Annotated in this window: 51 protein-coding genes (1 of these 51 cut by a window edge); 28 read left to right on the top strand and 23 right to left on the bottom strand. The window is 69.8% G+C overall.

The genetic code is table 11. The features are described 5' to 3' along the window. From G6O69_RS33150 to G6O69_RS33140, 3 genes are all read left to right on the top strand, one after another. Positions 1 to 651 carry the 3' portion of a hypothetical protein gene (locus G6O69_RS33150; RefSeq protein ID WP_172307475.1) on the top strand. Its footprint begins 117 nt before the window's first position, so the window shows 651 of its 768 coding nt (coding positions 118-768); its start codon lies beyond the left edge, outside the window; its stop codon occupies positions 649 to 651. After that, positions 648 to 2,069: a hypothetical protein gene (locus G6O69_RS33145; protein WP_172307474.1), complete on the top strand. Its 1,422-nt coding sequence runs from the start codon at positions 648 to 650 to the stop codon at positions 2,067 to 2,069. The genes G6O69_RS33150 and G6O69_RS33145 overlap by 4 nt, the downstream gene beginning before the upstream one ends. A 320-nt stretch (positions 2,070 to 2,389) precedes the next feature. Further along, on the top strand, positions 2,390 to 3,025 hold the full coding sequence (locus tag G6O69_RS33140; RefSeq protein WP_346017113.1) for a TetR/AcrR family transcriptional regulator C-terminal domain-containing protein: 636 nt from the start codon (positions 2,390 to 2,392) through the stop codon (positions 3,023 to 3,025). A gap of 140 nt (positions 3,026 to 3,165) precedes the next feature. Here the strand turns inward: G6O69_RS33140 and G6O69_RS33135 are convergent, their stop codons facing one another. After that, positions 3,166 to 3,597 carry a hypothetical protein gene (locus G6O69_RS33135; protein WP_172307472.1) on the bottom strand — a complete coding sequence of 144 codons (432 nt, stop codon included), beginning with the start codon at positions 3,595 to 3,597 and terminating at the stop codon, positions 3,166 to 3,168. 92 nt (positions 3,598 to 3,689) lie between these two features. After that, on the bottom strand, positions 3,690 to 4,226 hold the full coding sequence (locus tag G6O69_RS33130; RefSeq protein WP_172307471.1) for a hypothetical protein: 537 nt from the start codon (positions 4,224 to 4,226) through the stop codon (positions 3,690 to 3,692). A 119-nt stretch (positions 4,227 to 4,345) separates the two neighbouring features. On the opposite strand from G6O69_RS33130, the gene G6O69_RS33125 reads away from it, so the two are divergent. From G6O69_RS33125 to G6O69_RS33090, 8 genes are all read left to right on the top strand, one after another. Then, positions 4,346 to 7,216, top strand: a complete 2,871-nt coding sequence (locus G6O69_RS33125; protein ID WP_176397234.1) for a tetratricopeptide repeat protein — start codon at positions 4,346 to 4,348, stop codon at positions 7,214 to 7,216. Then, on the top strand, positions 7,213 to 8,016 hold the full coding sequence (locus G6O69_RS33120; protein ID WP_217909963.1) for a ribonuclease Z: 804 nt from the start codon (positions 7,213 to 7,215) through the stop codon (positions 8,014 to 8,016). The genes G6O69_RS33125 and G6O69_RS33120 overlap by 4 nt, the downstream gene beginning before the upstream one ends. Positions 8,017 to 8,104: 88 nt before the next feature. Then, the gene (locus G6O69_RS33115) at positions 8,105 to 8,926 is read left to right on the top strand and encodes an EI24 domain-containing protein (RefSeq protein ID WP_172307468.1); all 822 of its coding nucleotides are present in this window, start codon (positions 8,105 to 8,107) and stop codon (positions 8,924 to 8,926) included. 190 nt (positions 8,927 to 9,116) lie between these two features. Continuing rightward, on the top strand, positions 9,117 to 10,088 hold the full coding sequence (locus tag G6O69_RS33110) for a pseudouridine synthase (RefSeq protein ID WP_172307467.1): 972 nt from the start codon (positions 9,117 to 9,119) through the stop codon (positions 10,086 to 10,088). 79 nt (positions 10,089 to 10,167) lie between these two features. After that, the gene (locus G6O69_RS33105) at positions 10,168 to 11,193 is read left to right on the top strand and encodes a serine/threonine-protein kinase (RefSeq protein ID WP_172307466.1); all 1,026 of its coding nucleotides are present in this window, start codon (positions 10,168 to 10,170) and stop codon (positions 11,191 to 11,193) included. 704 nt (positions 11,194 to 11,897) lie between these two features. After that, a complete protein-coding gene (locus G6O69_RS33100) occupies positions 11,898 to 13,805 on the top strand; it encodes a serine/threonine-protein kinase (RefSeq protein ID WP_172307465.1) in 1,908 nt (635 codons plus the stop codon). Further along, a complete protein-coding gene (locus G6O69_RS33095; RefSeq protein ID WP_176397232.1) occupies positions 13,805 to 14,635 on the top strand; it encodes a tetratricopeptide repeat protein in 831 nt (276 codons plus the stop codon). Before G6O69_RS33100 ends, G6O69_RS33095 begins: the two co-directional genes overlap by 1 nt. 83 nt (positions 14,636 to 14,718) lie before the next feature. After that, positions 14,719 to 16,416 carry an ABC transporter substrate-binding protein gene (locus G6O69_RS33090; RefSeq protein WP_172307463.1) on the top strand — a complete coding sequence of 566 codons (1,698 nt, stop codon included), beginning with the start codon at positions 14,719 to 14,721 and terminating at the stop codon, positions 16,414 to 16,416. Between the two features lie 479 nt (positions 16,417 to 16,895). Here G6O69_RS33090 and G6O69_RS33085 read toward each other — a convergent pair whose 3' ends face one another. Beyond that, the gene (locus G6O69_RS33085) at positions 16,896 to 17,633 is read right to left on the bottom strand and encodes a transposase (RefSeq protein ID WP_217909962.1); all 738 of its coding nucleotides are present in this window, start codon (positions 17,631 to 17,633) and stop codon (positions 16,896 to 16,898) included. Between G6O69_RS33085 and G6O69_RS40865 the strand changes: the two genes are divergently transcribed. Then, positions 17,623 to 17,745, top strand: a complete 123-nt coding sequence (locus G6O69_RS40865) for a hypothetical protein (RefSeq protein ID WP_255215940.1) — start codon at positions 17,623 to 17,625, stop codon at positions 17,743 to 17,745. The genes G6O69_RS33085 and G6O69_RS40865 overlap by 11 nt on opposite strands. A gap of 51 nt (positions 17,746 to 17,796) precedes the next feature. After that, positions 17,797 to 18,516, top strand: coding sequence for a hypothetical protein (locus G6O69_RS33080; RefSeq protein ID WP_172307460.1), 720 nt, complete (start codon positions 17,797 to 17,799; stop codon positions 18,514 to 18,516). A 12-nt stretch (positions 18,517 to 18,528) separates the two neighbouring features. Here G6O69_RS33080 and G6O69_RS33075 read toward each other — a convergent pair whose 3' ends face one another. The 8 genes from G6O69_RS33075 to G6O69_RS33035 all read right to left on the bottom strand — a co-directional run bounded on the left by G6O69_RS33075 (position 18,529) and on the right by G6O69_RS33035 (position 25,285). After that, complete coding sequence (locus G6O69_RS33075; protein WP_172307459.1) at positions 18,529 to 18,744, bottom strand: hypothetical protein; 216 nt, start codon at positions 18,742 to 18,744, stop codon at positions 18,529 to 18,531. 420 nt (positions 18,745 to 19,164) lie between these two features. After that, the gene (locus G6O69_RS33065) at positions 19,165 to 19,461 is read right to left on the bottom strand and encodes a hypothetical protein (protein ID WP_176397230.1); all 297 of its coding nucleotides are present in this window, start codon (positions 19,459 to 19,461) and stop codon (positions 19,165 to 19,167) included. 213 nt (positions 19,462 to 19,674) lie between these two features. Beyond that, positions 19,675 to 20,325, bottom strand: coding sequence for a hypothetical protein (locus tag G6O69_RS33060; protein WP_176397229.1), 651 nt, complete (start codon positions 20,323 to 20,325; stop codon positions 19,675 to 19,677). A 157-nt stretch (positions 20,326 to 20,482) separates the two neighbouring features. Beyond that, a complete protein-coding gene (locus G6O69_RS33055; RefSeq protein ID WP_172307457.1) occupies positions 20,483 to 21,568 on the bottom strand; it encodes a hypothetical protein in 1,086 nt (361 codons plus the stop codon). Between the two features lie 46 nt (positions 21,569 to 21,614). Further along, positions 21,615 to 22,685, bottom strand: coding sequence for a hypothetical protein (locus G6O69_RS33050; protein ID WP_172307456.1), 1,071 nt, complete (start codon positions 22,683 to 22,685; stop codon positions 21,615 to 21,617). 37 nt (positions 22,686 to 22,722) lie between these two features. Continuing rightward, positions 22,723 to 23,991 carry a pyridoxal phosphate-dependent aminotransferase gene (locus G6O69_RS33045; protein ID WP_172307455.1) on the bottom strand — a complete coding sequence of 423 codons (1,269 nt, stop codon included), beginning with the start codon at positions 23,989 to 23,991 and terminating at the stop codon, positions 22,723 to 22,725. A 30-nt stretch (positions 23,992 to 24,021) separates the two neighbouring features. Next, entirely contained in the window at positions 24,022 to 24,429 is a 408-nt protein-coding gene (locus G6O69_RS33040) for a host attachment protein (RefSeq protein ID WP_172307454.1), read from the bottom strand. Between the two features lie 130 nt (positions 24,430 to 24,559). After that, positions 24,560 to 25,285 carry a hypothetical protein gene (locus tag G6O69_RS33035; protein ID WP_172307453.1) on the bottom strand — a complete coding sequence of 242 codons (726 nt, stop codon included), beginning with the start codon at positions 25,283 to 25,285 and terminating at the stop codon, positions 24,560 to 24,562. Positions 25,286 to 25,340: 55 nt separating this feature from the next. Between G6O69_RS33035 and gyrA the strand changes: the two genes are divergently transcribed. Beyond that, positions 25,341 to 28,073 (top strand): DNA gyrase subunit A, encoded by a 2,733-nt coding sequence (gene gyrA, locus G6O69_RS33030; RefSeq protein ID WP_172307452.1) that lies wholly within the window; start codon positions 25,341 to 25,343, stop codon positions 28,071 to 28,073. Positions 28,074 to 28,078: 5 nt separating this feature from the next. Beyond that, on the top strand, positions 28,079 to 29,395 hold the full coding sequence (gene hemL / locus G6O69_RS33025) for a glutamate-1-semialdehyde 2,1-aminomutase (protein WP_172307451.1): 1,317 nt from the start codon (positions 28,079 to 28,081) through the stop codon (positions 29,393 to 29,395). 28 nt (positions 29,396 to 29,423) lie between these two features. On the opposite strand, the gene G6O69_RS33020 is transcribed toward hemL, so the two are convergent. Genes G6O69_RS33020 through G6O69_RS33010 form a run of 3 tightly spaced genes read right to left on the bottom strand, consistent with a single transcriptional unit; the run spans position 29,424 to position 31,992 of the window. Next, positions 29,424 to 30,074, bottom strand: a complete 651-nt coding sequence (locus G6O69_RS33020) for a hypothetical protein (RefSeq protein WP_172307450.1) — start codon at positions 30,072 to 30,074, stop codon at positions 29,424 to 29,426. Continuing rightward, complete coding sequence (locus G6O69_RS33015; protein ID WP_172307449.1) at positions 30,071 to 31,087, bottom strand: peptidoglycan-binding protein; 1,017 nt, start codon at positions 31,085 to 31,087, stop codon at positions 30,071 to 30,073. The genes G6O69_RS33020 and G6O69_RS33015 overlap by 4 nt, the downstream gene beginning before the upstream one ends. A 14-nt stretch (positions 31,088 to 31,101) precedes the next feature. Then, entirely contained in the window at positions 31,102 to 31,992 is an 891-nt protein-coding gene (locus G6O69_RS33010) for a hypothetical protein (protein ID WP_172307448.1), read from the bottom strand. A 216-nt stretch (positions 31,993 to 32,208) separates the two neighbouring features. On the opposite strand from G6O69_RS33010, the gene G6O69_RS33005 reads away from it, so the two are divergent. The 4 genes from G6O69_RS33005 to G6O69_RS32990 all read left to right on the top strand — a co-directional run bounded on the left by G6O69_RS33005 (position 32,209) and on the right by G6O69_RS32990 (position 36,063). Then, positions 32,209 to 33,816, top strand: coding sequence for a GMC family oxidoreductase N-terminal domain-containing protein (locus G6O69_RS33005; protein WP_217909961.1), 1,608 nt, complete (start codon positions 32,209 to 32,211; stop codon positions 33,814 to 33,816). Between the two features lie 85 nt (positions 33,817 to 33,901). Beyond that, a complete protein-coding gene (locus G6O69_RS33000; protein ID WP_172307446.1) occupies positions 33,902 to 35,107 on the top strand; it encodes a hypothetical protein in 1,206 nt (401 codons plus the stop codon). A gap of 21 nt (positions 35,108 to 35,128) precedes the next feature. Beyond that, positions 35,129 to 35,551: an AtpZ/AtpI family protein gene (locus G6O69_RS32995; protein WP_172307445.1), complete on the top strand. Its 423-nt coding sequence runs from the start codon at positions 35,129 to 35,131 to the stop codon at positions 35,549 to 35,551. Between the two features lie 62 nt (positions 35,552 to 35,613). Further along, positions 35,614 to 36,063: a hypothetical protein gene (locus tag G6O69_RS32990; protein WP_172307444.1), complete on the top strand. Its 450-nt coding sequence runs from the start codon at positions 35,614 to 35,616 to the stop codon at positions 36,061 to 36,063. A 6-nt stretch (positions 36,064 to 36,069) separates the two neighbouring features. Here G6O69_RS32990 and G6O69_RS32985 read toward each other — a convergent pair whose 3' ends face one another. Next, the gene (locus G6O69_RS32985) at positions 36,070 to 36,630 is read right to left on the bottom strand and encodes a hypothetical protein (RefSeq protein WP_172307443.1); all 561 of its coding nucleotides are present in this window, start codon (positions 36,628 to 36,630) and stop codon (positions 36,070 to 36,072) included. A 180-nt stretch (positions 36,631 to 36,810) separates the two neighbouring features. On the opposite strand from G6O69_RS32985, the gene G6O69_RS32980 reads away from it, so the two are divergent. The 3 genes from G6O69_RS32980 (at position 36,811) to G6O69_RS32970 (ending at position 39,190) form a co-directional block, all read left to right on the top strand. Next, the gene (locus tag G6O69_RS32980) at positions 36,811 to 37,548 is read left to right on the top strand and encodes a hypothetical protein (protein WP_172307442.1); all 738 of its coding nucleotides are present in this window, start codon (positions 36,811 to 36,813) and stop codon (positions 37,546 to 37,548) included. 374 nt (positions 37,549 to 37,922) lie between these two features. Further along, complete coding sequence (locus G6O69_RS32975; protein ID WP_172307441.1) at positions 37,923 to 38,675, top strand: hypothetical protein; 753 nt, start codon at positions 37,923 to 37,925, stop codon at positions 38,673 to 38,675. Next, positions 38,672 to 39,190 (top strand): hypothetical protein, encoded by a 519-nt coding sequence (locus tag G6O69_RS32970; protein ID WP_172307440.1) that lies wholly within the window; start codon positions 38,672 to 38,674, stop codon positions 39,188 to 39,190. The genes G6O69_RS32975 and G6O69_RS32970 overlap by 4 nt, the downstream gene beginning before the upstream one ends. Before the next feature lie 84 nt (positions 39,191 to 39,274). On the opposite strand, the gene G6O69_RS32965 is transcribed toward G6O69_RS32970, so the two are convergent. The 6 genes from G6O69_RS32965 to G6O69_RS32940 form a co-directional block, all read right to left on the bottom strand. Then, on the bottom strand, positions 39,275 to 40,366 hold the full coding sequence (locus G6O69_RS32965; protein WP_172307439.1) for a trypsin-like serine protease: 1,092 nt from the start codon (positions 40,364 to 40,366) through the stop codon (positions 39,275 to 39,277). Positions 40,367 to 40,447: 81 nt separating this feature from the next. After that, on the bottom strand, positions 40,448 to 41,125 hold the full coding sequence (locus G6O69_RS32960; protein WP_172308387.1) for a hemolysin III family protein: 678 nt from the start codon (positions 41,123 to 41,125) through the stop codon (positions 40,448 to 40,450). A 123-nt stretch (positions 41,126 to 41,248) separates the two neighbouring features. Beyond that, on the bottom strand, positions 41,249 to 42,862 hold the full coding sequence (locus G6O69_RS32955; RefSeq protein WP_172307438.1) for an ATP-binding cassette domain-containing protein: 1,614 nt from the start codon (positions 42,860 to 42,862) through the stop codon (positions 41,249 to 41,251). Continuing rightward, complete coding sequence (hflX, locus tag G6O69_RS32950) at positions 42,859 to 44,283, bottom strand: GTPase HflX (RefSeq protein ID WP_217909960.1); 1,425 nt, start codon at positions 44,281 to 44,283, stop codon at positions 42,859 to 42,861. Before hflX ends, G6O69_RS32955 begins: the two co-directional genes overlap by 4 nt. A gap of 358 nt (positions 44,284 to 44,641) precedes the next feature. After that, positions 44,642 to 45,496, bottom strand: coding sequence for a 2,3,4,5-tetrahydropyridine-2,6-dicarboxylate N-succinyltransferase (locus G6O69_RS32945; protein ID WP_172307436.1), 855 nt, complete (start codon positions 45,494 to 45,496; stop codon positions 44,642 to 44,644). Positions 45,497 to 45,611: 115 nt separating this feature from the next. Further along, positions 45,612 to 45,899, bottom strand: a complete 288-nt coding sequence (locus tag G6O69_RS32940; RefSeq protein ID WP_172307435.1) for a hypothetical protein — start codon at positions 45,897 to 45,899, stop codon at positions 45,612 to 45,614. Between the two features lie 350 nt (positions 45,900 to 46,249). On the opposite strand from G6O69_RS32940, the gene G6O69_RS32935 reads away from it, so the two are divergent. Together G6O69_RS32935 and G6O69_RS32930 are read left to right on the top strand one after the other, a co-directional pair. Next, on the top strand, positions 46,250 to 47,218 hold the full coding sequence (locus tag G6O69_RS32935) for a helix-turn-helix domain-containing protein (RefSeq protein WP_172307434.1): 969 nt from the start codon (positions 46,250 to 46,252) through the stop codon (positions 47,216 to 47,218). Positions 47,219 to 47,329: 111 nt separating this feature from the next. Next, entirely contained in the window at positions 47,330 to 48,409 is a 1,080-nt protein-coding gene (locus G6O69_RS32930; protein ID WP_172307433.1) for a hypothetical protein, read from the top strand. Positions 48,410 to 48,577: 168 nt separating this feature from the next. Here the strand turns inward: G6O69_RS32930 and G6O69_RS32925 are convergent, their stop codons facing one another. Further along, positions 48,578 to 49,330 carry a hypothetical protein gene (locus tag G6O69_RS32925; RefSeq protein ID WP_172307432.1) on the bottom strand — a complete coding sequence of 251 codons (753 nt, stop codon included), beginning with the start codon at positions 49,328 to 49,330 and terminating at the stop codon, positions 48,578 to 48,580. Between the two features lie 152 nt (positions 49,331 to 49,482). Between G6O69_RS32925 and G6O69_RS32920 the strand changes: the two genes are divergently transcribed. The 3 genes from G6O69_RS32920 (at position 49,483) to G6O69_RS32910 (ending at position 52,978) form a co-directional block, all read left to right on the top strand. Then, a complete protein-coding gene (locus tag G6O69_RS32920; RefSeq protein WP_172307431.1) occupies positions 49,483 to 50,691 on the top strand; it encodes a penicillin-insensitive murein endopeptidase in 1,209 nt (402 codons plus the stop codon). Between the two features lie 68 nt (positions 50,692 to 50,759). After that, positions 50,760 to 51,542, top strand: a complete 783-nt coding sequence (locus G6O69_RS32915; protein WP_172307430.1) for an NRDE family protein — start codon at positions 50,760 to 50,762, stop codon at positions 51,540 to 51,542. A 65-nt stretch (positions 51,543 to 51,607) separates the two neighbouring features. Beyond that, positions 51,608 to 52,978, top strand: coding sequence for an NAD(P)/FAD-dependent oxidoreductase (locus G6O69_RS32910; protein ID WP_346017112.1), 1,371 nt, complete (start codon positions 51,608 to 51,610; stop codon positions 52,976 to 52,978). Here the strand turns inward: G6O69_RS32910 and G6O69_RS32905 are convergent. Then, positions 52,936 to 55,809 carry a serine/threonine-protein kinase gene (locus G6O69_RS32905; RefSeq protein WP_172307428.1) on the bottom strand — a complete coding sequence of 958 codons (2,874 nt, stop codon included), beginning with the start codon at positions 55,807 to 55,809 and terminating at the stop codon, positions 52,936 to 52,938. The two genes, G6O69_RS32910 and G6O69_RS32905, sit on opposite strands and share 43 nt — an antisense overlap. Before the next feature lie 94 nt (positions 55,810 to 55,903). On the opposite strand from G6O69_RS32905, the gene G6O69_RS32900 reads away from it, so the two are divergent. Next, complete coding sequence (locus tag G6O69_RS32900) at positions 55,904 to 56,542, top strand: sigma-70 family RNA polymerase sigma factor (RefSeq protein ID WP_217909959.1); 639 nt, start codon at positions 55,904 to 55,906, stop codon at positions 56,540 to 56,542. Positions 56,543 to 56,578: the final 36 nt, after the last annotated feature.

Below are 56,578 nucleotides of genomic sequence, written 5' to 3'. Positions count from 1 at the left end.
GATCTCAAGATCGAGCTGCTCAGCGGCGAGTGGCGCGTGCTCTTCGAGGCGGCCGAGGAGTACTTCCAGGTCGTCGATCTCCAGGAGCGCCGAGCTCGCATGGCGATCTCCCCGGACGAGCTCGCGGAGTTCGTCGAGCTCGTCCGCAACATGGATCACCAGATCGAGTGGACGCCGATCAGCTTCGGCCTGGCCGAGCTCGTCGACGCGCTGCCCGTGGGCGTCGACCTCGTCGGCGTGGTCTTCGTCGAGGAGGCCGACGACTGGCTGTGGAGCGAGCACACCCACGAGATCGTCGCGCTGCGCCCGGAGGTCTACTCGCTGCTCGAGCCGCACATGCGCAAGCTGATCGCCGCGAGCGACCACGCGGCCCTGGCCCGGCTGGCCTCGGATCACTGCGAGGGCGCGATCGAGTTCTCCAACGAGAAGTGGTTCGCCCTCGGCCGCGCGATCCAGGCCAAGGCGCCCGGGCTCATCAAGGTGGTCGAGGCCGTGCTCTCGCCGCCAGCGGTCTACGACAGCATCCGTGACTCGCTGAGCCTGGTCGCCGATCCGCGCAGCCAGCCCAGCCTCGACGCGTGGCTGCGCGTGCACTCGGTGGATCACAACTACGGGCTCTACTTCCGCGACGTCCGCAAAGAGAGAGAGTGAAGACAGTCCGGGATCCCAGCCGCAGGCGCCGCCTGACGGCGATCCTGCGGGTGCTCGCCGACAGCGAGCCGGGCCGCGAGTTTGGCCTGCGGCGGCTCGAGAGCCTGGCGGACTTTCGGGCCTCCGTGCCGCTCTTGGATCCGCAGCGCCACACCAGGCAGGTCACGGCGCGGCTGGGCTTTGGCGGCGGCGAGCTCGGCCCGGAGCAGCTGACCGCCGCCGAGGTCGAGCGCGAGGCGGTGCTCGCAGCCTGGCGCGCGCGCCTGGGCGGGGCGCGGCCGCGACGGGTGGCGCTGCTCCAGGCCCCCGGCGACGAGCCGCTGATCGATCGCGTGCGCGTCGACGACCTCCAGGCCCTCGCGGGTGGCGAGGTCCAGCTGCTGCGCGTCGAGAGCCTGCGCGACGATCTCGACGCGCTGCTCGATCGGATCCGTGGCTTTCACCCCGAGGCCCTCGTCGTCCCCAGCCTGGCCACCTGCGCGTGGCTCGAGGGGGTGCTGCGCCAGCCCCTCGAGCGTCGCTTCGACACCTTGCGCTGGATCTTCGCCGAGCACGATCTCGACGAGCGCATCCGCAGCCGGCTGCCCGTGCTCAACGCGGGTTGGCTGCACGCGGCCGGGCGCGTGGGCCTGCCGACGCGGCGCAGCCCCTGGTCGGGCTTCCTGCTCGCGGGACGCAGCACCTTGATCGAGCTGCTCCCGCACGGCGATCCAGAGCTCGAGCGCCACGGCCCCTCGACCCCCACGGAGGCGACGATCCTCCCGGAGGACGCGGTGCTCGGTGAGCGCTACGAGCTCGTGCTCAGCTCGCCGCTGGGCTTCTTGCGCCTGCGCAGCGGCCTGCATGTTCGCGTGGTCGGGTTCGCGCCGCAGGGCGTCCCCGCCAGTGACGGGCCGGTCGATTCGCTGCCGCGCCCGCGTGTGGCTCGGCTCCCACCGCCGCCCTTGGCGGTCGCCCTCGAGGGAGTGACCATGGCTGGCGCCGGCCTGACCGCGAGCGTCCGCCAGGCCTTCCTCCCCGAGGACCCCGCCCTGGTCAGTGCCGAGATTGCTGCGGACCCCGATGCCATCGATCTCGACGCTCGTGTCTCGCGGACGGGCCTCGATCCCTTCGTGGATACAGAGCTAGGTGCGAGTCGGGCCGGGTCCCGCTCGGGCGGGCCACGGCCACGGGCGCTGGCGATCCGCCTCGAGGTTCAGGGCCAGGCAGACGCCGGCTTGCCCATGCGGATCTGCGCCCGGGTCGACGCTGATCTGCGCCGCCGCTCACCCGCTTATGGTTGGCTGCGGGAGCGCGATGAATTGTGGGAGCCGAGGGTGATCATCGCGCGGCCCGGATCGGCACGAAATGCCCGAGAGCGTCGTTTGCGCGGGCTCTGGGGGCCTGTTGCTCGGCCTGTAGTTCGTGTGAGCGGGTAAGCAAAAAAATCAGAAACATTACGACGTTAAGTAGTTTTTAGTTTTCATCGTGTGACTGTACGCAAAACACGCATGACCAAGAACGGTCGGTGGGGGCCTGTCTAGAGCGCTTCAGGGCCAAGGCGTTGACGAACGGCGGCTAGCGTTGTTGGCTAGTTGCGCGAATTATGGAGCGCCCATCCCTCAAGTCTCGAATTTTAGACCACGCTGAGATGCGGCTCCTGGAACAGGGATTTCGCGGCATGCGGGTCGATGAACTGGCTCGCGATGTCGGCATCAGCAAGCGTACGCTCTACGAGCAATTTCGGACCAAAGAGCAAATGGCCCAGGAAGCACTGGGTCGTCTGTCGGACGAAATGCTCACGGGGATCGACCAGGTCCTCGCCGAAGAGCAAGACGAAGCCGAGCAGCTGCGTCTGGCTGTCAAGCTGATGTGTCGGCGCTATGCCAAGGCAAGGCCGCCCTTTTACCGGGACCTCGAAACCACGCCCAGCCTGACGACGCTGCTCGAGGAGGCCCGCAAGCGCGCCTTCGCGAAGCTGGACGCCGTATTGGCTGCGGGCATCGAGCGAGGGCGCTTTCGCGCTGATCTCGATCCGCGGCTGGTTCGCATGACCTTGCTGGCAGCTTGCGACACGATCATTCACCCGCAGGTGCTCACGGAGGACGAAGCAGCCGCAGAGGCGTCCTTCAAGGGGATCATGGACATCATCTTGGGCGGCGTGCTCGGCAAGGGTCAGACCCTGCGTGCGCCGAGCGAGGTCAAGCCAATCTCGTCGAGCGCCGAGCCGGTCAGTCTGGAATCGGTGGTGAACGAGCGGACCACGCCTCAGGTGACCCCGCCCGCTCAATCCGCCCCGCCCGCGGTACCCGAGGTCAGCGCGGAGACCCCCGTGGTCCGGCCCACGCCGACGATCGAGCCGTCCGCCAGCGTCAAGCTGGTCGCGAGCGAATAGCCCTTCGCTAGATGACAATCGGGCCCGGGTGTCGGACTGTCCGACATCCGGGCTCGTGTTTTGGGACCAATGTGCCGAAATGTGCCGAGGCGAAGGTGTCAGCGCTGTGACAGTACGATTGGCTCGAGCGCGGCCCCGCCTCAGCGCGGCGGCAGCGAGGGCATGTCCACGCCGCGCGTACGACACGAGTCGCGCAGCTGCTCTTCGAAGCGCGAGCTGTCCGAGTAGCTCTTGAGCATGCCACCCGCGGGGAGCCCAGCAGCTGCCACGGCCATGCGAATGAGCACGGAGCCAGACAGCACATGCACGCGCTCGTACCTCTTGCGGCGCTGCGTGGTGATCTCGATGGAGGCGTGGCGAAACTTGTTGGAGAAAGAGTCGAGCTCGAAGAGGTCCCAATAATGTTCGGTGCCGTCGTGGGTGAGCAGCCCGGGCAGCTTCTCTTCGAGGACCAGGGCGGCGTCGTCGCTGATGCGGCCGGTGACCCGCATCCAACTCAGCGTGTCGGTAATTTGGAGGAAGTCCAGCCGGCCGCCTTCGTCGCTCCACGTCCACACTTCGCCTCGCTTCATGGGGGGCAAGGCTAGTGTGGCTGGGACACGTGCGCCAGCCGGTACTGAGTTTTCGCCTATGTACAGCTGAGCCAGCAGATGTGCGTCATGCACTAATTGAGGTCGTCGTCGGCCTCAGCCTCGGTTTTGTCGTCGGAGATGGGCTTTTCAATCTCGGAGAGCAGCCGGCGCAGTAGGCCCTCGATGAGCAGCGCGCGCTCACCCGCGTCGTAGCGACTGTCCCGATAGCGGGCCTGGATGTCTTCATATTTCTCGTGGGTGTCGGCGATCAGCTGTTTATACGGCTTTCGCCTGGCCAGCACTTCGCGCTGGTTGGACCAAAAGAAGGAGATCATCGTGGCGACGGTGAAGCCCGTGAGGATGACGCCGAGCGGGCCGCCGAGGAGCCAGCGGATGCCATAGCGCAGGGCGACCACGCCGGCGGCCCCGAGGGCGAGGTCGCGGACGCCCGCCTGCTTGACCCGACCCCAGGCCATGGGGATGAGCTCGCCCGAGGCGAGGATCAGCGCGACGAATTCGGGCCGCTTGGCGCCGCGTTCGTAGGTGTCGCGGATGATCTGCTGCATGAAGGCGTCGAAGCTCTCGTACACCTCGGCCGGGTAGGCGGTGTGGGCGTCTTGGCTGGCCATCGGCGGGGAAGGTAGCATGTCGGAGCTTGGGACCTGACGCACTGTGCGGTGGTTTCGTCGGACGCGGCTGGGCCTGGCAGCGTTTGACAGCGCCGGGAGAGGCCCACAAAATTTTGCGGATGACGCCCGCGCGCCTGCGTTCACGCTCCCTTGCCTTGGCCGTCTTGCTGGCCGTCGTCGGTTGTAAGCGTGACGCGGACACGCAGACGCCCGGGGACGAGGCGGCGGCGGGGGAGGGTGCCGGTGGAGCCGGGGACGCTGGCGCGGCGCAGGCCGGCGAGGGGGTCGCCGTCGACGCCGGCCTCGGTGAGCTCAGCGAAGAGATCGAGCAGGCCCCGACCGGTCCGCGCGAGCGCGAGCGCCCGGCGGATCCCCAGACGCGCGACGCGGCGTTGATCGCCGTCGCCCACGGCAACCCCGAGGGCGCGATCGCGTTCTTGAGCGAGCACCTCGCTGGGTCCAAGGACGATCACGAGGCGCGCCTGGCTCTGGCTCGAGCGCAGCGCCTGGTCAGCGACTACGACGCGGCCCAGGCCTCGCTCGAGACCGTGCGCAAGCGGGCCAAGGACAAGGCGACCCAGGCCGAGGCGCTGCGTCGGCTGGCGCACCTGCGCGAGCGCAGGGGGGACTTCGCCGGGGCCGAGAAGCACCTGCGGGCCGCGCTCAAGCTCGTCCCCGACGACCTCCTGCTCACCGGTGAGCTCGTGCGCGAGATGTTCTTGGTCGGTCGGGCGGGCGAGTCGGAGATCCGCGAGATGATCGACGAGCTCTACGCGGCCTATGGCGACGGCCGGGTGAGCAGCGCCGAGCAGCTGCTCGGGGCCTCCCACGCGGCGCTGGCCGAGCGCGCGTTCAAGAGCACCAGCCGCGTGCTCCAGGAGGCCGAGGAGGCGGCGCCGGCCAGCGCCGGCTCGCAGATCGCCGACGAGATCGCCCTGCAGCTGGCGAGCCTCTTCCTCGAGAAGTACCAGCCCGGCGAGGCCGCCCAGACCCTGGCGCTGGTGCTCGAGCGCGACCCCTGGCAGCCGGAGGCCCTGGCGATGATGGCCTGGGTGGCGCTCGACGACTTCCGCCTCGCCGACGCCTCGAACGCGGCCGAGGAGACCCTGATGGTCGCGCCCCAAAACCCCGACGCCCACGCGGCGCTGGCCTGGGTCGCGATGATCGAGGGCCGCCGCGAGGAGGCGCGGGCGCGGGTCGTGGATCACGTCCTCGGCGTCGACCCGGCCCACGCCGGCGGCCAGGCGGTGATGGCCGCGCTGGCGCTCTTCGAGCGTGACGACGCGGCCTACAAAAAAGCCCGCGAGGCGGTGCTCGGGGCGCGGCCGACCAACGGCGAGTTCTACTCGGGGCTCGGCGACCTGCTCGGCTACCTGCACCTCTACCCCGAGGCCGACGCCATACTCAGCGAGGGCGTCGAGCGCCTGCCCAACGACCCCTACGTCCAGGGCGCGCTGGGCCTGTCGCGGCTGCGCCTGGGCGACGAGGCCGAGGGCAGGGCGGCCCTCGAGCGCGCCTGGAAAAAGGACAAGTACAACGCCCGCACCCTCAACGTCCGCCAGCTCTACGCCGAGCACATCGAGCCGCACTACATCGAGGCGGTCCACGGCGACCTGACCTTGCGCCTGCCCAGCGAGCTCCACGAGCTCGTCGAGCCCGGCTTCGTCGAGGCGATCAGCGCGGCCCGGCGCAGCCTCGACGCGGCCTACGGCGTGAAGATCAGCCCGCTGCGCATCGAGATCTACGCCGACCCCGAGGCCTTCTCGGTGCGCACCGTCGGCGTGCCCAGCCTCGGCGCCGTGGGGGTCTGCTTTGGGCCGATGATCACCTCGATCGGGCCCTACGCCGGGACGCATAATTTCAACCAGGTCATCTGGCACGAGATCGCCCACAGCTACGCCATCTCGCTGAGCGCTGGGCGGGTCCCGCGGTGGTTCACCGAGGGCTTGTCGGAGTGGGAGTCGGAGGTCGCCGATCCGAGCTGGGCGCGGGAGAGCGCCACGCTGCTCTACGAGGCCCGCCGGGCCGGCAAGCTGCGCAAGCTCAGCGAGCTCGAGCTGGCCTTCCTGCGCGCGGGCAGCCCGATCATGATGGAGGTCGCCTACTCCACGGCGGCCTGGGCGATGCGCTACCTGGGCACGACCTACGGCCGCCCCAAGATCATCGAGATGCTGCGCGGCTACGCCACGGGCAAGTCGACCGAGGCGCTCTTCGTCGAGGTCCTGGGCAAGGACATGGCCACGGTCGAGGCCGAATTCGAAGCGTGGTTCGACGCCGAGATCGACCGCAAGCTCTCGGGCTGGCGGCCCTCGCCCGACGCCAAGGACGACCCGCGCATGGCCAACTTCGAGGCCGCGATGCAGGCCGGGGCCGCCGGGGAGTTCGACGAGGCCGAGGCCCAGCTCGAGGCGCTGATCGCCGCCAAGGGCGACGGCTACTTCGCCCGCCTGGGCATGGCCACGGTGCTCGAGGGCCGCGGCGACATCGCTGGCGCGGTCAAGGAGTACGAGCGCGCGGCGGGCTTTGCCCTCGAGACCCTCGACCCGCTGATCGCCATGGCGCGGCTGGCCCGGGACCAGGGCGACCTCGCCCGGGAGCTCGACGTGCTCGAGCGGATCTTGGCGATCGACGCCATGAGCCTCCAGCCAGCGATGCGCGCCCTGGTCATCGCGGGGGCCATGGACGACAAGCGCTTCCCCGCGTTCGTGGCCCAGGCCCAGGCGATCGCGCCCTTGCACCCCACGGTCGCCGCGGGGGCGGCCCTGGTCGCGCACCGCCAGGGCAAGTCGGGCAAGGCGCGGGCCAAGGCGCTGCTCGACGAGGCCATGGGCACGGCGCTGCGCCCCGACGCGACCTTGGACGTGGTGGTGATGGCCGCCCTGGCCGCCGAGGCCATGGGGGATCCGCGGGCCAAGGACCTGGCGCCGCGGGCCGTCGAGAGCAAGGAGCTGCCCAAGGTGGCCCGCGATCGCCTCGAGAAGGTCAAGTGATCGCGCGCGTGCAAGGGGAGCCGAGCGGGCCCGAGCTCGTGTTCGTGGGCACCGGCGAGGCCGTGGATCCGCAGCTGCCCAACACCAGCTTGCTGCTGCGTGGCCCACGGACGCTGCTGCTCGACTGCGGCTACGCCGTGCCCCACGCCTTTTGGAGCATCAGCCGCGACGTCGAGCTGCTCGACGCGATCTGGATCAGCCACGCCCACGCCGACCACTGCTTCGGGCTGCCGGCGCTGCTGCTGTGGATGCGCCTTGGGGGACGGCGGCGACCGCTGACTCTCTTTGGCGGCCCGGGCTCGCAGGCCCGGCTGAGCGCGGTGCTCGAGCTCGGCTATCCCGGCAGCTTCGCCGCGCACAAGTGCTTTGCGATCGAGTTCGTCGAGCTCGCGCCGGGCGAGGCCGCGCGCTTCGGCCCGCTGCGCCTGGGTGTGGCCGCGACCGCCCACTCGCTGGCCAACTACGCCCTGCGCGTGGAGGCCCCGGGGCAGCGCAGCGTGGTCTACTCCGGCGACGGGGCGCCGACGCCCGAGAGCGAGGCGTTGATCGCCGGGGTCGACGTGCTGGTCCACGAGTGCTTCTTCCTCGCGGCCAAGCCCGAGGGCGCGCGGCGGCACGGCGCCCTCGATGAGCTCCTGGCGCTGGCGAGCGCGGCCGAGGTCAGTTGCCTGGCGCCGCTGCACTTCGCGGCCGAGGCCAAGGCCGAGCTGCGCGCGGCGGCACAGGCAGGCGCGGCCGAGCGCGGGTTGGGGCTGTTCTTGGCGGAGGTCGGGGATCGGCTCTCGCTCGCCCCCGACTGAGCTCGGTCGACGCGGGGACGCTCGTGGGCCTCGCCTGCGCACGCGCGAAAACCGGCTATGCTGGCCGGAGCTCGACACCACGAAGCGCATGGACACCGCTCAGACAGACGATCGCCCCTTCGTCCGTGGCCTGCACGCGGCCCGCGACGGCCTCGAGCTGGCGTTTTCGCGGGCCGAGGTCCGCAAGGCCTACTTTCGCGTCGCGCTCGGCCTCTTCGCGCTGACCTTGGTCCTCGACGGCGGCGCCCTGTGGGCGCTCTTCCACTTCACGGTCCCGGACGTCGACGCGGGCAAGCTGCTGGTCATCGGGCTGTGGACCCTGCGCGTGGTCGGGACCTTGTTGGTGCTCTTGCTGGGGCCCCTCGTTGCGATCCTGGTCGTCAACATCGTGTTCCCCTTGTTCAACCAGGACGTGTTCATGGCGGGGCTGCGGGTGGCGGATTCCGAGCGGGCCGCGCTCGTCGAGGCGGGCCCCGGGATGCCGACCGCGGCCTCCGTCGGCGGCGCGGCCCTGCGCCTGCTGACCTTCTTGCTCATGAGCCTGGGCTTCTTCTTGCTCGGGCTGATCCCCGTGGTCGGGGGCGTCGTCGGCTTCGTGGGTCAGACCTGGCTGACGGCGCGGACCGTGGCCTGGGAGCTGATGGACCCCTACTTCGATCGCGTCGACCTGCGCTACGCGGAGCAGCGCAGCTTCGTGTCCACGCACCGCCGCGCGCTGCTCGGCTTCGGCTTGCCGGTGGCGTGGCTGCTGGCGATCCCCGTGGTCGGGCCGCTGGCCTTTGGCCTGGCTCAGGCGGCGGCGGGGACCTTCGTGGCGCGGGAGGTCCCCGTGCACGCGCGAGAGGGGCAGGGCGGGGGCGCGGACACAAACGCGGGCGAGCGCGTGCCCGCGGCGCCCGATCCACAGTGACGCGCTCCAGTGAGGCGTACGCTGCGCCCCTGGGCCTTCGGGGCGACCGGGCTCGAGCGGGGGGGGATCGCTCCGGGCCGCTCGGCTCGCTCGGCGCGTCGGGCATCGGGCGTAGCGCGCGCGAGGCCGCTGGCTCGCCTCGCTCCGGGACGCCTGGCCAAGGACACCTGGCCGGGGTACTAGGCCAGGCGTGAGCGAGGCAGCAAAGGCCCCGAGCCTGGACGAGGCCCGTGCGTTGAGGGTCGGCGAGGGTGACCAGGGCTCGACCCTCGCGGCCCTGGTCCGCGAGCTCTACCCAGGCCTGTCCTGGAACAAGGCCCGGGAGCTGGTTCGCACCGGCCGGGTCAGCGTGGCCGGGGAGCTGTGCTTCGACGCCGCTCAGCGCCCTGTCGCGGGCCAGCGCGTCGAGGTCGACCCCGCGGGCCGCCGACGCCGCGCGCCGCCGCTGCCCGAGGACGCGCTGATCCACGTGGATCACGAGGTCGTCGTCGTCCGCAAGCCTGCGGGCCTGGTCACGGTCCCCTGGGACGAGCGAGATGAGCGTGATTCGCTCATCGAGCGCACCCGGGTGGCCCTGCGCGAGCGCGAGGGGGGTCGCAGCGGTGAGCGCGATCGCCTCGGGATCGTTCAGCGCCTCGACAAGGAAACCACCGGGCTGCTGGTCTTCGCCCGCACCCGCAAGGCACGCAAGCTCCTCGAGGCCCAGTTTCGCGTCCACACGGTCCACCGCCGCTACGTCGCCATCGTTCACGGTGAGGCCGAGGGCGGGGAGCACGAGAGCGCCTTGGTGCCGGACCGCGGCGACGGCCTGCGCGGCTCGTGGCGGGGCCCCAAGCCGCCCAAGTTCGCCAAGCGGGCGCTGACCCGGGTCCGCGTCGAGGAGCGCCTGCAGGGGGCCACGCTGGTCTCCTGTCAGCTCGAGACCGGGCGCCAGCACCAGATCCGCATCCACCTCGCCGAGGCGGGGCACCCCCTGGTGGGTGAGCAGGTGTACGACCGCGGCTATCGGGGTGCGCGGATCCCAGCCGACCGGACCATGCTCCACGCGGCCAGTTTGGGCTTCCGCCATCCCAGCGGGGAGCGGCTGCTTCGCTTCGAAGATCCGATGCCCGACGACTTTCGCGCGGTGCTCGAGAGCTTGCGACACTCGAGGGCGCGCTGAGCCCTTCGCGCCTGAGAAAGTGCGCAGGCATGCCGCGTATCGATAGGCACTAGGCGAAATTCTGCTAAGCTCGCGGCCCGTGGCGGATCGGCGAGCGGAGCATGTGACGGCCAAGATCGGGCGGCCGGCGCAGCACCAGTCAGGTCAGTATCCAGCCATGGATCCCGCGCAAGAGGCCGCGCTCCAGCAGGCGCTGGCCGAGGGCGACCTGCCCCCGGGCACGCCGGTCATCCAGCACAAGAGCTTCGAGATCGTCGAGCGCCTCGGCGAGGGCGGGATGGGCAAGATCTACAAGGCCTACGACCCGACGATGGATCGCTACGTCGCGCTCAAGGTTCTCAAGCCCGACGTCCCCGAGAGCGAGCGCTCGCGCTTTCATCGTGAGGCCGTGGTCGCGGCCAACTTCTCGCACCCCAACCTCGTCCGCGTGCTCGAGGTCGGTCAGTCCGCGGAGTTCCAGTGGTTCGCCATGGAGTACCTGCGCGGCAACGACGTCGGCGACGTGCTCGGGCGGCGGCGCTACATCTCCTTTCGGGTGCTGATCGACATCTTCGACCAGACCCTCGAGGCGCTGCACTACATCCACACCCGCAAGATCGCCCACTGCGACATCAAGCCCGAGAACATCTTCATCACCCGCGACGCCTACCAGCGCCGCCTGGTGATCGTGAAGCTGATCGACTTCGGCATCGCCCGCGACCTCGAGGGCCCGCTCGAGCTGCACCAGCACATCACCGGGGACCCGCGCTACATGGCCCCGGAGCAGGCGGTGATCAACGGGCGCATCGATCACCGGGTCGACCTCTACGCCCTCGGCGTGACCTTCTACGAGGTCGTGACCACGCGCCACCCGGTCGAGGACTACTTCCACCTCCCGCCGACCAAGCTGCTCGAGGCTCAGGTCCGCCAGGAGTTCGAGCCGCCGAGCCTGTTCATGCCCGAGAACACGCCGGCGGAGCTCGCCGCCGCGGTCGACGACTTCACGACCCGCGCCTGCGCCAAGCGCCCCGAGGACCGCTTCGCCGATGCCCGCGAGATGCAGCTCGAGCTCCAGGCGATGTTGCGGACGCTCAACCAGCTGATGGATACGGACGACGACTTTTGAGGTCTACGTCCCTCCGGTCGACAGAATTCCAAAAATCATGTGCCGAGGTTGCCGGCCAAAGTTGCCGGCCAAGGCTGCGATCTGGCGATCACGCTTGCATATGGTCAGCCACTCGCGACCTTGGTCGTCGAGGGGATCTCGCGTGGCGCGGCGAGCGGTGCAGGTGATTGTCCGCGGCGTCGCCTGGCTACCGTTCGGTCAGACTTCATAACGATGTTTCATGACTGGTGCGTTCACGATGGTGGTCATGAACGTCGTCGCGCAGCCGCTCGACACAGGCTGAAGGGTGAAGAGCAGGCAAGTCTTCGTGGTCTGCCGACCCCGTTATTCGTTGTGTCTCTGCACACGCGAGCAGGCGGGGAGCGGCCATGGCTCGCCACACTCCAGAATGGGTTTTTGCTTGGCGAAGCACTGGCGTGGGCTGCAAAATGGGGGTCCACGGTCGCGGTCCTCGGCGGTGTTCCAAGCCCCAGATACCGCCACGCCGAGCTTCGCACGATTGCGCGGATCTCACTCGAGGAGCGACCGTCCAGACGTGTCATGACGACGAACCTCCCAGCGATACCTGCCGCGACCGCCCCGCGAGTCGGGCTTGGTGATCGCCAACGTGAAGGACGGGGACACGCGGGACACGAAGGACGGGGCGACGACGGTGAGCACGCATGGTGATGCCCAGCAGTATCGAAACCGAGGCGAGTGACCCCATGATCGGCCAAGTGCTGGGGGGGAAGTACGCCCTCGAGCGCCTGATAGGTCGCGGCGGCATGGGCCACGTCTACCTGGCCGCCAACACCGAGGACGCGAACAAGCAGGTCGTGGTCAAGATGATCGCGCCACCGCTGGCTCAGCAGCCTCAGGCCATGGCTCGCTTCGAGCGCGAGGCCAAGCGCCTCGACGGCCTCCGACACTCGAACGTGGTCGAGATGTACGACTACGGCCACGCAGAGGGCCGAGCCTACATCGTGATGGAGCACGTCGACGGCGAGCTACTCAGCGACTACATGGCGCGCAAGGGTCGGCTGACCCTGGCGGAGTTCGTGCCGATCGCGGCGCAGATCCTCAAGGGGGTCGGCCACGCGCACTCGCGCGACCTGATGATCCGCGACATCAAGCCGGCCAACGTGATGCTCTGCGAGCGCAAGGGCCGGGCGAACTTCGTCAAGATCATCGACTTCGGCCTCGCCAAGATGCTCGAGGGCGACGAGGACATCACCAAGCAGCACTTCATCGGGACCTCGGGCTACCTCTCCCCCGAGCAGATCAAGGGCCAGGACATCGACCTGCGCGTCGACGTCTACGCCCTCGGGGTGCTCTTCTATCAGATGCTCTCGGGGCGCATGCCCTTCGAGGCCGAGAACGACACCACGCTGCTCTACAAGCACGTGCACGAGTTCCCGACCCCGCTCAGCGAGGTCCTGCCCGACGACCACGAGGTCCCCGACGAGCTCGTCCACCTGATCCACGACTGTCTCGAGAAGGATCCGGAGCAGCGCCCGCGCGACGCCAACGAGATCGTCGAGCGGTTGATCGACTGCGTGCCGATGTCGATGTTCAAGCTGCCGCCGGTTGGCCACGACGCGGCCCCGACGACGGCCGGCGACACCGGGGCCGTGTCCGCGCTGTCGACCGCGGCCCTCGCCGCGCCGACGGGCGAGACCGCGGCCTACCTCGAGGTCCAGGCCGAGGAGGCCAACGCCGCCGCGCTCTCGGCCGCGGGGCGGTCGACGGGCAACAAGGTCGTGATCGCCGAGCCGCCGCCCAGCAAGGGCAAGCTCGGGCTGATCGTCGGCGCCGTGGCGGCCGTGGTCGTCGTCGGGATCCTCGCCGTCGTGATGACCAGCGGGGGCGAGGGCGAGGACGAGCAAGCCCAGGCCCAAGGCGCGAGCGCGGCCGGGGATCTCGAGGGCAGCCTGGCCGCCGCCGAGAAGCTCGCCGCGGACGGCGACTACGAGGCCGCGAGCCGTGCCCTGGCGGAGATCCGCGGGCAGCTGGCCGCAGACACGGCGCTCTCGGGTCGCGGCGAGCTGCTGCAAGAGACGATCACCCTCGGCAAGCTGATCGCGGCCGCGCGCGGCTTCGACGAGGAGGGCAAGACCGCCGCCGCGATCTCTGCCTACGAAGACGTGCTCGAGGCCGAGCCGGCCAACGTCGAGGCCCGCGAGCGCCTCGCCGAGCTGCGCAACGCCGGCAAGGAGACCGCGACCGTGGGGATCTCCTCCGATCCAGTGGCGAGCCTGAGCATCGACGGCAAGCCGGCCGGGACGACCCCCTACGAAGAGGCCCTGCCCCTGGGCAAGCACGAGATCGAGCTCAGCGCAGACGGCTACGAGGACTGGAAGCAGGAGGTCGAGATCAAGGCCGAGGACAACCTGCCGATCAAGGTCAAGCTCAGCGCCCTCGCCAAGGAGCCCGAGGAGCCCGAGGCGCCCAAGAAGAAGTCGGTCTCGAGCTCGAGCAAGCCGGCCGCGACCAAGCCCGCGACCAAGCCGAGCGAGCCCGCGAGCGCGGCCACCGAGAAGCCGACCGAGTCCAAGTCCAAGTCGGGGAACAACCCCTTCTTGCCCACCAAGAAGCCGAAGAAAGACGGGCCGTTCTTGCCCGCAGGTAAGTGATGACCTCCTTTGTCTTGCGTCCCATCGTCTGCTCGATCTTGTGCTCGAGCCTCGCCCTGAGCCCCGTGATCGCCCAAGCGGCCCCTGCCGCGGGCGAGGTCGCGGCGGATGACAAGAGCCAGGCCGAGAGCCTGAGCGACGAGGCCATCGTGGCCTTCAACGACAAGAACTACGAGGAGGCCGCCGAGCTGTTCAAGCAGGCCTACGACCTCGACCCCGAGCCCAACTACCTGTTCAACATCGGCCGGGTCTACGAGGAGGCCGGCGAGCTCGAGAGCGCCGTCGAGTACTACGCGAGCTTCGTCAAGCAGCCGGGCGTGGACCTCGACTCGCGCCAGGTCGCCCTCGATCGCCTCAAGGTCCTGCGCCAGATCATCGAGGAGACCAAGGACCCGGAGCCCGAGGCGTCGCCGGAGCCGGAGCCGGAGCCGGAGCCCGAGGTCGCGCCGGTGACCGAGCCGCCCGCGGACGAGGGCGCCGAGGAGGCCGAGCGCAAGCGCAAGGTCATGCGCGGCGCCGGCTTTGGCCTGGTCGGCGTGGGCGCGGCGGCGCTGATCGGTGGCGCCGTCGCCGGCGGCCTGGCCCAGGGCGACAACCGCTCGGCCGCCGACGCGGAGAACATCGAGGATCGCCGCGACCTCCTGGCCAGCTCGCGGTCCAAGGCCGTGGCCGCCGACGTGCTCTACGGCGTCGGCGGAGCGCTGCTCGTCGCCGGCGTGGTCCTGGTGGTGGTCGGCTACAAGAAGCCCAAGAAGTCCTCGAGCAGGGTCGCGTTCTCGCCCAGCTTTGGGCCCTCGGGGGCGGGCGCCGACCTGCGCGTCCGCTTTTGAATCGCTGCGGTTTTTGGAGCTACTTTGACATGTTTGAATTCGAGCCTGATCGTTTGTTTTCGCCGCGCCTGAAGCTCGCGTCCATGGCCATCGCTGGCCTCGGCGCCAGCTTGGTCGGCAACGCCTGCTCCTTGACGCTGAGCTTCGACGAGTGCAGCTCCGACAACGACTGCGTGTTCGCCTCGGGCAACGGCAGCTGTGACAACGGGGTGTGTGTGTTCGATGACGGCGCCGACGAGGCGACCGGGACGAGCTCGGACACGGCGGACACCGAGAGCGACACGGCGGACACCGAGAGCGACACGGCGGACACCGGGACCGAGACCGGCACGACGCTGTGCTCGACCCACACCGAGTGCGTTGCCGCCCACACCGAGAACTGGCTGTGCGGCTGCGCGGGCGAGTGCATCGAGGCCCTGACCCCCGAGTGTCAGATCATCAAGTGGCCCGACGACACGCCCCAGGACAACGTGGTCTTCGTCGGCTCGATCATGCCGACCTCGCCGCCCTTCGACTCGCTGGTCTTGCCGATCCAAAACGCGATGCAGCTGGCCTTCGAGGACTTCAACGACGAGACCCAGCTGGCCGACGGCCAGAAGATCGCCTGGGTCGGCTGTGACTCCCAGGGCGGGAGCGCGGCCGTGACCGCGGCCCATCACCTCGTCGACGAGATCTGCGTCCCGGCGATCGTCGGCCCGGTGTTCTCCGAGAGCGTGATCGCCGTGGCCGAAGAGGTGACCGTACCCGGCGGTGTGTTCCTGATCAGCCCCACGGCGACGAGCAAGAAGATCACCTCGCTCGTCGACGACGACCTCGTCTGGCGCCCGATCACCAGCGACGTCTACCAGGCCAACGCGATCGCCGATCGCGTCGACGAGCTGGTCCAGGACGGCGACAACGTGGTCATCGTCCACAAGAGCGACCTCTACGGCAACGACCTCGCGACCGACGCCTACGCGGTGATGCCTGGGGTCGACGTGACCGACGTATTCGAATACGAGGTCACCGCCGACTCGGCCGCGCCGATCGCCGACGTCGAGGACCACATCGCCAACACCTTGTTCACCGACGGCGGCGCGAACCCGCCCGAGGTGATCGTGCTGATCGGGACCAGCGAGGTCGCCGCCTTCGTGCTCGGCTACTTCCAGGCCGCGTCGGTCATGCAGCCGCCTCCCTACCCGCGCTTCGTGCTCTCGCACGGGGCCGTGCCCTCGATGCCCACGACCATCAAGCACGAGTCGGTGATCGACAACGACAGCGCGCAGCTGCTGCTCTACGGCAGCCTCGAAGGCATCGCCCCGATCATCTTCGACGAGCAGAACTTCGCCGCGTTCAACACCCGCTACATGGTCAAGTTCCAGGACCAGGACGCGATCACCACGTCCTCGCTGAGCTACGACGCCGCCCTGGTCACGCTCTTCGCCGCCGCGGCCATCGGCGCGGGCGAGCCCGTCACCGGGGCCAACATCGCCGCCCAGCTGACCGCCGGCAAGCTCACCGACCCCGACGGCACCTTCATCAGCTTCGGCCCCTCGATCGACACCACCTTCATCAAGACCGCCGTCAACGCGCTGACCACCGGAGGCGGCACCGTGGACCTCAAGGGCGTCTCGGGCGAGCTCGACTTCGACCTGACGACCGGCGAGCTGCGGACGAACTACCTCGGCTGGGAGCCGGTGGCGATCAACGACAACCTCGACAACCCGACGATCGCCTCGGAGCGCCTGTACACGCTCAACCCCGCGCCCGCCGAAGACGGCAACTGGACTGAGCTGCCCTAATCCCTCGCGGAGGTTGTTTGGGGCCGCAGCGCCCTGTCTCGCGGGGCTCGAGGCGGGAGCGAGGCCCCCACGCCTCCTGTTTTCAGGGGCCAATGCATGCACAGCCAGCAGGTACGAGACCCCCTCTGGGGGTCACTAGGTGCGCTCGCCAACCACATACCCAGCCCATCCCCCTCGCAGAGGGGGCGTTCGACCGCGAAGCGGGCGGACGTGCATGGCCCCAGTTGCCAATGCACCGCGGGGGCCATAACAGCTCCGAGTCAGGCCGATCCTGGCCCGTCTCTTGCTCTCTATAAAGGTATGCCTCGCCGCCCTTCTTGAGTCTGGGCCCTGTCTCCAACTCCACGAACGCAACGCGCCCGACGAGAGCGGCTCGCGTCGTCGCTGGCGACCGGCGGAGGTGCGACTTCGCTGGGATCGGCTGCCTCGAGGCATGGCGACGCCCATCGCTACCGTTCTCGGACGCGACGCTCCGCGCTTCAAGCAGCGAACTTCAGCTCGAGCTGGCCAGGCAAGGGCGGCCTCGGGCGTGGTGGTGGCCTCGGCCCGAGTCCGGCGTTGGCCAGGGCCAGGGCGATCGCCTCGCGCTCGTTGGCGATCTCGACGAGCTTCATCGCGCCGCGGTAGCGCGGGCAGGTCATCACGTCGACCGCGAACACGCGCTGGAGCAGCCACGCCCACGGGTGTCGGTTCGATGGCTTCGTGCTGCCGGGCGAAGCCCAACCGGGCTCGAGCTCGGTCGCCTCGCCGACGAACAACCTCAACTGCGTCGGCGCGGCAGGCTCGGGCACGCGGCCAGGTACAACTTCACTGCGTGCGTTGGCGTGGGCCGCGAGCACGCCGTGATACCTGAGCATGTGAAAGTTTGGCGGCGGGATCAGAGCAACAAGCCGCGCGATGAGATCAAGAGGATCCAGCAGCACGGCGTGCGTGCCATCTCGCCACGCATGTTTGAACCGATACACCAGACGTTGGCGATCCGGGCTCAGCTCGAGCCGCTCCTGAGCGACGGGCGGTCGCGCGACGTACCGGCACAGTCGCTCGAGTCGACGACGATCTCGACCGTCGATTGCCGGACCTGCGTGGACGTTGACGCCACCGACTTCGGCGACCGACTCGCCGGGTGCAGGGACCTCGCAGACCGGATGCACGAGCTTGCGCGTGCGTTGCCCGGGCGCAGGGCCGAGCAGCTGGCGATTCGCCAACTTGGTCGTCAACGGGCTTCCCGACGGCCTCACCTGGGCGGACATCGAGAAGCAGCTCTACGCCGGGAAGGCGAGCTCGGCCGAGCTCGCGGACCTGCTCGAGCCGCTCTTGCGGACGCTGTGAGCGAGCACGGCGCCTTGAAGCCCCGATGACGCTGTGATATCCGCGGTGAGCATGCCGGCCTCGGTCCTCGCCCTCGCGCTCCTGATCGCCGGCCGAGTGCACGTCGAGAGCGCCGAGCACCCGGGGGTCGCGGTCGAGTTCGACGACGAGGGCTTGTGCCTATGGACGCCCGAGGAGCAGCGTAGCTGCCCGCCCGAATTGCACGCGCGCCTCGCCCCGCTGGCTGCCGAACTCGACGGGGAGGAGCCCGGCGAGCTGCTCGTGCTGGCCTTCGTGCCCCGCTTCGAGGCCGGAGGAGACCTCGCGCTCTCGGTCTCGACTCGCCCGCCGCAGCCGCGGACCGAGGGCGACGAGCTGCGCTTTGCGACAGCCCAGCTCGAGCTGCTCTGCGGTGACCATCGCCACATGGGCCGTCGAGACCAGCTCTACACCCTCGAGGAGTTTGGCGGCGTGCCTACCCTCGCCTTCGTCGAGTTCTTCGATCAGCTCGCGTTCAGCTATCACCGCGTCTTTCGCGGCCGACAGGCGCTCGTGTCCTCACAGGTTCGCTGGTGGCCGCCGGAGTCCGCGAAGGCTCGCCCGACCGCGGAGGCCGAGCCCTGGGCCGATCGCCTGGACGCAGGCGTGCGAGTGGACGCCGCGCTCGCCGAGCCCGACGACGCCCCGCTCGAGACCTCGGCGTGGCTGCCCGGGGCGCTGCGTATCTTCTTGAGCGTCGCCGCGCCGCTGATCGCGGTCGTCGTCCTCGTCGCTACGCTCCGCAGGCGCTGACAGGGCCTTTCTTCAGCCCTGCTCGCGCGCGCGCAGCCAGGCGTCGATGTCCTCGAGGGCGCCGCGCTCGGCCGGGTCCACGCCGTGCACCGGTCGAGCGTGCCCACGGCCGCCGAGGCCCTCGAGCAGTCCGAGCTCGCGCCGTTGCTCGGCCTGATGATCGGGCCACAGCTTCCGCCCCGGACCCTCGAGGGGGCCCGGCTGCGCTTTGGTCGTGGCCAGGGCCACCGCACGCTGCGGGAGCTCGACCGGGCGATCGTCTGCTGGGCGCGGTGTAGCGAGCGGACGGCGAGGACGGCGAGGCTCCGATGGGGGATTCGCGGGCGCGCGGGCAGGCACCGGCAAGCAGTACGGGCGCGGACGTTGTGAACCGCGAGCGGCGCAAGTCGCCCTACGCGACCAAGGCTGCGTCGCTGCGCTGGGCGCGGGAACGAGAGCGCCACCTGCTGATCCATGGTCCGACGCCTCGCGGCAAACGTGCCGCCACCACTGAAAAGGAGATCCCCCACCTTCGCCGAGTTCACCCCGCGCTATATCGAGGGCCACATCAAGGCCAACGGCCTCGAGCCGAGCTCCAGCCGGAACATGTGCAGCCACCTGCGGGTGCACCTGATCCCGGCCTTCGGCGATCGACCTCTCGATGAAATCTCAGAAGAGGACGTCCAGCGCTTCAAGGCGAGCATCGCTGATCGCAACAACAAGACCATCAACTGCATCCTCACGACCTCGAGCACCTTCATGACCTGCGCAGCGCAGTTCGGGGTGATCGAGGCGCCACCCAAGATCAAGCGCCTGCCCGAGGTCGACAAGCCCCGCGACTTCTACGACTTCGAGGAGTACGCCCTGCTTGTTCGCTCGGCTGGGATGGTCTCGCCCCGCAACCTGGTAATGGTCTTGCTCGCTGGCGACGCGGGCTTGCGCTCGGGCGAGATCGTCGGGTTGCATTGGTCGTCGATCGACTGGGCGCAGGGCAAGATCACGGTGGAGCGCACGTCGTACCAGCGACAGTTTCACCCGCCGAAACACAACCGGATCCGCGAGGTCCCGATGACCCGGCGGCTCATGGCGGCGCTGCGCGAGCTAGGATTTCAAGTAGTTCGAGCTCGGAGGCCGCGCAGTGGTCCGCTGCGGCCCCCAACAAAACCCCCCCGAGGGGCCCTAAAAGTACCAGCCGATCATGAATTCGATGGTGACCTGGTGGATGGCGAAGTCGTCGTCGCTGCTCAGGTCGCGGTCTTCGTCGAAGAAGAACCCCAGGTCGAAGTCGAACTCTCCGCCGAGGAAGAGGTTGCGCCAGATCATGCCCTGGATGCCGCCGCCGAATTGCATGTTCAGGCCGCCGGCGGCCTCGGTGTTGTCGGTGAGGTCGTTGTGGACGACGGCCACCGCGGCGCCGATGCCCGCGAGGCCGTAGCCCCAGATCCTGTTGTTGCCGGCGCCGATGCGGGCCTCGGGCAAGAAGCGCAGGATGTGGCCGCCGAAGTCGTCGAACTCGAAGTTGTCGAAGATCATCAGCGAGTGCTCGAAGGCGCCGCCGACGGTGGCCTTGAACACGCGGCCGCGGGCGAACATCCAGCCGCCGCCAAAGCCCCAGCCGTAGGTGGGATCGAGGTTGCCGAAGTCGTCGGTGTCGAGGGGCAGGCCGACGCCGCCGGGGACGCCGAGGATGTAGCCGCCCTCGTCGAAGCCGCCGCCGCGCTGGGGGGAGGCGGCCTCGGCCTCGGCCTCGGTCAGCGCGAGGGTGAGGGCCGAACACGAAAGCAAGGTGAGCGCAGGGGCGAGCCAACGGTGCGATCGGGCGCGAAGCATGGGCCAAGACTTACCGACCTCGGGGCCCTTGTCACGCCCGCGCGTGTGCTCTTCGTCGCCCCCTGGTGTCTCGCTGCCGCGAGCGCGAGGGCTGCTACAGCGCGGGCAGCCGCGGCTTCAATCTCGAGCGCGGCTTGGAAAATGCCTGGGCAGATCGCTACACGCGATAGATCAAATTCTTGGTCTCGGCGGCTTTGCACAGCGCCCGGGCGAGGGGCTCGAGGCCGCGGGTGACCACGAATTTGCGGTCTTTGTAGACCTTGAAGGGGAAGCGCTCGCGGGTGTGCTGGTAGCGGGCGCGCTCGCTGTCTTGGATGTTGGTCGAGAGCAGGTCCTCGAGGGGATCGTTGCTCTTTTCCTCACGCACGTCGCGGGCGGCGATGTCGGTCTGAAAGCAGACCATCAGCTCGGGCTGGGTCGAGCTCGCGTCCTCGAGCCAGCGCTGCCAGGCGTGGGCGAGGCGAGGGTTGGCCTGCTCGGTCTCGGCGGGGACGATCGGCGCGCCGGATCCATCGGCGCTGGGCAGACGAAAGATCGCCGGCCCAACCACGCCACGCTGGACCCTGTCGACGCTCACGCCCTCGATGTCGTGCATGTGAATGAACAGGTGCTCGGCGTCGAAGCTGGCGTTGCGATAGATGGTCGCGTGGAAGGCCTGGTTGGCGGCCGCGCTCTCGCCGTCGGCGTCGAGGTCGATGACCTTGCGCCGCCACATCGAGGCGACCTGGGTGAGCTCGATGGTGATGCGCACGTAGACCCCGGTGGGGTCGAGCTTGGTCAGGTCGAGGCGAAACTCGGCGGTCCCGGTGTCGGGGTCGTGGCGGCGCAGCTGGACGCGGTGCTCGTCGAGGGGGGCGTAGGGCTGGTCGACGATGGCCTCGAAGTAGCGGCGCTTGGCGAGCATGCGCGCGTAGACCTCGGCCTCGGCCTGCTTGGCCTCGTAGTGGGCGGCCTCGTTCATGCGCGAGAGCGAGCCCGCGGCGACCTCGTGATCCGTGACCACCCGGGTGAAGCTGGCCATGTTGGGCAGGCCAGAGCGGGCGTCGACGTAGAGCTGCTCGTAGAGCTCGGCGTCCATGGCTTGCGCGAGGGTGTCGAGGCTGCCCTGGAGGCGGCGGCGATCGGGGAAGGTGGTGTTGAGCCGGGCCGCGCGCAGGGCTCGGGAGAGCTTGGCGAGGTAGGCCGGGACGATCGGGCCGCGCAGCGACTGGGTGTGCAGGGTGACGAGCTGGTTCATGTCCATGGTCGGTGGACCTCCCTGCTGGGTCGGGCTCTCGGGTGGTCGGGGCCTAGGTCGCGGGGGCCTCGCCGCCGGCGGCCTTGGTCTTCATCGCCTTGTCGATCGCGGCCTGGATGCGGGCCTCCTCGATCTCCTTCGACTTCTTGAGGTTCTCGTCGAGCATCTGCGAGGTGCCCTCGTCGAAGGTCTCGAGCTCCTCGACGAGGCGGTCGAGGTTCTGGCGGAAGAACACCTGGGTGTCGCTGACGAACTGCGTGGTCACGTTCATCGACTCGGTCATCACGTCGAGGGACTTCTTCATCTCGAGCATGACGACGGAGGCGTCGGCGGCCCGGCCGATGGCCTGGATCTGCGCCGAGGCCATGTCGAGCTTGATGCTGGCCGCGGTCGTGTACTGCTGGATGTCCTGGGCGAGGTTGCGGATGGTCTCGGCCAGCTTGCGGGTGTTCTGCTTGAGGTTGGCGTAGCGGTCCTCGGCCGCGCCGTAGAGCTGGACGTTGCTCGAGTGCGTGGACAGCAGCGCCTGGATCTTGTCGAGGTCGGTCTCGATCTTGCGCGCGTCGACGCTCCCGGCCTCGACGGTCTGCATCTCAGCTTCGAGCTGCTGCTTGAGTTCGCGCAGCTCGAGCACGTAGTCGAGGGCTTGCTGCTCGTTTTGGGCGGCCTCGACGATCTTGCCGTTGATGCGATCGATCTCGGTGTAGAGCTCCTGTTCGCTCTGCTTGAGGATGTCGCAGTACTCGGCGGCTTCCTTCACGCGCTTGGCCGAGAGCTGGTACTGCTGCTTGAGCAGCTCCTCGATCGAGCGCTGGGAGATCGCGATGGACTTGAGGCCGGGGATGTAGCTGAGCACCTCTTTGAAGCCCGCCCAAAATCCGCCCTTGGTCGCGGTGCCGTCGAGGTAGTCGCTGAACTTGCGCAGCTTCTTGAGCTCGTCGGTCATCGCCGTCTGGATCTCGACGTTGCGCTCGCGCAAGACCTTGAGCTCATCGATCTTCGTGTCCTGGACCTCGCGCTCCTTGTGGATGTTGTCCTCGAGGGAGCGGACGGAGATGCCCTCGCCGCTGAAGGAAACCTCTCGGGTCAGGACGTCGCTGATGCTCTTGCTGCCGGCGCTCATGGCGATGCGAAGGGTGCCACGGGAGGGCGGGTGTGCGCTATGCGCACGCTGCGCGAAATGCCTCGAGGGCGCCATCGACCGCCGAGGCGTCGACACACATGGACAGGCGCAGGTGCTCGCTGACGCCAAAAGCCGTGCCAGGGACGACGATGGTCCGGTGCTCGCGCAGGCGCTCGGTGAGGGCGATGTCACCCGAGGTGGAGTCGGACGCAGAGGAAGTGGCGCGCAGGCGCTCGGGGAGGGCGGGGAAGAGGAAGAAGCCCGCGCGGGGATCGGGGAGTTCGAAGCCCAGGTCGCGCAGGCCCGCGGCCATGCGGCGGCAGTTTTGAGCGTAGATCTCGACGTCGACCCGACCCTCGGGGCGGCCGAGGACCCGGGGGAGGACGCGCTGCATGAGCGCCGGGGCGTTGACGAAGCCCAAGGTGCGGTTGCAGAAGCTGGCAGCGCGGCGCAGGAGCGCGCGGCCGCGGGCTTGGGGCGAGATGACCAGGTAGCCGATGCGCTCGCCGGCGAGGCCGAGGTCCTTGCTGTGGCTGGTGACCAGCACCGTGTTGGGCCAGCGGCCGAGCAGCGAGGGGACGGGATCGGGCTCCGCACCGGGCTGGGCCGGGTAGACGAGATCGCGGTAGGGCGAGTCCTCGATCACCCAAAACGGCCGCTTTCGCTCACCTACGCGCTCGTTCAGCATGGCCGCGAGGGCGTCGAGGGACTCGGCCGAGTAGATGGCCCCGGTCGGGTTGTTGGGCGAATTGAGCAAGAGCACGCGCGCGGCGTTCGGGTTGGCGGCGATCACCTGCTCGATGGCCGCGAGATCGAGGCTGAAGCCCGGCCCGGTGGGTACCGGGACGAGCTGGGCGTCGACGTTGGCGGCGTAGTTCGTGTACTCGGTGAAGTAGGGCGCGGGGACGAGGATTTGGTCGCCGGGGTCGCAGACGCTGCGCAGGAGCACGTTCATGGCCCCCGCGGCGCCCACGGTCATGACCACGTCGCCGGCCTCGAGCCCGTCGAGGCCGTAGCGGGCCGCCTCGCGCCCGGCGATGAACTCGCGGACCTCGGGGTAGCCGGCGTTGGTCATGTAGCGGTGCATCCCCGGGGGCTCGTCGCGCAGGGCGTCGACGATGGCCTGGCGCCACAGCTGCGGCGGCTCGAGGCTGGGGTTGCCCAAAGAGAGATCCCAGACCGGCCCGCCGCCGTCGGCCCGCATCTGCAGGCCGAGTTCGAACATGCGCCGAGTCCAGGACTCGCTGGCGCCCAGGACCTCGTTGGCGATCCGGGCGGACAGCGCCTCGCGTTCCGCGTCACTCACTCGCGGAGGGTATCACGGCGGCTGGCCGCGCTACATCCAGCTGGCGATGCGCTTGGTCAGGGCGCGCTCGTCTTGCTGGGTGTAGTCCCCGATGATCTCGCGCTCGACGGCACGCGACAGCGAATTGCCGTAGTGCTTGCGCAGACGGCCGACGAAGTTCGCGGGCGCGGCGATGTAGAGCCGACGAAACTCGCCCTGGGACTGGCCCTTGCGCAGGCGCTCGACGAGCTCGCGGACGAAGCGGCGCTCTTCTTCTGCGTCATGGCCGCTGGTGTCCACGACCAGGTGTCCGCTCGACGCCGAGGCCTCGATGCGCTCGCGGGCCTCTGGGTGATCGAGCTGCTCGATTGGCTCGAGCACGGGATTGAGCCTGGAGCCCCCGACCTTGTACAGGTGGGCCTGGCTCTGGTCTGCGACGACGAACAAAGTTGGAACCATCGACTACCTCCTAGCGCCTTTCATTGTCTGCTCGCGAGCTGGGTACGCGCAAGGGTCTTTACGCTGAAAAGGCTGCGTAGGGCCTGTTCCTAGGCCATACGACGTTTGTTGGCTGGTCGCGTACGCGCGCTCAACCAGCTGGATCAATTGGCGTATCGAGGATTGCACGATCGACAGATTCACCGAGGCGAAACTCGACAAAACGAAGTGCAGTCTCGAGGCGACCCTGCGCGTCAATGCGCTCGCGTGCCAAGGCGTCGAAGTCCGGGGTGACGCGCTCGATCAGCCCCGGGAGGTCGACCCGCCACGCGGGCGCGTCGCCGCCGGTAGCTTCGGCCGCGGCGGGCGGGTCGGCGGCGGCGCGCAGGAGCAACACGGCCTGGCCGTCCTGGCGGATCTCCGCGCGCGTCCCAGACTCGTCGATCCAGACCTCGTCGAGGTCGAGCTCGCCGAGGTCCTCGCTGACGAAGCCGGCGTCGATCGCCTGCTCGAAGAGCCGGCGGCCGTCGAGCTCGGCGAGGGCCGCCGGGTTCATGCGCGCGCGCAGCTCGAGGACCATGATGGTCGTGAGCAGATCGCGGGCCTCGAGCTCGGCGGGGGTGGCCGTGAGCGCGGCGGTGCGCAGGTCCTCGTAGAGGTCGAAGGTCTCGGGCGCCACCCACAGCGCGGCCGCGCTCCCGTCGCGGGCGGCGAGGGCGTCGGCGTAGCCGCGGGCGGCCTCACGCACGGCGGCCTGTGGATCCGCCGGGCTGGCGAGGGGATCTCCGCCGGAGACGGCCTCTTCGCTGACGATCCGCGGCCCACAGGCGGACAGCGCGAGCAGCGAGGCGAGCCATATCTGGGGGAACCGGGGCACGCTTTCAGTATGCCGGCTTGGCGGCTATTCTTCACCGCCTTTGCGCACCCCGCCCATGGCCGAGTCGAAGTCGACCCTCAACATCGAAGACGAGATGCGTAGCTCCTTCTTGGACTACGCCATGTCAGTGATCATCGCCCGCGCGCTGCCCGACGTGCGCGACGGCCTCAAGCCAGTGCACCGGCGCATCCTCTATGCGATGCACCAGCTCAAGAACCACCACGCGCAGCCCTACAAGAAGTCGGCGCGCGTGGTCGGCGATGTGATCGGTAAATATCACCCTCACGGCGACTCCGCGGTCTACGACGCGCTGGTCCGCCTCGCGCAGGACTTTGCCATGCGCTACCCGCTCGTCGACGGCCAAGGCAACTTCGGCTCCATCGACGGCGACTCCGCGGCGGCCATGCGCTACACGGAGGTCCGGATGCAGCGGCTGACCAGCGAGCTGCTCACGGACCTCGAGAAGGAGACCGTCGACTGGGTCCCCAACTACGACGAGAAGGAGCTCGAGCCGGCGGTCCTGCCGACGAAGGTGCCCAACCTGCTGCTCAACGGCGCGGTCGGCATCGCGGTCGGCATGGCGACCAACATCCCGCCGCACAACCTCACGGAGCTGCTCGACGCGACCATCGCGCTGATCGATGACCCGCAGCTGCCCGTGTCCGAGCTGCTCGGCTTCGTCAAGGGCCCGGACTTCCCGACCGGCGGCGTGATCCTCGGGACCGCTGGCATCAAGCAGGCCTACCTCGAGGGCCGCGGCAGCGTGACCGTGCGCGCGCGCTGCGAGATCGAGGAGGACAAGAAGGGCCGCGAGTCCATCGTCGTCACCGAGATCCCCTACCAGGTCAACAAGACCCGGCTGATCGAGCGCATCGCCTCGCTGGTCCGCGACAAGAAGATCGAGGGCATCGCCGACATCCAGGACTATTCCGACCGCACCGGCATGCGGATCTGGATCTCGGTCAAGAAGGACCACGCCGCCCAGATCGTCCTCAACAAGCTCTACAAGATGAGCGATCTCCAGACCTCCTTCGGGGTCAACATGATCGCCATCGTCAACGGGCGCCCGGAGGTCCTGACCCTCGAGAAGTGCCTGCGCCACTTCATCGACCACCGGCGCACGGTGGTCACCCGGCGCTGCCGCTTCGACCTCGCCAAGGCCATGGCCCGGCGCGAGATCGTCGAGGGCCTCGGCGTCGCGGTCGACTCCATCGACCGGGTGATCGAGCTGATCCGCTCGAGCCGCGACCCCGATGAGGCCCGGGCCAAGCTGATGGCCGAGCCGCTCGAGGGCTTCGCCAAGTTCCTGCGTCGCTGCGACCGCCCGGCCGAAGAGGTCGCGCGGGCCGAGGAGGGGCCCTACCGCCTCAACGAGCGCCAGGCCAAGGCCATCCTCGACATGCGCCTACAGCGGCTGACCGGCCTCGAGCGCGACAAGGTCGAAGGTGAGTACCGCGAGCTGTGCGAGATCATCGCGGAGCTCGAGGCCATCCTCACCAACCCGGCCAAGCTCATGGCGGTGATCCGCGAGGAGCTGCTGACGATCCGCTACACCTACGGCGACCCCGAGGGCCAGGACTCGGGCACCGGGGCCGAGGGCAGCAAGGGCTCGCGGCGCACGGAGCTCGCCGTCGACGAGCTCGAGATCCAGCCCATCGACCTCGTCGCCGACGAGTCGATGGTCGTGATGATCACCCGCGAGGGCTACGTCAAGCGCATGCCGACCACCGAGTACCGCGTACAAAACCGCGGCGGTGTCGGGCTCAAGTCGGGCTCTCAGCGCGACGACGACGACCAGATCATCGAGCTCTTCGAGGCCTCGGCCCACGCGTGGATCTTGCTGTTCACGAACACCGGCCGGGTGTTCCGCAAGCGCGTGTTCGAGTTCCCGCTCGGGACCCGCGGCCAGCGGCCCAAGGCCATGGTCAACTTCCTCGACCTCAAGGACGGCGAGCGCGTGCTCGAGATGGTCGCCTACCGCGAGGAGGAGGTCGACGAGAACCACTTCGTGGTCCTGGCCTCGGCCCAGGGCTACATCAAGCGGACCTCGCTCCAGGACTTCACCAACATCCGCGCCTCCGGGCTGATCGCCGCGAGCGTGGCCGAGGACGACAAGCTGATCGACGCCAAGCTGACCAACGGCAGCTGCGACATCATCATGGCCAGCCGCGAGGGCCAGGCGATCCGCTTCGACGAGGCCGACGTCCGCCGCATGGGTCGCACGGCCCGAGGTGTGCGCGGCATGGGCCTGCGCGACGGCGACGAGGTCGTCAACATCCTGGTCCTGGCCCGCGAGGGCGAGGACGACATCGGGCTGCTGACGGTCTGCGAGAAGGGCTACGGCAAGCGCACGCCGGTCGCCGAGTACCGCCGCCAGAGCCGGGCGGGCCTCGGGCTCAAGACCATCAAGGTCAGCGACCGCAACGGCAAGGTCGTGGGCATGATCAAGGTCCGAGAGGCCGATCAGCTGATGGTCGTGACCTCCGAGGGCAAGATCATCCGCACCCCGGTCGCGGGCATCAGCGAGCTCGGCCGCGCCACCCAGGGCGTCCGGCTGATCCGCCTGGGCGACGACGAGGTCGTGGTCGGCCTCGCGCGCATCGATGATCCGGGCGCCGACGAGGACGACCTCGAGGCGCTCGAGGGCGTGGCTGGTGAGGACGGCGAGGGCGCGGCCCAAGCCAGCGCAGACGCGGACACGGACGAAGGGGAGGGCGCGGACGAGCAGGACGGCGCCGACGCCGACGCCGACGCCGACGCCGACGAGCCCGAGTCCGAGGAGGAGTGAGCACCATGAGCAAGGACGGACGCGCCGGCGCGCGCAGCAAAGAGCTGTTCGCGGCGGCCAGCAAGGTCATCCCCGGCGGGGTCAACAGCCCCGTGCGGGCGTTCAAGTCGGTCGGCGGCGAGCCGCCCTTCATCCGCAAGGCCACGGGCTGCCACGTGATCACCGAGGACGGCGCCGCGCTGGTCGACTACGTCGGCAGCTGGGGCCCCGCGCTCCTCGGCCACGCCCACCCGGAGGTCGTCGACGCGGTCTGCCGGGCCGCCCGCGACGGCCTGAGCTTCGGCGCGGCCACGGCCGCGGAGGTCGACTTCGCGGAGCTGATCTGTAGCCTGGTGCCGAGCCTGCGCGGCGGCATGGTCCGGCTGGTGTCCTCGGGCACCGAGGCGACCATGAGCGCGCTGCGGCTGGCGCGTGGCTACACCGGGCGCAGCAAGATCATCAAGTGCGAGGGCGGCTACCACGGCCACGCCGATATGCTGCTCGTGGCGGCTGGCTCGGGCGCGGCGACCCTGGGTATCCCCGGCAGCGCCGGCGTCCCCGGCGAGGCCGTGCGCGACACCTTGCTGGTGCCCTACAACGACGCCGAGGCCGTGGCCGCGCGCTTCGCCGAGCACCCCGGCGAGATCGCGGCGATCATCGTCGAGCCGGTGGCCGGCAACATGGGCTGCGTCCCGCCGCGCCCCGGCTACCTCGAGCGCCTGCGCTCGCTGTGCACCGAGCACGGCGCGGTGCTGATCTTCGACGAGGTCATGACCGGCTTCCGCGTGGCCCTGGGCGGCGCGCAGGAGCGCTTCGGCATCACTCCCGACCTCACCTGTCTCGGCAAGATCGTCGGCGGCGGCATGCCCGTGGGCGCCTACGGTGGGCGGCGCGAGATCATGGAGAAGATCGCCCCGCTCGGCCCCGTGTACCAGGCCGGCACCCTCAGCGGGAACCCGCTGTCCGTCGCCGCGGGCCTCAAGACCCTCGAGCTGCTCGAGCGCGACAAGCCCCACGCGGCCATCGAGGCCGCGACCACCAAGCTGTGCGCGGGCCTGGCCGAGTCGGCCGCCGCGGCTGGCGTGGCGTGGACGGGCACCCAGGTCGGCTCGATGTTCTCGGGCTTCTTCTGCACCGGGGAGGTCTGGAACTACGTCGACGCCCAGGGCAGCGACCTCGAGCGCTTCGCTCGCTGGCACGGCGAGATGCTCGCGCGCGGGGTCTACCTGGCGCCCTCGCAGTTCGAGGCCGGGTTCATGTCCGCGGCCCACGACGAGGCTGCGATCGAGCAGACCCTCACGGCCGCGGCCGAGGTCTTCGCGCTGCTGGCGGCCGCCGGTTGACGCTCCCCGCGGCGCGCCAGACCAGCGGCTAGTCGGCCTCGGCTTCGGCCTTGCCCTCGCCCGGGCTCGTCATCGTGCGCGCACGCTCGACGAGCTCGGCGGTGAGGGCGTCGTGCGCTGCGTCGAGGCGCTTTCGGCTCCTCCACACTCTGAACAGGATGAAGGCGCCAAAGGTCGTGAGGGCGAGGTGCTGCCAGCCCTCCAGAGGGAGCGCGAGCTCGAAGGCGAGGGGGAGCATCAGCGAGCTCCCCAGCCCGCACAGGCGCAGGTATACGCGTTTGTGCAGGTGTGTGCGCGGCCCGTCGCGGCTGATCTCGAGCTCTCCACTGACGGGGATGCCCATGGCCCGCATGAAGGGCGAGTGGACGGTGTCGCGGACGTCGTTGCGGACAAAAAAATCCCAGAAGTAGATGCGGTCGCGGGAGACCCAGACGGCGGCCTCGTACTCGCCGAGGACCAGGTCGTTGCGCCGCGCGTCGAGGTCATCGAGGACCTCGGCGCTGGGCAGGGTCTCGGGGAAGGCCTGCTCGACGGTCGTCGTCTCGTGCCCGAGGAGCAGGCCCATGCGCGAGGCCCAAAGCCGGCCTCGGCCGAGGCCGACGCCGTCGATGAGCAGCATCGGGATCCCGAGCATGATGGTCCCGACGATGGTGTAGAAGACTTGTTGATCTTGGGTCACGATATTCGTGCGCAGTGCGGGGGAGCGTGTGGGCGGATGTTGGAGACCACGGTCTGGGCGTCCTCCGACTCGATCAGCTGGCGCAGGCTCCAGTAGATCACCGTGTCGAAGCCGTGGGCGCGGACGTCGAGCAAGCTGGCCTGCATGGCCTGCTGTGGGCTGAAGCCCTCGATGCCTTCTTGACGAAAGGCGGCCAGGCCGATGGCGAGGGGCTTTTCGCTGGGGAATTCCTTGCGCCAACGCGAGACGCAGGTGGACACGATCTGGTCGGGGCGCGAGCCGTTGGTCGCGGTGGCGTAGCACTGCGGCACGAGGTAGTCGCAGACCTCGGCGAGCGGGCCAAAGCTCTCGCTGGGCGTGAAGCCGATGCCGTTGACGCCCATCTGACACTCGCGCTCGGCGAACACCTCGGCGATCAGCGCGGCGGCCTCGGGGTAGGGCATGGGCGCCTCGGCCTTGGTCCACGGCTCCTCGGCGTCCCACTGCAAGGAGCGCGCGCCCGTCTCGGCGAGCAGGGGGAGCAGCAGCTCGCCGGCTTGGCGGATATAGGTTGCGTGGGGCATCACCCAGCTCATCAGGTGGACCTCGATGTCGGCGAGGCGGGCGGCCTCGCACAAGGCGGTGATCCGCTGACGATTGAGGAGGTCGAAGTCTCGCGGCGCCCGGGCGTGGCTGTGGTCGTTGACGACGACGTCGAGGCGGTCGATGCCGTGGCGCTGGCAAAAGTCCACGGCGGCCGCGGGCGCGGCCATGGCCTGCCTGCCCGCCCACGCGCCGACCTTGGTGATCGCGGGCAGCTTGTCTTCGGCGAGGGCGGCGGCGAGGACCTCGGCGTAGGTGGCCGGGCCGACCTTGCCGTCGGCCGAGAGCGACTTGGCCTGCTGCCAGCGGGTCACACACTCGACGCAGCCCTCGTCCCAGGCGCCAGTGGCCTCGCTGCCGACGACGAGCTGGATCATGCGGATCTGCGCGGCGCTGTAGCGGCGGCGTTCATTGTATCGAAGCGAAGTCATCGTCAATCAGGGTATCAGGGCGCGCTGTCGGCTGGGGAGGCGGGCTCTGGCTCGACCGCGAGGAGGGCCCCCGAAGCCGCGCGCTGACGCAGGCGCGCACTCACCCGCTGGCGGGCAGCGAGCATGTCCGCGGAGCTGTCGTCGAGTCGTTGTGTGTCGCTCGGGGAAAGAAGACCGAGGCGTCCGAGCTGCGGGCGCTCGTCGGTGGCGTCGACCTCCGCGGTGAGCTCGTCGAGCAGCCCGTGCAGGCGCCCCGAGGGCCGCTCGTATTCCGGCAGCGGCAAGGCGAGGACGAGCTGTGCGGCGAACAGGGCGTCCGCGAGGCCGTCGGTGGCGTCGAGGGTGTCGGTGGCGGTGCAGCTGCGCTCGAGGCTCTCCCGGTTCATGCGGATCAGGTCGCAGAGCATGTCCAGCGCCTTGCTGGGCTCACCTCGCAGGCCGCGGTCGAGGGCGTAGAGTCGCCCGACCTCGTTGGCCCTCGCCCAGCTCTCGGCGCTCGTGCTCTGCTTCGCGCTTTGCTTCATGTGGCATGGAGGGCTGAAATTTGGACGTTCGCGGGCGCGCTCGAGGGCGAGCAGCAGCTTGCGCGCGATCGCAGAGGACAAGAAGGCGCGACGCTGCGCCGCCGTGTCTCGCAAGCGGGCAATGTTCGCGTCGTCGCTGGCGTCGCGGTCGAGGGGGGCGTGGGCTTCGGGGGGCAGCGCGAGGCCTTCGGGGAGCGCCGCGATGACGTACCAGCCGTTGTCCGCGGGTGCAGGGTCCGGGGGCAGGTCGTCTTTGGTCGAATCTGGCGCCGAGGGGCGATCATGGTCGACGCAGGCGGCGGGCCAGGCGAGCGCGAGTAAAGAGGAGACGAGCGCGAGCCCACGGACCTTCGCGCGCGTGCGTTGTTGTGTGTCGGTCATCGAGTGACGGTCAGCCCGGTCTCATCTTGCCGGATTCGACCGGGGGGGTGGGCAACGTCGGCCACGTGGGTTGATTCCGTCGAAGTGAGGGCACTGGGACGCGCTGACCGGCGCGGGCGGGGCAACTCTGGGCTGGGCTGGGCTGGGCTGGGCTGGGCTGGGCTGGGCTGGGCTTGGCTGGGCTGGGCTTTCGCGCGAGCATGACCAAGGAGATCGATGGCAGTGGACTACGACACCATCATCGTTGGCGCGGGATCGGCAGGCTGCGTGATCGCGGCGCGGCTGAGCGCGGACAAGAAGCGCAGAGTCTTGTTGGTCGAGGCCGGTCGGCGGACCCGGGATCTCCGCGTCCAAGCCCCCGGCCTCGCGGCCAGCTTGTGGCGGACCAAGTTCGACTGGGGCTTTCGGACCGAGCCGCAGCCGCACATGGCCCAGCGCCGCAACTACTGGCCGCGGGGCAAGGTCCTGGGCGGGACCAGCTGCCTCAACTACATGATCTACATGCGCGGCCACCGTGGCGACTACGACGGCTGGCGCGACGAGGGCAACGAGGGCTGGGGTTACGACGATGTCCTGCCCTACTTCAAGCGCTCCGAGGACAACGCCGATGGCGGCGACCACTACCACGGGGTGGGCGGGCCGCTGCGGGTCACTCGCAAGCGCGAGGCCGAGATCTGTCATCGCCTGGCCGCGGCGGCTGCCGATGCCCTGGATGCGCCCTTGATCGACGACGTCAACGCCCCCGAGCGCGAGGGCTTTGGCCCCTTCCCGCTGACGATCCGCGGCGGCCAGCGCTGTCATACGGGGGCGGCCTTCCTCGATCCCGTCATGGGCCGGCCGAACCTCGAGGTGATCGAGGGCGCGGTGGTCGAGCGGATCACCTTCTCGGGCGGGCGGGCCACGGGGATCCGCTACCGCCGAGGCGGCGAGGTGATCACGGCGCGGGCCGGGGGGGAGGTCGTGCTGTGTGCGGGGGCGATCGGCAGCCCACAGCTGCTGCTGCGCTCGGGCGTGGGCCCGGGCGAGGCGCTGCACGCCTTGGGGATCGCGGTCAGCCACGAGCTCCCCGGCGTGGGCAAGAACCTGCAAGACCACCTCTTCGTGCCCGCGGGTTACGAGGTCGAGGCGGAGGTCGCGGGGGAGATGGAGCCGGTCAATTTGCTGCGCTGGCTGGGCCGCTACGTGGTCTCGCGGGCGGGCCCATTGAGCTCCTCCGGGGCCGAGGCCGGCGGATTCGTGCGCAGCCGCGAGGACGTGGCGCTGCCCGATCTCCAGCTGCACTTCCTGGGCACCGGGCCGTCGATGGCTTCCCTGGACGACTCCAACTACACCCCCGAGGGCCGCGGCTGCTCGCTGATGCCGACCCTGCTCTACCCCGAGAGCGTCGGCGAGCTGCGCTTGCGCAGCGCCGACCCGGAGGACCCGCCGATCATCGATCCCCATTACCTCGAGGCCGAGGCCGACGTGGACACGCTGCTGCGAGGCGTGCGGATGGTCCACCAGATCGTCGAGCACCCGGAGATCCGCCCGCTCCTCGGTCGGGCGCTCACGCCGATGTCACGGGTGGACGCCAGCGACGCGCTGATCCGCGCCGACATCCGGGCGCGCGCCTCGACCCTCTTTCACCCCGTGGGTACCTGCAAGATGGGCACGGACGAGACCGCGGTCGTCGACGCCGAGCTGCGCGTGCACGGCATCGAGGGGCTGCGGGTCGCCGACGCGTCGATCATGCCGCGGATCGTCGGCGGCAACACCAACGCGCCGTGTGTGATGATCGGCGAGAAGGCGGCGGCGCTCCTGGGCGGCCCGTGGCCCTCGCCCTGAGTCCGCGGCAGGGCGTGAAAACGCCCGTGGCTAGGCCCCGCGAGCGCTGGAATCTCTCCTGAGGGAGGCGCGTGCAAGGGAGGCCATGCGCTCGACTCGACACCGCGCCATCGAACTCACCTTTGGATCGGCTCTGTTGCTCGGGCCGCTCATCTACGCGCTGAGCTTGCCCTCCTTGGGCATGGAGGTCGAGCCGGCGGTGGTCGAGGTCGCGGTGCCGGTCGCGGTGCCGGTCCAAGCCGAGCCCGAGCTCGAGCCCGAGCCCGAGCCCGAGCTCGAGCCCGAGCTGGTCCTGGTCGAGGTCGGCTACTGCGAGGGGGAGGGCGTCGAGGACGAGCTCACGGAGGTCCCCGAGGCGCCCGCGGAGCAAGACGCCACCTGGGCCATGCGCTTCGTCGACAGCGGCACGCTGGTGCTCTCGGAGGCCGCGGATCGCAGCTGGACCAAGGGGCGGCTGCGCGCCCTCGAGGGGGACTATCGCTTCGTCGCGGCCAAGTCGGTGGACTCCGCGGCCATCCCCGCGGACTTGCTCGCTGCGCGCGAGCGGACCTTCGATCTCTACGGGTCCGAGGGGAAGCTCTGCCACGCTCGCCTCGGCGAGCTGCGGGTCGTCGCCCAGTATGGAGGCGACACGATCGTGGATCTGGAGGAGGAGGACGAGGACGGGGAGTACGTGCTCCCGGACAGCGCCGAGCTGCACGGCTGGGTGTGGGACACGCAAGAACACTGGCTGGTCGGGGAGCTCCTGCCCGAGCCGGGCTGCGAGATCGGAGCCGCGCTGTGGGCCCGAGACGCGGCCCTGCCTGCCCCGACGCTGCTGCGCGCGTCGACCTCGGACAACCCGCTGGTGGTCGAGCGTCGCGAGGCCTTCTCGCGCTCCCAGGCGATGGCGGAGATCGAGGCCGGCTACCGCGAGTGGTACGCCTCCCTCGACGAGGAAACGCGCGAGTGGGAGTTGGACTGGGAGACCACGCTCCGTGAGTCTCCTGTCGAGGCGCTGAGCTGGCTGGACGCCAGGGGCGCGCCGAAGCTGACCGAGCTGAACTTTGGCTGGACCGAGGACTGCGGCTTTGGCTTCGACTCGCAGCTGAGCGCCCTCGAGGGCGTGGGCGAGGACAGGGCGGGCGTCGAGGGCTACGCCACTGTCGGGGCGCGCGCCGTCTTCGACGCCGATCTCGACGGGAAGTACGAGTTCTTCTACGTGGATCCCGAAGACGACGAGGTGCGCGTGGCCAGCGAGACCCTCTCTGCCTCGTTCCGCATCGAGCAGGACTGGCACTGCCCTTGCTGAGGCTCTAGTCTGCGCTCGCCCATGGCGAGCGAGGAGCCCAAGCAAGCCGTCGACGAGGCCCGCCACCGCGAGCTCGTCGACAAGCACGTCTACGGGGATCCGAGTCGGCGGACCTCGCTGCGGGGGCGCGCGGCCTGGTTCGAGCACACCTCATCGGCCTCGCTGGGGCTGGAGATCGGCCTGGCGATCGGCGGCACCACCTTGCTGGCCCGCTGGATCGAGAACACCTACACGCACTGGTCGCCCTGGACCACGCTGATCGGCTTCGGCGTTGGCCTGGGCGCGGCGATCAAGGCCGTGGTCCGGACGATCCGCGAGTATCACCGCGAGCTCGACGCGCGCCAGGCCGCCGATGCCGGGGCGCAGGGCGAGGCAGGCGAGGGCGCCGCGGCCAAAGAGGCCGTCGCAGAGACAGCCGAAGCCGGCGAGGAGCTCTCCCCCTGAGCGCCGGCGATCAGCCCCCCGATTCAGGCGGGCTCGAGGCAGGCGAGGCCCCGCGGCGGCCAGTGGACTCGGTCGCCCTGGTCCGCGATGGGCTGCGGATCTCCGCGCTGCTGCTCGCGCCAATCGTGGCCGCGCTGGTGCTCCTGGGTCAGCCGGATCTGGCGATCGCCGCCGTGCTCGGCGGGATGCTGGGCGCCACCAACCTGATCTTCCTCGCCCGGGGGATCTCCAGCGCCATCGAGGGCACGGTGCGGGGCATCGACGAGGCCCGCCAGGCCCGCGGGGAGCAGCCCCTCGCCGAACTCGAGGGCGCCGAGGCCCCGCCAGAAGATCCCACGGCGGTTCGCCGCCCCATCAAAGTGGGGGGGACCTTTCGCCTGCTGCTGATCCTCCTGACCATTGGGGCGCTGATCGTGCTGCGCCCGGGTCGGCCCGAGGGGATCGTGGTGGGGATCGTGGTCGTGCTGCTCGGCGTGGGGATCTCTGCGCATCGTCACAACCGCCAGCGCTGACGCGGATCAGCGGTAGGGGCTGTCGTGGGCCCGCAAGAGCGCGGCCTCGAAGCGCTCGAGCTCGAGGATCGTCCGGCGGAGCTGCGCCCAGACCTCGTCGGGATCGGGGGCTCGCGGCCACATGACCTGCTCCCAGACGTCGTCGGTGCGGTCGCAGGCGAAGAGCAGGGCCCGAAAGGGTTTGACCGAGAGCCCGAACTCGCCGAGCAGGAGGCGATCTTCGTCGTTGAGCTGACGGAGGGAGCGCAGCCAGTCCCACATGGCGCGGCGGGCTTCGTAGAGGGCCGCGTCGTACTCGTCACAGCGCTGGCGGCGAGCCCAGGGGGTCTCCGAGAGCAGCGGCTGGCGGATCCTGCGGATCGGGGTCTCGAGCTCCAGGCGCAGGCGCCGGGCGTCGATGGCGATGGCGGCCAGGGTCGGGCTGAGGTGGTCTGGGAGGGGCTGATGGTCGCCGTTGGTCTGCTCGAGCTCGCGTTCGATGGCCTGGTCGCGCTGCCGGCGTCGCCACCAGCGGTAGCCGACGTAGAGGGTCACCGCGCCACCAGAGGCCATCGTCGCCCAGCTCATGCGCACCTCGCTCGGGACCGACGACCCACGCTCTCAAGATGATCGAAGAGGCTGTGTGTCACCAGTAAAACCAGGAGTTCGTGCTGTGACGGGTAAAGTGGGGGGTGATCGGGACCAGGGCCGGGCCGCAGGTTCGGGCAGCGGCTGCGCGATCGGGCCGGCCTTGGGTATGCTCCCGCCGTGAACCGACGACTCGGCTCGATCTTGCTGATGGCGCTGCTCCCCCTCGCGTGTGAAGTCGAGAAGGATCCCGGCGCAGGTAACGCCAAAGGTGACGCAAAAGGTGACGCAAAAGGTGACGTGAAGGAGAGCGACCAGGTGGCTGCCAAGGCTACCAAGGCTGGCAAGCCGCTCGGCCAGCTGAGCGCCAACGAGATCCTCGATCTGGGCAAGCTGCTCGGTCAGGGGCCCGCGAGCGTGGAGGTGCTCCTCGGCCAGCCCGTGGAGGCGGGGACGCGCGAGAGCTCCTGCGTGCGCTTCGTGCCCTCGCGGGTGTTCTTCAAGTGCAAACACGACATCCGCCGCTACGACCACCCAAAGCTCGAGCGCGTGGTGATCGACTATCAGGACGGCAAGGCGGCCGAGGTCCAGGTGATCGGCATCCCTGGTCAGGGAGACTTCGAGCCGCGCGCGGCCCTGGCCGCCCTCGGGATCTCGCTGCCGGGCGAGCCCCACCACCGCAACCCCTCGGGGATGGGGGACAAGGAGGGCGTGGTCGTGGACGTGTGGGAGTGGGGCAACGACGGCGCCCGGCTGCGCGTCGCGGGCCAGGAGTATCGCGTCCGCGTGTCCAGCGTGGCCATGCAGTGGAGCACCTCGAAGATCGAGCTGCTCGACAACAGCCCGCTGAGCGCGGACCAGCAGGCGCGGATCATGCCGATGCGCGGCTCGGGCGAGGCCGTCAGCTCGCCGCTGTAGATCTCCTCCCACCTCGGCGCTCGCGCTGCACCGATGTCGTATTCGCGGCCAGAGGCGTGAGGAGCCCTGGCCTAGGAGCCCGTGGTGAAACCCAACACGACACCTGGCTTGGTCTTTTCGCCGAAGGCTTTGTCGCCAAAACTTGCAGTACGCCCGGTACAGCGGCGTTTTGGCTTCGCGCCCTCGACAAAAATCCCGGCGCCAGGAGCCGCGCTGGGTTTCACCACGGACTCCTAGGAGCCCGTGGTGCTGGGCGCCTGTCGCGCATGTTCGGCGCGCGGATCGGTGCTTCGCGCTTGGCCACAAATCTACGCAAGTTCAGCGCGGCCGGTACCGTCGGGCGGTGATCGTTGGCATGCTGTCGATCCGGTTTCATGTCGGAGGGCAAGTCCAAAGGTCGCCGCTCGCTCGATCGTCTGCGTCGCCACCGCGGAGAGGAAGGGGAGGGGGAGCTCGCGACGACGAGCGATCAAGCTCGCGCTCGCCGGGCGCTCACAGATCGTGGCGAGGTCGGCTGGGATCACGACGCGCGCGTCGAAGGCGATGGCGCCAGGGGACAGCGCGACGACAGCCCGATCACCGCGCAGGTGCTGAGCCTGTTCTCGGAGCCCGCGGTCACCACGATCACCGCGGTGTCGGCTGCGCGCAGCCTCGAGCGCCCGCGGGCGGACGTCGAGACGGCGATCGAGGCCCTGGTTCAAGCCGGCGAGCTGCGCCCGCTCTCGGGCAGCAGCCTGCGCTACACGGTCTCCCCCGAGCGCAAAGCGCAGCTCGAGGGCATGTTCCGCGAGGCCGCCCACGAGCTCGGTGAGACCACCGCGCTGGTCCTGCGCGAGCCCGACGAGCTGATGAGCTACGACGACGAGGAGCCGCGCCTGCCGGTCACGGCTGGGCTGCTCAGCTTGTTCCTCCCGGGCACGGGCCAGCTGCTCAACGGCGACGTCGGTCGGGCCTCGCTCGTGTTCGCGGTCTGGAGCCTGGCCCTGCTCACTCACCTCTCGCCGATCTGGACGTTCGTGGCGCTCTACGCCGGCGCCGAGGCCTTCTTCACGGCCAAGGTGCGCGGCATGGAGCGCAAGATGGCCGACAGCAAAAAGGAGCCGGGGTTCTCCCAGGGGTCGTCGTGACCTTTTGGGTCTACCTCGTCGTCGCGGCCATCGCAGCGCTGGGTCTGTTTCAGACCATGCGCGGCCAGGCCCGCAGCCGCCGCTACCTCGAGAGCAGCGCCGAGGAGCACCCGCTCCAGCTCTCGCACCTACCCCGCGGCCTGCAGGCCCTCGCTCGCGACACCCGGGCCCTGCGCCTGAGCCTCGAGGGCCCGCTGCGCGAGCTCGCCGAGGGCGGCGGTGGGGCGATGTTCAGCGAGTTCGACGAGCTCCAGCAGCGCCTGCGCGACGCCGCCCGAGAGCTCGGCGACTGGGTCCACGAGGTCGAGCGGCTCAGCCAGACCGACGCCGCCTACATGCGGGATGTCGGGGCTGAGCCGGGGCGAGTCCGCGGGCTCTTCGAGGAGGAGGGCTGGTCGCTCGAGCGCAAGCGCGAGGCGGGGCAGCCGGCGTTGCGGGTTCGCCTCGAGGCGATCGTTCGTGAGCTCGAGCTGTTCGAAGAGCGGCTGCAGACGCCGCCGGATCCCTATCGTTGAGGTCGAGGTTCGTCTGGGCAGCTGCCGCGACCGTCGCCCACCTTGGCTTGGGACTCGCGGCCGCGCGAGCTGGCCACCGGCGGCTCACTCCGTCGCGGGCACCGAGCTGAACTCGTGTACGTCCCAGCTAAAGTCGATGACGTTGCCGTTGGGCGGGTAGAGCATGGCGTTCTCGATGCGCTCGACGGCCTCCGGGGTCATGCGGGCGGCCCACACGTGGCCGGCCTCGCACTCTGCCTCGGGGCTGCCGATGAACACGCCCACGAGCTTGCGCGCGCCGCCGTACCACACGTAGAGGGGGCCTCCGCTCATGCCCCCGACGCCGTCGTTACTCACGCGCAGGATCCCGCTCTCGCCATCGTCAAACGACTTGTAGGGCTGGCTGGCGGCGAAGCTGCCGTGGTCGTACCAGGCGGTGCCCTCGGCCTTGTCGTAGGGGTATCCCACGGCCACGGTGGTCCGGCCCGAGAGGGTCCCCCAGCTGAGGTGGCCGAAGTCCATGGTTCGCGGGGCGTTGGGCGAGTGCGCGAGCTCGACGAGGGCGTAGTCGAAGGCCTTGTTCTCAGCCGACTGGCTCGTGCCGTAGGCGGTCGGGACGAACACTCGCTTGGCGTAGATTTTTCCGTAGGGCTCGGAGCTCCAGCTCTGTGACAGGGAGAAGCCCGTGGGCTCGTCTTTGAACTGGCCGCTGCCGTCGATGAAGCAGTGCGCTGCGCCGAGCACGAATTTGTCGCCGATCAGCGTCCCGGTGCAGTCGCCCCCGCCGTCTTGGTGCTCGAACTGGCCGATCATGTCGTAGGGGCCGGCGGTCGCCGATTGTTGGGTGTTGCCCTGGACCCGATCGTCACAGCCGATGATCATCTCGGAGCTGGTGCACTGGGACAGGCAGGCGACGAAGACCGTGTCGGTGCTCGACTCGGACTGGTCGGGCTGGTCGACGGGTCCCAGGAGCTCGCTCGAGCCCTCGCCGAGGGTCATCGCGGGCTCCCCCTCGCTCTCGAGCAGCGTCGCCTCGAGGTTCAGCTCGTGTTCGGAGCCGACCTCGGCCGCGTCGAGCTCGGCGTCGACCGGGCCGAGCTCCTCGGACTCATCGACGCAGGCCGAGCTCGTGCTCAGGACCAGGGTCGCGGAAAAAACCGCGAGAGTGGTGAGGGAAAGCGGGGTGCGCGTCAGCATCTCAGCTGAGTAATACCGACGCGCCCGCGGGTGGATTAATGGGCATGGGGCGGCCTCGACGCTGGTGTAGGTTGAGGCGGCTCAGGGCGTCGCGATCGGGAGGACGTAGTAGTGCACCGCGAACACGTGACAAGCGCTCCCCGCGATCACGAACAGGTGCCACACGAGGTGGTGGTAGCGCAGCTTGGTCATGCGAAAGAAGAGCACCCCGGTCGTGTACAGCGCTCCGCCACCGAGCAGCCACAGCACGCACTTCGTCGGCATCGCGGCGAGGCACTGCGCGGGGGCGGCCAGCACCATCCAGCCCATGACGACGTAGGAGACGACCGAGAGCCGGTCGAGGCCATCCTCGAAGGCGTTGGGGGCCAGGAGCTTGCGGGTGCAGCCGATCACCGCCATCGTCCAGATCGCGATGAACATCGCGTTGCCCGTGTCGTTGTGCAGCGCGAGCAAGGTGATGGGCGTGTAGGTGCCCGCGATCAGCAGGTAGATCGACGCGAGGTCGGCGATGTGGAAGAACTCCTTGGCGCGGCCAGCCGGGAGGGCGTGGTTGAACAAGGAGGTGACGTAGACGGCGAGCAGCGAGGTGCCGAACACGAGCGCGCTGGCGATGTGCACGAAGTCGCGGTCGCTCACCGAGCTGACCATGGCGGTCAGGGCGACGAGCGAGAGCAGCATGCCCGCGCCCGCGGACAGGGCATTGGCGAGCTCTTCGCTGCGGCTGAACTTGCCTTCGGCGGTCTGCGTTGCGACGGAGATATCCCTGAGTACCCCATCGCGGCGCCTTCACCCAGCGTTAAACCCTGGGCGTGGGTCTCGTGTTCGCAGGCGCTCGGGAATTTTCCCCAGGAGACCCGCGATGTCACCAGGTTGGAGGGTTGCCTACGCGTTCACGACGCACCCATCCCCATCTCCGAGCCGGCCCAGCTCGACACGCACATCGAAGCCCACCGCATCGAGAAAGTCGTGGTCATGACTGGCGACAACCAACCCGCCAGGCCAGCGGCGCAGCGCGCTAGCGAGTGCGTCGCGGCCGAGGGCGTCGAGGCTGAAGGTGGGCTCGTCGAGGACGAGCAGCTGCGGCGGCGGCTGGCGTCGAAACAGGCAGATCAGCGCCGCCCGAGCCCGTTCGCCGGGGCTCAGTGAGGCCAGCGGCCGCTCGGCCAGGGCAAAGGGAAAACCATGCGCGACGAGGGCCTGGGCGGCCGCGTCGAGGGTGCCTGGGCCCGCGTCTGGACCAGAGAGCAGGCGCTCGAGCAAGCTGTCTTCGCTGGCCCAGTCGAGCGCGGCTTGGCCGATGACACCCACGCTGGTCCGCTCGACGTCGGCCACGCCGCTCGTCGGCGCGCGGGCGCCGAGCATGATCTCCAGGAGCGTGGTCTTGCCGCTGCCGTTGGCCCCGGTGATCGCCACGCGCTCGCGGCCGACGTCGAGGTCGAGGCCGCGAAAGAGCGCCCGCCCTGCGACGCTCGCACCCACGTCGCGCAGGCGCAGGAGAGGGCGCGCGGGAGGATCGGGCAAGGTGATCGTGAGCGCGTCGAGGGGCAGCTTCACCCGCAGGGCTCGGCGTGCGGCGGCGGCCCAGCCTCGCATGGCCGCGGCGCGCTCGTCTCGGATCCGCGCGGCCCTGGCCCGGCTTTGCTGGGCGTCGCTGCGCTTTTGATTGAGCAGGGCTCGGGGGCTCCGGCGGCGAAGCTCGCGGACCCGGCCGAGGTTTTGCTTGCGGCGCCTGCGGGCTTCGTCGAGCGCCCTGTCGCGCTCGGCCGCGGCCAGGGTCGAGAGGCGCTCGGCGTAGCGCCGGTCGAGGGCGGCCTGCTCGCTGTCGAGCTCGGCCGCGAGGTGCTCATGGTCCCCGTGGCGGTAGCGGCAGCCCGACTCGGCGAGCACGAAGAAGTGCTCGAACTGTCCGAGCAGCTGGCGATCGTGGGAGACGACGAGCAGGGCCCCGGGCCAAGGTCGCAGCTGGCGCTCGAGCCAGGCGCGGCCGGCCGCGTCGAGGTCCTCGCTGGGCTCGTCGAGCATGAGCAGATCGGGGCGGGCGAGCAGGGCGGCGGCGAGGTGGAGCTTGCGGACCTCGCCGCCGCTGAGTCGGCTGACGTCGGCACGATCGAGGGGGTCGAGCGCCGCGAGTGTGTCGAGCTCGAGGCCCGAGCCGGCGAGCAGGCGGGCGAGCTCGCGGGGCGTCGGTCCCGAGGGGTCCTGACCGCGGCGCAGGGCGTCGAGCTCGGCGGCGATCTGCAGGGCCTCGCTTGGGCTGGGGCGCTGGCGGACCAGGGCGAGGGTGCCATGGTGGCGCAGCTCGCCGCCCGCGAGGGCACGATCGCCTGCGAGGGCGGCGAGCAGGCTCGACTTGCCCGCGCCGTTGCGGCCGATCAGCGCCGCGCGCTCTCCCGCGGCCAGGCTCATGCTCAGGCCGCGGATCAGCGGGCGCCCCGAGGGCGTGTCGAGGTCGACATCATTGAGCTCGATGCGTACGCGTTGGGCATGTGCAGTCATGCTCGGACCTCCGCGAGGGCACGCTCGATCTCGGCGACGACGAGGGCCGGACCTTCGAATGTCAGGGCGAGGGCGTCGGGGAGAGCCTCGGCGGCGAGGACTCGACAGCGCGCGTGGATCGCAGCGATCAGCTCGCCTTCGGCATAGGGGACCTGCGCGCTCGATCGCCGGTGGTCGCTGCGCGCGGCGGCCAGCAGGGCCTCGCGCAGCTCGGCGACGGTGGCCGGGTCGCTGGCGCTGACGGCCATGAACGGCCCGCCGCGGGCGTGGGTGGCCAGGACCTCGGGGTCGGGGGGAGAGGCCAGGGTGTCGAGCTTGTTGTAGATCGTCAGCCGCGGGCGCTGATCGACGCCCAGGCGGGCGAGCTGGACCTCGGTGGTCTCGAGGTGCATGGGCCACTCGGGGTCGCCGAGATCGACGACGAGGGCGAGCAGCGACGCCTCGCGGACCTCGGCCAGGGTCGACTCGAAGCTCGCCAACAGGCGATCGGGGAGGCGACGGATGAAGCCCACGGTGTCGCTGAGGATCACCTCGCCGCCGTGGCGGCTCAGGCAGCGCGAGGTCGTGTCGAGGGTCTCGAAGGGGCGGTCCCGGACGGGGAGCTCGGCCGCGCTCAGGGCGTTCATCAGCGAGGTCTTGCCGGCGTTGGTGTAGCCGACCAGGGCGATCCGGGCGCAGCTCGAGCGGCGCTCGCGTTGGATCTCACCGGCGCGCTCGAGCTTGGCCTGGCGCCTGCGCAGCTCGACGAGGCGACCGTCGAGCTGGCGAGCGAGGAGCTCCGAGGCCGTCTCGCCGGGGCCGCGGGCGTTCATCAATCCGCCGGCCTGCTGATCCATGTCGAGCCCGACGCCGCGGATCCGCGGGCGCAGGTATTCGAGCTGGGCGATCTCGACTTGGATCCGCGCGCGCCGGGTCCTGGCGTGGCGCAAGAACACGTTGAGGATCACGCCCTCGCGGTCGCTGATCGCCAGGCCCGCGGCGTCCTCGAGGTTGCGGGTCTGCGAAGGGCTGAGCTCGGCGTCGATGACCAGGAGATCGGCGCCCGCGGCCCGGGCCCGCTCGGCGATGGCCGCGGCGCTGCCCGAGCCCAGGTAGGTCCGGGGATCGGGGCGATCGCGGCGCAGGTGCTCGCTGCCGACGACCTTGTCACCTTGGGCCTCGACGAGGCCGCTGAGCTCGGCCAGCTGCGCCTCGATCTGGACGGGGGAGGCACCGCGCTCGGCGACGGACACCAGGTAGCAGGCGTTGCCCGTGTCGCGGTCGAGGGCCGGGTCTCGAGAGGGGGAGGGGGAAGGGGAGGGGGAAGGCGAGGGGGAAGGCGAGGGGGAAGAGGTGGGAGGTTGGATGATCGCCTCGAGGCGACCCGAGTCGGCGCTCGGGACTTCGGCGTGCTCATCCACGGGATTTGAATGGAATTTCATACAGTCGCGCTCCTCGTGCGCCGCCGCGCTGTGGCGGCGGGCTAAAACCGTGTCGGGGCGCTCGCTAGTGCGTCATGCACCGAGCCGATCCTCCAGAGCAGGCCAAATGGGCCGAGCTGGGATCCGCTGGCGAGCGCCGCTGCGATCGAGTCACCCGAGGTGCTCGGTCGCGGGGGCAGGGTTTACTGGAAGCGCGAGTTGTACATGGCGGTGCCGATGTTCCCGCAGGGTAGCCCGGGCTCGGCGAGGTGCAACGACTAAATTTTTTCGCGCTCGCTCCCCCCGGTCGTGGGCGGGGGAGCGAGCGCGAAGTTCTGCTGATCCGCTGCCTGGATCCGGCGCCTGGATCGGGCGGGGATCAGACGGCGACGGAGAAGTCGCGCAGGGCGTCTTCGAGGCTCGTGCGCGTGTCGGTGCTGTGCTTGCGCTTGCCGATGATCAGCGCGCAGGCGAGCTGATACTCGCCGGCGGCGAAGCGCTTGCTGCGGGTGCCGGGGATGACGACGCTGCGCGCGGGCACGCGGCCGCGATACTCGACGGGCTCGCTGCCGCTGACGTCGATCACCGGGGTCGAGGCGGTGAGCACCACGTTGGCGCCGAGGACCACCTCCTCCTCGAGGTGCACGCCCTCGACGACGATCGCTCGCGAGCCGAGGAAGCAGCCGTCCTCGACGATCACCGGGCGGGCCCCGGGCGGCTCGAGCACGCCGCCGATGCCCACGCCGCCGGACAGGTGGACGTGGCGGCCGATCTGCGCGCAGCTCCCCACCGTCGCCCAGGTGTCGACCATGGTCCCGCTGCCCACGCGCGCGCCGATGTTGACGTAGCTGGGCATGAGCACGGCGCCGCGCTCGATGAAGGCGCCCACGCGGGCGGTGGCCGGCGGGACCACGCGGACCCCGGCCTCGGCCCAGCCGCGCTTGAGCGGGATCTTGTCGAAGTACTCGTAGGGCCCGACCTCCATGGTCTCGAGCTGCTGGAGGCCGAAGTAGAGCAAGATGGCCTGCTTGATCCACGCGTGCACGATCCACTCGCTGCCGGGCGCGGCGCCCTCGGCCGGGGGCTCGGCGACGCGCAGCTCTCCGCGGTCGAGGCTGGCGATGGTCTCGCGTACGGCCGTGGCGTAGTCGGCCTCGGCGAGCAGGCTGCGGTCGGCGTAGGCCGCGGCGACGCGCTCGGCCCGGGTCTTGGTCTCGCTCCCAAGTTCACTCATGGGTCCCATGTCGCACGCCCGGTCCCGGATGCACAAGGGCGGAACGCAGCCGCAAAAAAACGCCTCGACCGCAGGGTCGAGGCGTTTTTGAAAGTCGGAAGTCTCGAGGCTCAGCTCAGCACTTCTCGAGCTCGGACATCGACTCGGCCTTGAGGGCGCAGTCGATGCTGCTCTTGAGCGGGGGCTCGGCGGTGCACTGCTTGATGACCTCGGTCCGGCCGGCGTCGGCGGCGGACTTGAGGATCTCCTCGCCCAGGGGGTTGTCTTCGGTCTGCGACTCTTTCATGAACAACTCGACGAACTTGTCGCCGAGCTTCGCGCAGTCCTCTTCGGAGGCGGTGCAGCCGCTCACGGCGGTGAGGGAGACGCAAAGGAGGAGGGCGGAGCTGAGGTACTTCTTCATCGCTTTCCTTTTTTCCCGATTTGGTTCTGGTCCTTGAACCACAACGGTGGGCCAGAATCGCTGATGGGTCCCAAACGGTAGCTGGGTCCTGGCGACAATGCGATGGGTGCCGATAACTCGCCGGGCTCGGAGGTCGCTCGGTCCGCATTTCGCCGCTTTCAGCGCATGGCACCCTCGGTTGGCTTCACGGTCGTCTCCGTGAGCCCTAGGGCGAAATGTGGGCCACTGACGGCTCGTCTCGAACCGTCTAGACAAGTGAGTAAACTCAGAAGTTGGGCAGGGAGAAGAGGATCTCACCCCTGCCCGCTGGGGACCTCGCACGCCCGGCTCCATGGCTCAGGAGCCAACCAATGCCCAACGAAGGACTCACCAACGCCTCCTCTTCTTCTCCCTCTTCTTCGCAAAGCCCGAGCGCCAGCCCGGCTGTGTCCGCGGGCGCAGCTCCAGCGGCGACTGGCGTAGCCGCGCCCGTGGTCGCCGGGGAGCATCACGACCTGGGCCAGCGTCGCCCGCCGCCGGCCTATATCGGGCGCAGCGCGGCGGCTCGCCGGGTTCAGGGGCAGATCCAAAGGGCCGTGCGCAGCAACCAGCCGGTGCTCCTCGTGGGTGACCCCGGGACTGGCAAGCGGACCATCGCCGAGATCCTCCACTACTTTGGCGGGCGCGACACTCGGCAGCTCGAGGACGCGGTCATCGACGAGCACGGGCGGCTGGTTCGCATCGGCGAGTTCGCCTACCTCAGCCCGCTCGAGGAGCTCTCCCTCGAGCAGCAGCTGCGCATCCCCGAGCTGACCGGTCTGGGCCGGCTGATCATCGGCACGCGCCTCGATCCCGAGGGCGCCCAGGGGCGCCTGCGCCTGCACCCTCGGATCGTCCGCTGGTGCACGATCCGCATCGACTTGCCTTCACTCGCCACGCGCATCGAGGATCTCGAGTCGCTGGTCCTCAAGCAGGTCTACGAGACGCCGACCCGGCGCCCGGTGGGTGGGATCAGCGACGCGGCCCTCGACTGCCTGCGCGCCCATCGATGGCCGGGGAACGTCAGCGAGCTCGAGGAGGTCGTCGAGGAGGCGCTCGCGGCCGGCAACAGCGAGCAGATCGAGCTGCGCGACCTCCCGGGGCGGCTGCGGCCGCGGACGCCGATCCGCGACTCGCAGCCCTCGCCGGAGGAGCAGCTGAGCCTCGAGCACGCCGAGCGCGAGGCGATCAAGCGCGCCTTGGCCTACCACCGCGGCAACAAGCGCGCGGCGGCCCGGACCTTGCGGATCGGCAAGACCACGCTCTATCGCAAGCTCAAGAACTACGGCTTGAGCGCCTGAGTCGAGGCGCGGCCGAGCGCGTCGCAGGCTTCGGTGCCGCTCCAGGTCGAGCGCCCGAAGCCCGCGCCGCGCTCGCGTCCGCGGTCCATGGCGAGTTGCTATAATCCGCTCATGCCCCCCCGCACGGCTCCATGTGCGCGCCCCCATCGAGGGCGCTCGAGCTCGCTGCGCGCGTGGTTGAGCCCGAGCGCGCTGGTCCTGGGCGCGAGCTTTTGTGCGGGCGTGGGCCTGGGCTGCAACCTCAGCGGGCGCCTGGATGAGGGCGGCAAGTCGTGTGGCGACGGCGTCATTCAGGACGCAGAGGAGTGCGATCCCAAGCACCCGGACTTTCGCTATGTGGCGTGTGGAGACAAAGGTATCGCCGAGGTCTGTGATCCCCTCGCGTGCGAGCTGACGGCTTGCCCCGAGTGCGGCAACGGCACGCTCGATCCGGGCGAGGAGTGCGACGGCGAGCTGATGAGCGCGCGACCCTGTGAGCAGGCCGGCTGCACCGCGGAGTGCCTGATCAACGTCGACGCCTGCCCCTCGGTCTGCGGCGACGGGATCATCGGTATCGGTGAAGAGTGCGACTCGCACTCCTCGCCCTGCGAGAGCGATGACGACTGCATGTTCGGGCACCTGTGCCATCCCGAGCAGGGGGTCTGCGTCGGCGCGGACGACCTCTCCAAGGGGGTCGAGTGCGCGCTCTTCGACGTCACGGCGAGCCTGGTCAAGGACGGCTACGCTCAGGGCGAGATCGGGCCGTGCAACGACAGCTGCTACTGGGGCCGCAGCAAGTGCAGCTTCTGTGGCGATGGCGAGGTCGACGACGCCTACCAAGACGAGGGCGACTTCTCGAACGACGTGCAAAAGCCGGCCGAGTTTTGTGACGGCGACCAGGTCTCCGAGGCGGCGCTCGACGACTACTACGACCGCTGCCGCGAGCTGTGCGGGGGCGGCCTGGCGGCCGACCTGAAGGTCCACTGCGACCTCACCTGTGAGGACGACTGCTCCAGCTTCGACGAGGCCGCGGGCGACGACAAGCTCAGCCCCGACGCCCTCGAGTGCTGCCTGGAGGGGGGGACGCTGTGCCCTGGGAGCAGTCCGCTGATCCCCGACGACATCCCCTGCTGCGCCTGGCTGGAGGCGCCCGAGACGGAGGGGAACTGCGAGTTCCTGCTCTCGGACTCCAACCCCTACTGTCCATCATGAACGACGCGCTGGGCGTCGGCCGACAGCCGGGCTCCTAGAGCGGCGACCGGTTTGAATTCGCACCGCCAGGCACATCTTGGCGGCCCCGACGAAAATCCCGGCACCAGGAGCCGCGCTGGGTTCCACCACGGGCTCCCAGCGCGCGTGCAGGTGAGCGCCGCTTTCGGCTCACTCGGCCGGGACGCAGCCGTTCTCGTCGCACTCGATGGTCAGCTCGACGGGGTAGCCCGCGCCGACCGGGTCGAAGATGAAGGCCGCGGACGCGCCGATCTCGGTCCCGGAGGCGTCGAGGGCCTGGATGCCGACCTCGCCGAAGGTGCTGCCGATGAGCTCGCGCTCGGGGTCGTCGATCACCCGCCAGTTGCCCGAGCCTTCGCCGTCGAGCTCGCAGTCGAGGGTGGTCTCGAGGATCAGCCCGCTGCCGCCCTCGCGGAAGGCCTTGATCTCGAAGCTGTCGATGCCGACGCCCTCGCAGCTGCTGAAGCCGCCCTCGCCCAGACGCCAGCGCACGCGCAGCTCGGCGGGGCGCTCGGTCAGATCGACGTCGCGCACGGCGTCGGAGGCGTCGAAGATCTCGACGCGGCGAGCGCTGGTCGCTTCGGAGAGGTTGTCGAGGATCGCAACGTTGGCGCTGTCGTAGGCGTAGACCTCGAGCTCGTAGGCCTGAGGTTCGATGTCGTCGATGATCAGCGCGCCGCCACAGGCGGTGCGGCGATCGTAGAGGACCTCGCGCTCGTCACCGCTGCCGCGGACGAGCAGGGCCTCGACGGTGGACACGCCGAGGTCGCTGCAAGCCTTGTTGTTGCCGAGGGTGTACTCGACCTCGAGGGTGCCGGGTCCCGTCTCGGCGCAGCCCGAAGATGCGGTGGTGAGTAGGAGCAAGGAGAGGGCGCAGGGAATGATCAGGCGGTTCGTGCGCATGATGAGCCTAGTCTTCAAGGTACTCGGACCGCGGCCAATAGGCGAGGTTTGTCGAAAGTTTGGCCAGCGGCGCGAGCTGTCCTATGGACCGAGTTGGGTGGGATCGTGTCCCACCCGTTCTTCGAGCCCCCGACTTGCCCTGGGAGGAACGCATGTCCGCAAGCGCCCTCAGCCCGAAATCTCTTGGTCTGCTCTGTGCCTTTTTCGTCGCCCTCACGCCGGGGTCGACAAAGGCTGCCAAGCCCGCAGCTGGCGCCGCAGAGCACGACGAGGCCGAGCACGGAGAGACCCACGACGCCAACGAAAGTGATGAAAGCGGCGATGAAGTCGAGGGGGATCCCAGCGAGGCGCTGGACGAGAAGCAGGCCAAGAAGCAGCCCAAATCGCGGGCCAAGAAGCGCTCGCGGGCGAAGGAAAAGAAGCGCCGCGGCGACGAGGCCTGTGATTTTCGTACGCCGATTTACGAGCACGTCGTCACATCTGGGGAGCACCTGGGGGTGATCGCCGGGCGTTACGGCGTGCTCAGCAAAGACCTGATCGCCCTCAACCCCAAGCTGGCCGAGAACCCCAACTTGATCCGTGTGGGGCAAAAGCTCGCGGTCTGTCCCGAGATCCCGCCGCGCGAGCCCTTCGAGACCCAGCACCTGGTCGCGGCCGGCGACACCTTCAACGCCATCGCGCAGGCCCACGGGCTGACCCCGGCGGAGCTGCTCGAGCAGCAGGAGGGGGCGCTGCGTGATCCCAACAGGCTGCGCGTGGGCCAGAAGCTGCGCGTGGTCGAGGCTGGCGAGATCGTCCCGGGCTTCGAGCCGGAGCCGCCCCAGCCGGGGCGCCTGGTCCAGGGCCGCAAGCTGCCCGAGAACGACGCATACGTGATCAAGCGGCCGCACAACGCCTGGGGCACGCCGCGGGCGATTCAGCTGATCCGCCAGGTGATCGATCGCTACAGCGAGCGCGAGCTCGGCGGACCCAAGCTGCGCATCGGCGACATCTCGCGCCGCGACGGCGGCCCGCTGGCGGGGCATCGCTCGCACCAAGAGGGCAACGACATCGACGTCGGCGTGATCCTCCACGGCAAGCTCGCCGATCGCCTGCACTTCTCGGGGGCGACCGCGGACAACCTCGATCTCGAGCGGACCTGGGCGCTGATCGAGGAGTTCCTGGCGACCGGAGAGGTCCGCTACATCTTCCTCGACTACGCGATCCAAAAGCAGCTCTACGAGCACGCCAAGAGCCAGGGCATGTCGGAGCGCAAGCTCGACGAGTACTTCCAGTATCCCCGCGGCATCGGTCGCAACCACGGGATCATCCGCCACTGGCGGGGGCACGTGAACCACTTCCACGTGCGCTTTCGAGACTGAGAGTCTTTCGGGCTACAGGAGCCGCGCCGACGCTGGTCGTCGACGCGGCTTCGCGCTATGTGCCACGCATGTGCACGATCCTCGCCGGCGTGGGTGTGTGGCCCGAGCGGCCGCTGGTGATCGCGGCCAACCGCGACGAGAAGCTCGCCCGCCCGGCCCAGACGCCGCAGGTGTTCGCCGCCGGTGCGCTCGCCGAGCGCAGGGTGCTCGCGCCGCGAGACCTCGCCGCGGGCGGGACCTGGCTGGGCCTCAACGACGCGGGCGTGTTCGTGGGCATCACCAACCGCTTCACGGGTAAGGCGGGGGTCGACGCCTCGCGCCGCTCCCGGGGAGAGCTGGTGTTCGCGGCCCTCGCCGGGGCAGATCACGTGCAGGCCGAGGCGGCCGTGGCCGCGCTGCGCCCCGCGGACTACAACCCCTTTCACCTGCTGATGGCCGACCGCGAGGGCGCGAAGATCCTGTGGTCCGACGGTCAGCGCTTCACTCGCCTGACGCTCGAGCCGGGGATCCACTGGATCACCGAGCGCAGCTTCGGCGCCGGGCCCAGCGCCCGCCACGATCGCTTGCGCGGCTGGGCACGGACGCTGCGCGCGGGGCCTGTGCCCAGCGTGGAGGGCTGGCGGGGGTACCTCGGGGATCACCAGGGGGCGGCGCTCAGCTCGGGCCTCGACGCGATGTGCGTGCACGCGCCAGCCCTCGGCTACGGCACGCGCTCGTCCACGCTCGTCTACATGGGTCGCGGCGCGCCACGACCCGAAAGCGTGACGTTCTGGCACGCGCCAGGGCGACCCTGCGAGCACGCCTTCGAGCCCTACGAAGACGAGGTTCGCAGGTTGTTCGCTGGGGAATGACAACGGAAAAAGTTGCGCCTGGAGAGCGCGGGCGCATCAGACTTTTGCAGGCTATCGAAGAGGCCGTGAGCCAAGGCAAGCAAAAGCGGGTGGTGATCGTCGGCGGGGGGTTCGCGGGGCTGGCTGCGGCCAAGACCCTGGGTGGCGCGCGCGAGCCGGGCCTGGAGGTCGTGGTCGTGGATCGCCGCAATCACCACCTCTTTCAGCCGCTGCTCTATCAGGTCGCCATGGCGGGCTTGAGCCCCGCGGACATCGCCGCGCCGATCCGCGGGCTGCTCAGCGAGCACCGCAACACCCGGGTGATCCAGGGCGAGGTCCAGGCCGTGGACGCGCAGGCTCGGCGCCTGCGGGGAGACTTCGGCGAGCTCGAGTACGACTACCTGGTCCTCGCCGCCGGGGCGATGCACGCCTACTTTGGCAACGAGGCCTGGGAGCCCTACGCCCCGGGGCTCAAGACCCTCGAGCAGGCCACGGAGATCCGTCGGCGCGTGCTCACGGCCTTCGAGGAGGCCGAGGCGCACCCCGAGGACAGCCGCGAGCGCAAGCGCCTGCTGACCTTCGTGATCGTCGGCGGCGGGCCGACGGGGGTCGAGCTCGCCGGTGCGATCGCCGAGATGAGCCGCACCACCTTGGCCCGGGACTTCCGCAACATCGATCCCAAGCTCACCCGGGTGCTCCTCGTCGAGGGCGGCCCGCGGCTGCTCGCGGGCTTCGCCGAGCCGCTGGCCAGCCGCGCGACCCGGGACCTCGAGGCCCTCGGCGTGCAGGTGTGGACGGGGAGCATGGTCAGCGGCGTCGACGCGCGCGGGGTGACCTTGGGGGCCGAGAAGATCGAGGCGGCCACGGTGCTGTGGGCCGCGGGGGTGCGCGCGGCCGAGTTCGAGAGCGACGTCGCCCTCGAGCGCGACCGTCAAAACCGCGTGCACGTCGGCGCCGATCTCAGCGTGCCCGGCCACCCCGAGATCTTCGTGGCTGGCGACCTCGCCCACGCCGAGGGCCCCGACGGCAAGCCCTACCCCGGGCAGGCGCCGGTAGCGATGCAGCAGGGCCGCTACGTCGCCCGGGCGATCCTCCGCGAGCTCGCCGGTGAAGACCGCGGCCGCTTCGAGTTCGTCGACAAGGGCCAGATGGCGACGATCGGGCGCAGCCGGGCGATCGTCGAGGTCGGCAAGCTGCGCTTTGGCGGGATCACGGCGTGGTGGACGTGGCTGCTGGTCCACATCTACTACCTCACGGGCTTTCGCAACCGCGTGCTGGTGCTGATCCAGTGGGCCTGGTCCTATCTCACCTTCAACCGCGGGGCGCGACTGATCGTGTCCAAGTCCTGGCGCAGCTACCCCGAGGCCGGGGCCACGCCGGCGCCGGAGGAGCTGCCGCCCGTGCGCGAGGCGGCTCAGCCCTCGAAGTCGACTCGAGCGGGGTGCGTGGGGGCGTAGGCGTGCTCGAGGGCGGCCCGAGCAGCGGCGAGGCCGTCCGCGCGCTGTGAGTCGGGGGCGCTGCGCCACAGCAGGACCCGCGCCCACGCGCGCAGCTCGGGCGCGAGGCCAGGGATCTCGGCGAGGGCCTGGGCGAGGCGGTGGCGATGCTGCTCGACGGGCTCACCGGCGCGCATGGCCGCATCGAGCTCGAGGGCCAGGCCCCGGGGACGATCGCGGCGGCGCCCGCCGTCCGCGGTCAGAGCGAGGATCGCCGCGGCGTCGGCTCGCGCCTGGGCGAGGCCACGGGCGTCTCCCGCGAGGGCGGCCAGGCGACCGTCGAGCTCGAGCGCGGCGATGTGCAGGCGGTCTTCACGGGGGTGCAGGCCGGCGTCGAGGCTCGCCCGCAGGGCCTCGACGAGGGCGCGAGCGCCCTCGAACTCGGCGTGATCGAGGGCCGCCCGGGCGCGGAGTAGGAGGGCGTCGGGGTGCTCGTCGCCGGCGAGCAGGGCCTCGGCGTCCGGGTCGAGGCCCTCGGCGTAGAGCCGGCGGGCGAGGGCGCGGGCGCTTCGTCGGCTGTAGACGTGCCCGCGGCCGAGCTGCTCGTCGAGCTCGGCGTGGCCCTCGGCGATCAGCGCCCGAGCCTGCTCGCGGGCGCCGACCAGGGCGAGGTAGCGGCCGCCGCGGACGCGCAGCGCGGCGAGCTCGAGGTGGCCCTCTCCGAGCTCGAGGGTGCGCAGGGCGATCGCCCGCTCGAGCTGCTCGATGGCCGCGTCGCGGTGGCCGAGCTCGGCGTGAGTCCGGGCGAGGTGCTCGGCGGCCAGCCACAGCGTGGGATCGTCGGGGCCGAGGGCCGCGACGGCGGTCTGCTCGGCGGCCTGCTGGATCTCGATGGCCCGCGCCCCCTCGCCGAGGCGCAAGCTCGCGTCGCCGCGGAGCAGCTCGCTGGCCAGGCGCTCGCGCGGCTCGTTGATCCGCGCCGCGAGCAGGGCGCTGCGCTCGGCCCAGCCGAGGCCGCGCTCGGGATCCTCGTCGAGCTCGATGAGCAGCTCGGCGATGTGCCTGGCGGTGAGCACCTCGACTTGCAGGTTGTTGTCGAGCTCGGCGAGGGCCGAGGCGCGCTCGAGCACCTGGATGGCCGCGCGCGTGTCACCCAGGCGGCTGAGCAGCTGGCCGTGGTCGAGCTCGACCGAGGCCGAGGGCGGATCTTCTGCGCCGAGCTCGTCGATCATCGCGAGGGCGGCGTCGAGTCGAGCGCTGTGCTTCAGCGCTCGGGCCTGGGCCAGGCGCAGGCGCTGCTCGGGGTCGAGGCGCGCGCGCTTGGGCGGCGGGGCTCGTTGGGGGTCGCTGATGTCGATGACGCAGCGCCGCGGATCCGGGAGCTCGGCGACCACCGGGCGGGCGACGAGGCGCGGCTGCCCCCCCTCGGCCATGAGGATCTCGAGGAAAGACTTGAAAGTCCCGCCGGCGGCGTACATACACAGCGCGCGATCGTGAAAGGCCGACATGCCCTCGTCGCCCTCGCGCTCGAGCTCCGTGCAGGTCTGGGTGCGCGCCTCATCCCAGCGCGCGGCGAAGGTGTCGAGGCGGCCGACGACCGCGTCGAGGGCGGCCGCGTCGAGGGCTCCGGGATCTTCGCGCAGGCGCGCAGACAGGGCGGCGCGGGCGTCGTCGAGCCATCCGAGGTAGGGGTAGGTCTCGTCGACGGGGCACTCCCAGGGCTCGGGCTCCACGCTCAGGCCAAAGGCGACGCCGGTGATGCCGGCGATCAGCACCGCGGACAGGCCGGCGCCGAGCAGCCAGCGTCGCCGGCGAGAGGCGAGGGCGTCGAGCTCGTGCAAGAGCGCGCCGAGGCTGGGGTAGCGCTGCGCGGGATCTTCGGCCAGGCCGCGCTGGAGGATCGCCAGCAGGCGCTTGGGCAGGCGCGTGGCGGCGGAGGGCGGGCGAGGGCGGCCGGCCGCGATGGCCTCGCGCAGCTGCGCTCTGGTCCGCCCGTTGAAGGGACGGACGCCAAAGAGCGCCTCCCACAGGGCCACGCAAAACGCGAATTGATCGGCGAGCGCGTCGGCGATCTCGCCGTCGAGCTGCTCTGGTGCCATATAGGCCGGGGTCCCCATGATCGGCAGGGCGTGGGCGCCGAGGCTGGTCTCGAAGGGGGTCTGTTCGGCGGCCTCGGGCCAGCTCTCCTCGTCGATCAGCCTGGCGGCTTCGCGCCCGCTGGATCGCCCGCTACCCGCGAGCGAGGCCTGGGCGCGGCTGAGGTGCTGGGCCACCGCGAAGTCGCTGACGAGCACGCGCCCGTCGTCGCCGATCAGCACGTTGTCGGGCTTGAAGTCGCCGTGCACGAGGCCCTCGGCGTGGGCGCCCGCGAGGCCCTCGCCGGCCTGAAGATAGATGCGCAGCAAGGTCCGCCAGTCGGGGTTTTGCTGGGCCTGCCAGCTGCGCAAGGTCAGGCCCTCGATGAACTCCATCGCGACATAGAGCTCACCGTCGGCGTCGCCGAGATCGTAGACGCGGACGATGTTCGGGTGGGTGAGCCGGCCCATGCTCGCGGCCTCGGCGAGCAGCTGATCGCGGGCGCGCGGGCTCTGGCGCAGGGCCTGAGCGCGCAGCAGCTTGAGGGCGACGACGCGATCGAGGTGGGGATCGTGGGCCTTCCACACGTGCCCGAGGCCGCCGTGGCCGACGTTTGCGATCAGCGAGTAACGGCCGATCTGCAGCGGGGCCTCGTCGCCCTCGCCAAAGAGCGCCCGGTGGGCGTGGGCCCGGGCGCGACGAAGCTCGGCCTCGGAGGGATCGCCGAGCACCCCGAGCGCATCCTGGACGTCATCCTCGAGCAGGGAGCTCGTCACACTTTGAACGTGGCGGGGATCGAGGTGTCACGCAAGATTAAAAGTTGGCTTTGTTTGTTTGGCAAGTTTCAGGGTCCAGTTCATCATCAGCATGGTGATTGCGACTCGAGACGACATGGCGCTGATCGAGGCCTGGCGAGGCGGAGACAACCGAGCGGGGAGCGAGCTGTTCTCGCGCTACTTCGACGAGCTCTACGGCTTCTTTCGCAACAAGGTGCCGACCGGAGACCTCGCCGAGGATCTGGTCCAGCAGACCCTGCTGTCCTGCGTGCGCCACCGCGACGGCTTTCGCGGGGACTCGAGCTTTCGGACCTACCTGTTCACCGTGGCGCGCTCGCGGCTCTACGATCTCTATCGTCGGCGTGGCAAGAGTGAGCCGGCCGCGGGGGTCAGCTCGCTGATCGATCCGGGCAGGACGCCGAGCTCGCTGTTTCGCAGCGAGGAGCGTCGCCGAGTGCTGCTCGAGGCCCTGGGTCGGCTGAGCTTCGATCAGCAGCTGGTCTTGGAGCTCCACTATGTCCGCGGCTTCACGGGCCCGCAGCTCGTGCAGATCCTCGACGTGCCCGAGGGCACCGTGCGCTCGCGGCTGCGGCGTGCGCGGGCGGCCCTGGTCCAGCACATCGCCGGCGTCGACGCCAAGGGGGTCGACGACGACGAGGTCCACGCCGATCTCGAGAGCTGGGCAGGGGCGGTGCAGGAGGCCGCGGGGCTGCGCGGTCGCGGCGTGCTCTGACGCTTCGTGCTCTGACGCCTCGTGCCAGCGCGAACA

This window comes from Pseudenhygromyxa sp. WMMC2535, assembly GCF_011083025.2.
Note: the sequence above shows the minus strand (reverse complement) of the source record. Positions and strands in the feature narration are given on the sequence as shown.

Excerpts from the sequence above, each read along its gene's own strand:
- G6O69_RS33140 (WP_346017113.1), top strand. The coding sequence starts at position 2,390 with ATGGCCCAGGAAGCACTGGGTCGTCTGTCGGACGAAATGCTCACGGGG.
- G6O69_RS33135 (WP_172307472.1), bottom strand. The coding sequence starts at position 3,597 with ATGAAGCGAGGCGAAGTGTGGACGTGGAGCGACGAAGGCGGCCGGCTG.
- G6O69_RS33130 (WP_172307471.1), bottom strand. The coding sequence starts at position 4,226 with ATGGCCAGCCAAGACGCCCACACCGCCTACCCGGCCGAGGTGTACGAG.
- G6O69_RS33125 (WP_176397234.1), top strand. The coding sequence starts at position 4,346 with ATGACGCCCGCGCGCCTGCGTTCACGCTCCCTTGCCTTGGCCGTCTTG.
- G6O69_RS33115 (WP_172307468.1), top strand. The coding sequence starts at position 8,105 with ATGGACACCGCTCAGACAGACGATCGCCCCTTCGTCCGTGGCCTGCAC.
- G6O69_RS33100 (WP_172307465.1), top strand. The coding sequence starts at position 11,898 with ATGATCGGCCAAGTGCTGGGGGGGAAGTACGCCCTCGAGCGCCTGATA.
- G6O69_RS33095 (WP_176397232.1), top strand. The coding sequence starts at position 13,805 with ATGACCTCCTTTGTCTTGCGTCCCATCGTCTGCTCGATCTTGTGCTCG.
- G6O69_RS33090 (WP_172307463.1), top strand. The coding sequence starts at position 14,719 with ATGGCCATCGCTGGCCTCGGCGCCAGCTTGGTCGGCAACGCCTGCTCC.
- G6O69_RS33080 (WP_172307460.1), top strand. The coding sequence starts at position 17,797 with ATGCCGGCCTCGGTCCTCGCCCTCGCGCTCCTGATCGCCGGCCGAGTG.
- G6O69_RS33065 (WP_176397230.1), bottom strand. The coding sequence starts at position 19,461 with ATGCAACCCGACGATCTCGCCCGAGCGCAAGCCCGCGTCGCCAGCGAG.
- G6O69_RS33060 (WP_176397229.1), bottom strand. The coding sequence starts at position 20,325 with ATGCTTCGCGCCCGATCGCACCGTTGGCTCGCCCCTGCGCTCACCTTG.
- G6O69_RS33055 (WP_172307457.1), bottom strand. The coding sequence starts at position 21,568 with ATGGACATGAACCAGCTCGTCACCCTGCACACCCAGTCGCTGCGCGGC.
- G6O69_RS33050 (WP_172307456.1), bottom strand. The coding sequence starts at position 22,685 with ATGAGCGCCGGCAGCAAGAGCATCAGCGACGTCCTGACCCGAGAGGTT.
- G6O69_RS33040 (WP_172307454.1), bottom strand. The coding sequence starts at position 24,429 with ATGGTTCCAACTTTGTTCGTCGTCGCAGACCAGAGCCAGGCCCACCTG.
- gyrA (WP_172307452.1), top strand. The coding sequence starts at position 25,341 with ATGGCCGAGTCGAAGTCGACCCTCAACATCGAAGACGAGATGCGTAGC.
- hemL (WP_172307451.1), top strand. The coding sequence starts at position 28,079 with ATGAGCAAGGACGGACGCGCCGGCGCGCGCAGCAAAGAGCTGTTCGCG.
- G6O69_RS33015 (WP_172307449.1), bottom strand. The coding sequence starts at position 31,087 with ATGACTTCGCTTCGATACAATGAACGCCGCCGCTACAGCGCCGCGCAG.
- G6O69_RS33010 (WP_172307448.1), bottom strand. The coding sequence starts at position 31,992 with ATGACCGACACACAACAACGCACGCGCGCGAAGGTCCGTGGGCTCGCG.
- G6O69_RS33005 (WP_217909961.1), top strand. The coding sequence starts at position 32,209 with ATGGCAGTGGACTACGACACCATCATCGTTGGCGCGGGATCGGCAGGC.
- G6O69_RS33000 (WP_172307446.1), top strand. The coding sequence starts at position 33,902 with ATGCGCTCGACTCGACACCGCGCCATCGAACTCACCTTTGGATCGGCT.
- G6O69_RS32995 (WP_172307445.1), top strand. The coding sequence starts at position 35,129 with ATGGCGAGCGAGGAGCCCAAGCAAGCCGTCGACGAGGCCCGCCACCGC.
- G6O69_RS32985 (WP_172307443.1), bottom strand. The coding sequence starts at position 36,630 with ATGAGCTGGGCGACGATGGCCTCTGGTGGCGCGGTGACCCTCTACGTC.
- G6O69_RS32975 (WP_172307441.1), top strand. The coding sequence starts at position 37,923 with ATGTCGGAGGGCAAGTCCAAAGGTCGCCGCTCGCTCGATCGTCTGCGT.
- G6O69_RS32965 (WP_172307439.1), bottom strand. The coding sequence starts at position 40,366 with ATGCTGACGCGCACCCCGCTTTCCCTCACCACTCTCGCGGTTTTTTCC.
- G6O69_RS32955 (WP_172307438.1), bottom strand. The coding sequence starts at position 42,862 with ATGACTGCACATGCCCAACGCGTACGCATCGAGCTCAATGATGTCGAC.
- hflX (WP_217909960.1), bottom strand. The coding sequence starts at position 44,283 with ATGAAATTCCATTCAAATCCCGTGGATGAGCACGCCGAAGTCCCGAGC.
- G6O69_RS32945 (WP_172307436.1), bottom strand. The coding sequence starts at position 45,496 with ATGAGTGAACTTGGGAGCGAGACCAAGACCCGGGCCGAGCGCGTCGCC.
- G6O69_RS32940 (WP_172307435.1), bottom strand. The coding sequence starts at position 45,899 with ATGAAGAAGTACCTCAGCTCCGCCCTCCTCCTTTGCGTCTCCCTCACC.
- G6O69_RS32935 (WP_172307434.1), top strand. The coding sequence starts at position 46,250 with ATGCCCAACGAAGGACTCACCAACGCCTCCTCTTCTTCTCCCTCTTCT.
- G6O69_RS32930 (WP_172307433.1), top strand. The coding sequence starts at position 47,330 with ATGCCCCCCCGCACGGCTCCATGTGCGCGCCCCCATCGAGGGCGCTCG.
- G6O69_RS32925 (WP_172307432.1), bottom strand. The coding sequence starts at position 49,330 with ATGCGCACGAACCGCCTGATCATTCCCTGCGCCCTCTCCTTGCTCCTA.
- G6O69_RS32920 (WP_172307431.1), top strand. The coding sequence starts at position 49,483 with ATGTCCGCAAGCGCCCTCAGCCCGAAATCTCTTGGTCTGCTCTGTGCC.
- G6O69_RS32915 (WP_172307430.1), top strand. The coding sequence starts at position 50,760 with ATGTGCACGATCCTCGCCGGCGTGGGTGTGTGGCCCGAGCGGCCGCTG.